Source organism: Ravibacter arvi (assembly GCF_039540405.1).
Taxonomy (GTDB): Bacteria; Bacteroidota; Bacteroidia; order Cytophagales; family Spirosomataceae; genus Ravibacter; species Ravibacter arvi.
On record NZ_BAABEY010000005.1, the window covers coordinates 57,672 to 115,342 of the forward strand.

The window sequence follows — 57,671 nt, forward strand, 5'->3', positions numbered from 1 at the left end:
CATAAGCGGCTGACCGGTCGACTTTTGACGGATCTTTTCCCGAAAACGCCCCGCCACCGTGCGCACCTTTTCCGCCGTATGTATCGACAATGATTTTACGGCCTGTAAGACCGGTGTCTCCGTGCGGGCCGCCGATAACAAATTTGCCGGTCGGGTTAATGTGGTAAGTGATTGCGCTGTTAAACAGTTGCTGCGTTTCCGGTTTTAGCTTTGCCATGACGCGGGGAATAACAATATTGATAATATCCGCTTTAATCTTTGCAAGCATCGCTTCTTCCGTATCGAAGTCGTCGTGTTGCGTGGACACCACAATCGTGTCAATTCTCAGGGGAGTATTGTCATCGCTGTACTCGATCGTCACCTGGGATTTCGCATCCGGGCGAAGATAGGGGATGAGGTTCGGCTCGTTGTTGCGGATGTCGGAAAGCTCTTGCAGCAATTTATGCGCCAGGTCTAACGCCAGCGGCATATAGTTTTCGGTTTCCCGCGTGGCATATCCGAACATGATACCCTGGTCCCCGGCTCCCTGTGCATTGGCCCGCGCTTCGAAATCTTCGGCCTGGGGGCGGCGATCTACTCCCTGGTTAATGTCTGCGCTCTGGTCATGAATGGCAGAAAGGACGCCACAGGAACTTGCGTCAAACATGTACTCGCCCTTGTTGTACCCGATGCGGGAAATAACATCACGGGCAATTTTCTGCACGTCCAGGTAAACGTTTGTTTTTACCTCTCCCGCCAGAACTACCTGGCCCGTGGTAACCAGCGTTTCGCAGGCTACTTTGCTATCGGGGTCAAACGCAAGAAAATGATCAATAAGCGCATCCGAAATTTGATCGGCTACTTTATCGGGGTGTCCCTCAGAAACAGATTCAGAAGTGAATAAATAAGGCATGTATGAAAGTAAGAAGACGTACAAATATTTAACCGGGCGGACAGAGCGACACTTGAGCGCGTACTCAGGCCGACCGGCTAATTTGAAATATTAAAATGAATTATTCAAAGACAAGCTTTCTAAAATACGAAAAAGGCTTTAATACATTTTATACAACCCCGTTTTTTTGTCTTAAAGGGGTGATAGGGACGTTAACGTGTCTTTCAGCATGATAACTGGACCGCACAAGCGGACCGGCTTCGACGTAGGCGATCCCGCGGCGCAAGCCTTCCTCTTTGTACTTTTCAAATTGGTCGGGTGTAATCCACTCCAGTACTTCATGGTGCATTTTAGTGGGCTGCAGGTATTGTCCCAGCGTCAGTATATCCAGTCCGTGCTCTACCAGGTCGTCCATGGCTTTGTGAACCTCGTCGGTTGTTTCCCCGAGTCCCAGCATGATACCTGTTTTTGTTCTTTTTCCAAGCTCCTTGGTCCGGAGGGTTTGCTCGAGACTCCTGCTGTACCGGGCCTGCGGACGAACGCCGCGGTAGAGCCGTTCTACCGTTTCCATATTATGCGAAACCACCTCCTGGCCGGCCTCCACCATACGGAAGAGGGCATCCCAGTTCCCTTTTACGTCCGGGATCAAGGTCTCTATCGTCGTTTCAGGGCTGGTCTCTTTTACCATTCTTACCGTCTGGTACCAGATTTCGGCGCCTCTGTCCTTCAATTCATCGCGGTTGACGGAAGTAATGACGGCGTGCTGTACCTTCATCAGCCGGATGGCTTCCGCTACGCGCCGCGGCTCGTCGGTATCATATTCATTGGGCCGGCCGGTTGCGACTGCACAAAAGGTACAGCTTCTGGTGCACACATTGCCGAGAATCATAAAAGTTGCGGTGCCCGCTCCCCAGCATTCCCCCATATTCGGACAGTTGCCACTCTCGCATATGGTATGAAGCTTGTGAGTATCAACTAATTGGCGTACCCTCAGGTAGTCCGGGCCGGTTGGCAGCTTGACACGTAACCAGTCTGGTTTGCGTTTGCGCTCCGGCGTAATCACGGGAAGATCAATCATAATGGTTATTCAATCAATGGATTCGGCCTGCCTTGTCAGGACATTCCGAATCGTTACTGTTTCTTTGATCCGAAATATAGGTTCAAATAACCGGAAGTGAAGAAACTTCGGTTAGTATTGGTCGAAGTCGGGGAGGTGGAAAAAGCCATGATGTCGATCCGTCGCGTAAAAGCCTCCATCAGGAAACCGACTTCAAGACCGGTTACATTGTTTCTGAAAGTGCTGAGTTCCAGGTTGACTGCCGCTTTGGCATGCAGCCCCGGTACAATTTTGCTTTTCCCGAACCCGCTGAAAAAGCCTGCTGAAGGCGCCCCGGCCAAATCGGGCGTGTAAGGCACCGTCACAGTCCGGCCGCCCTCCTGCCATTGAACCATAAACGGTTTTTCAAGGCCAATGGTCGGACCCACCGCAATAATTCCGCTCAGACCTAATCCTTCGTTATTCTGCCGGTTGTAAAAAAACAGCTCGCGACCGTATTGCGGCCGGATAGAAAACAGGTAGTTGGCTTTATTGCTGATGGTATTGAAACCGATCTGCGATCCCGAAGCGTATTCTTTCGGGCTTTTAACATTGACAATTTCCAGCGCCAGGTATTGGTATTGCGTTTTGCCAAGCAACGGGGCCTGAAGCAGTTTGGTATAACGGACATTCAACCCGCCCAATATGCCCGAATTGGTATTTGCATTAATACCAAAAGCCAGAAGTGACTTGTAAGTGTCCGGATTGTTAGCCAAAGCCCTCTTTCTCACGGCCTGCCCGAACGTATCGGTGGTAATTACGACCAGCGCAAACCAAATAGCGCCTATAGTGCTGATTCTCATGAGGCAATTGTCGAATATCTTCAAGGAGTTTTTCGCTTGGAACAAAACGAACTCAATTTAGTGAATTTTGGCAACAGTATATGTCCCGAACAGTTTTTTGTAAATTTACGTTCTTTAATCCAAGTGCAAAATCATTTAACAATGCCCACAATTCAATCACAATACCTGGGAGAGCTTAGAACAGAGGCGGTTCACGTCAAATCCGGTACGCTTATTCAGACGGATGCACCGGTAGACAACCAGGGAAAAGGAGAACTGTTCTCTCCCTCGGACCTTGTTGCCGGAGCGTTTACCAGCTGCATGATGACCATTATGGGGATTCTTGCCGAACGCGTTGCTATTTCTATCACAGGTACTACCGCCGACACCGTAAAGGTAATGTCACCGGATCTGCCGCGCCGGATTGTCCGCCTCGAGGTGACTTTCCGGATGAAAACCGAACGGGAACTTACGGATGCGGAGAAGAGTAAATTTGAAAAAGCTGCCCATACCTGCCCGGTCGCACTGAGTTTACATCCCGACATTGAGCAGGCAGTTGTTTTTAACTGGTAGTCCGGTTGTTTTCCCTACCCGGGAGAACCGTCATTTTATAGAAGCAGGCGAATGCTGAAGTTTTTGTATGGGTTGTCCATCAGGGGATATGTAGGCCTGCTGCACGTGGCGGCGTTTTTTTCGCCGAAGGCCCGGCTATGGGTACGGGGCCGGAAGGACTGGCGTATGCGGCTTTCCGGGCGGATGGGGCCGGTCAGAAAGGCAGGCCGGAAAACCGCCTGGTTTCATGCGGCCTCGCTCGGGGAATTTGAGCAGGGCCGGCCCGTAATAGAAGCGTTTAGAAGGGCCTATCCCGACTATTTTATTGTATTGACATTCTTTTCCCCATCCGGGTACGAAATCAGGAAGAACTACGCAGGAGCGGATTATATCTGCTACCTGCCGGCGGATACCGCTGCCAATGCCCGCGAATTCGTAAACCTGGTGAAACCCGAAATCGCCCTGTTTGTCAAGTACGAGTTTTGGTACAACTACCTGAAAAGTCTTGCCGATCAGCATATCCCTATTCTGCTATTTTCTGCTATTTTTCGCCCGGAGCAGGTGTTTTTCAAAAGTTGGGGCGGGTTTTACCGCTCATGGCTAATGTTGTTCAGCTCGATCCTGGTGCAGGATCAGGCATCGGCAGACCTTCTACGACAAGTGGAGGGTATCCGGGAGGTAATCGTAGGAGGGGACACACGTTTTGACCGCGCAAAGCAGCTACTGGATAACCGGCGTGAGCTTCCCGAAATTTCTGCATTTGCAGGAGAGGGCGTCTGCCTGGTTGTAGGGTCTGCGTGGGGCCAGGATATGCAGTTGCTGATACCCGTTCTCAACCGGTTGGGGACCCGGCTAAAGGCCATCGTGGCGCCGCACGAAATCAATGCGGATGAGCTTTCGGAGTGGGAGCGGCAGCTGGATTTGCCTTCCCTGCGCTACTCGGAGTACAGGGACAGCGGGTTTGTCCTACCGGAAAAAGCGCCGAATTATCTTTTCATCGACAATATCGGTATGCTGTCTTCCCTATATGGTTACGGCAAAATCGCCTACATAGGGGGGGCATTCGGAAAAGGGCTTCATAACACTTTGGAAGCGGCTACCTATGGCATGCCGGTTTTCTTCGGTAACAAAAACTACCTGAAGTTCTCCGAGGCCGTAGCGCTACGGGATGCCGGTATAGCCGTCCCCGTCGATAACGGTGAAGCTTTCGAGCAAGCTGTTCTGGGGCTTCTGGCGGATCCCGGAGCGATCCGGCGTGTCGCTGCCGACAGCCGAGAGTTTGTCGCCGCACGCACCGGCGCAACCGGAACCGTAATGGATGTAGTGAAGCGATTTATCGCTTAATCGCAGAATTCTTTCTCGGCCAGGTAGTTGACCAGGTTAGCCTGGCAGCCGAGCAGCCTTGCCTTCGGACCAAGCTCCGAGATCTTGATGGTGAGTGCATTCCTGAAATCGGAAAGGCAGTAGCGGTTGATGGCCTGCTCCATCGGGTTGGTGATGAAATTGTCGGCCCTGGCCAGAACGCCGGTCACTATGATGGCCTCGGGGTTGAAAAGATGCACGGCTGTAGCAAGTCCTTTGCCCAGCTCTGCCCCCAGGTTGCTCAGCAGGTCGATAGAGAAGCTGTCGCCCATTTTGACTGCTTGTATAATGTGATCGGCGCTGAGGGAGTGGTTATCGGCCCCGGCAAGTTTGGTCAGCAGGGTGGCCCTCCCTGCTGCAATTCCCTCCTCAGCTTGCCTGATAAGCGCCACAGCTGACGTAATGGTATCAAGGCATCCCACCTTTCCGCACTCGCACAGGATACCGTCAGGATTTACCTGGATATGCCCCAGCTCCCCGGCGAATCCTTTTGAGCCGCCAAAAACCTCGCCTTCCAGTAAAACGCCCAAACCGACGCCCCAATCGATATTGATGGTCAGCACGTGTTTGAATTTTTTTGCGAGCCCGAACCGGTACTCCCCGTAGGCGGTTGCGTGGGTGTCATTCATCATGAGCACCGGCAACTGGTATTTTTTTCTTAGCGCTTCGGTGAGGGAAACACCTTCCGGCGTCAATTGCGGGTACGACTGGTTCAGGCCCTGGCTTGGTGAAATCAAACCCGGCATGGTAACCCCGATACCCCAGAAGTCCTCCCGGGACAAGGGAATACCCGCTAAAAAAGCGTCGAGTTCTCCTGTGAGTTGCGCCAGGTAAGACGGCGCATTTTCAAGGTGCAGGCTGCGGTGATGCTCGTGAAGAATCTCGTTGTTCAGGTTCATCACCACAAAATTTGCCTCGTTACGGTTGACGTCGATCAGCAGGTTTACCTTCTTGTCAGAATTAAGGCCATATAAAACGGGTGGCCGGCCGGCTTTGGCGACGCCGATCCCCTTTTCAATTACCCAGCCTTCACGTTGCATTTCATTCACAATCCCCGTCGCAGAAGGGATACTGCTGTGAAAGAGCCGCGATAGTTTGTTGATCGATGTGGTATGCGTCCTGTAGAGCTCTTTAATAAGGTGTCTGCGAAGGCGATTCTTCTTAAGGTCGATAACGGAAGAAGAATTTTCTATTATTTCTGCCATACTGATAGGTCTGAAACATTGAACCGTAGTCGGGAATGTGTCTTTTTACTGGGTTAAGGCCAATGGTTTGCCAAAAATATCATTAAAATGGTAATATGCAGCGATAATAATTAAATTTCTCAATATATGAACGAGTTATTCTGAAATTTTTTTAAAAATACCCGGCAATTAATCTCAATGCAGGAAATGCGTGAATAGTCCGATATCTTATAGATCTTTGTGGAATTGAAAGATACTATGTCAAAGTAAGCAGTGATAATGACGGGTTTGGTTTTGCGTTCAACGGGTTCGTGGTATGAGGTGCAGGATTTGGAGGTCCTGACCATTTGGAAATGTCGTCTAAAAGGCAAATTTAAGCATCTGGATTTGAAAGTCACCAATCCGGTTGCTGTGGGAGATGTGGTAGACGTCGAGATAGAGAACGAGCAGCAGCGCACCGCCATTATATCCGCGATCCATACCCGCGAAAATTATATCGCCAGGCGCTCCGTACACAAGACCGGTCATTCGCACATTCTGGCGGCCAACCTGGACCAGGCGGCACTCGTTGTTACGCTTACGTTTCCGAAAACTTCGCTGGGGTTTATAGACCGTTTCCTGGTGACTACGGAGTCATTCCGGATCCCGACACTGCTTGTTTTCAATAAACAGGATATTCTGGCGCCGGAATGGCTCGATCTTCAGGAGGATATTGTGAGCCTTTACCGGGGCATCGGCTATGATTGCCTGCTGACCGACGCCTTGTCGGGAGCCGGCCTGGACGCCTTGAAAGCGAAGCTGCTGGGCAAAAAGACATTGCTTTCCGGCCACTCCGGCGTAGGGAAATCTACCCTGATGAACCAGCTCTACCCGGGCCTCAACCTGAAAACGCAGCAGGTGTCTACCTATGCCAACAAAGGGGTTCATACGACTACCTTCGCCGAGATGCATGCCTGCGGGGAGGGTACCTATATTATTGATTCTCCAGGTATTAAGGAGCTGGGGCTCAGCGGGATAGCTCCCGAAGAAATCAGCCATTTCTTCCCTGAAATGCGTTCTCTCCTCAATACCTGCCGGTTTCACAATTGCCTGCATGTAGAAGAGCCGGGCTGTTCGGTCAAGCAGGCCGTTGCGGAGGACCGGATTGGCATCAGTCGCTACGAAAGTTACCTGAGTATGCTCAGCAACCAGGACAATCGCCGGTAATCCTCTAGTGGACGGCCCTCGACAGTATGCTCAGCGCTTTTATGATTTCCTCTTCGTCAAGGCTGCCAAAACCGAGACGCATCGCGCGCAGATGCTCGTTCTGAAAGAGAAGGGTTTGGGGAATATGTAAGCCCATTTCGGCGGACAACTGGCTGGAACGAAGTAGGTTAATTGGTTCTTTCCATTCTGTCCATACCGCAAGACCCCCCGGCGGCGCTGTAAAGGTTAGGTTCCGACCGAATTGTCTTTCGAGCTCGTTGCAAAACAAATCGCGTCTGGCCCGGTAAATACGGAGCGCTTTTTTGAGGTGGCGCTGAATTTCACCCTCCGCCAGCATCTCACCAAGGGCCTGTTCCATCACGTGATCGCCCTGCCGGTCAATAATCCGCCTGATTTTAGACAGTTCGCCAACCAGGTTTTCGGGCGCGACCAGGTACCCCTGGCGGAGTCCCGGCGCCAGTGCTTTGCAAAATGATCCTATGTAAACCACCATGCCCGCGGTGTCGGCGCTTGCCAGGGGTAAAAGCGGGCTGCTGTCATAGTGAAAATCATAGTCGTGGTCGTCTTCAAGGATTATAAAACCGAAGGTCTGAGCGAGCTGGAGAAGCTCGATGCGCCGTTCGGCGCTGAGCGTTACCGTGGTAGGGTAGTGGTGGTGCGGGGTCAGGTAAAGCATCCTGACCTTTCTCTTTTCGCAGAGCGTTCTGAGCGCGGGAATCGAGATCCCGTTTTCATCAACCGGAACGGTAGCAATTTTTGCGCGCATCTGCTGAAAGATCATATTCCCGACATAGTGGCTTGTACTCCCCACAACTACCAGGTTGCCCGGCTGAAGGAGCAGCGTCGAAGCCAGAAATATTCCCATTTGGGTGCCGCGTGTGGTCAGGATATTATCCGGCCGTATCGGAAGTCCCCGCGTGTTGTTGAGATAGGCGGCCAGTTGCTGCCGGTAATACCAATTGCCCTCAACGCGCGAATAGGCCAGGTGCTGCTGCCCGGATTTTCTGTTGAGAACCCGCCGGTAGGCTTTGCCCAGTTTATCCAGCGGGGCAATGCGGATATCCGGCTGTCCGTCTGTGAACTCCAGTGTTTTGGCAACGCGGGTAACGGGGCGTTCCAGCAGGCTGCTGACCGGGAACGGGAACCCAGTCTCTTTGGGATACCGGAATGTCTGGTATTCTCCCGGGAGGGTGTTGGTTTTCATGACCGGCGGTTTGTCCGTTACAAAGGCGCCGACGTTGGGTTTTACAATGATCCATCCCTGGGCGTCGAGCTCATTAACGGCGGTTATTACAGTTTTCCTGTGCACTTTCAAAAGTTCCGCGAGCCGGCGTGTCCCCGGCAATTTCGCGCCGGGTAAAAGCGCCCCCCGTTGAATTGCATTGATAAACTGCCTGCTGATCTGGAGATAGACCGGCGGACCGGTACGCTCTATGCGGATCATACTCCTGAAAGGTATTTCAACCGGACTACTCATTAATTCAAAACTGGACGATTTGTATGATCCGGTAAGGTACTAGTTTTGCCGCATTCTCTCTTAAAAATGTTGATAACCATGATGAAAAATGTACTGGGCGTACTGCTTCTTTTCACGGCAGGCATCCTCCCCATCCGGGCGCAGCAGATTAATCTCGACCCGGTGACCGTGAGCACGTCGATACTCGAAAAAAGAGCCTCAGAAACGGGCCGTAACCTGACCGTAATCCGCGGAGAGGATTTGCGCAACCTGCCCGTCAGCAGCATCGATGAAATTCTGCGCTATTTACCAGGGCTGGAGATTCAGGCACGGGGACCTATGGGCGCGCAAAGTGATATTGTACTGAGGGGCGGGACCTTCCAGCAGGTATTGGTGGTATTGGACGGGCTCAGGCTGAATGACCCTACTACCGGACATTTCAATAGCTATATCCCGATTTCACCCTCTGAAATATCCCGTATCGAAATATTGAAGGGAGCCTCGTCGTCGATTTACGGATCGGAAGCGGTTGGGGGCGTGGTGTCTGTTATTACCAAAACATTTGAAAGCTCGTCCAAGGCCGACGAAAGCTTCCTCGAAGGCGGGCTTGCCGCGGGCCAGTACGGTCTATGGAACGGGCAGCTGGGCGGCTACCTGCATAAAGATAAGCTTCGGGTATCGGGCGGGATACTGAGCAACAATGCATCGGGTCAGGAATTGCGCGGAACGAAAGGGTATTTTCATAACCATACGGCAAGTGTATCGGCACGTTATCAACTGGCAGCAAACACACATGTAGCCTACCGGGCGTCATTCGATCGACGCGATTTCGCGGCTCAGAACTTCTATACGGCGTTCGTATCGGATACCGCCACTGAAAAGGTGACGGGCTGGTGGCAGCAACTGGAGATAGGCCATACCGGGAAAAGCTCAGCTCTTACCCTGAAAGCCGGCCTGAAAAGTGCTGTAGACGAATATTTGTATAACCCGGTTTCGGTGGCCAACAAAAATACTTCGGGACTCGGCCAGCTGCTGCTGACCTGGTCCCGGCAGTGGTCGGACCATACCGATTTTGTTGCCGGGGTCAATTACCAGCAAAGAAAAATCAGGTCCAACGACCGCGGAAACCATGAAATTCAGCAGGTGGCGCCTTTTGTAGCCGCCAGTCACAGGATCGGAAACCTGAATATTCATCCGTCGCTTCGCCTTGATTGGCGCGAAAGTAGCAGCGCGGAATTAGTGCCTCAGCTCAACCTCTCGTACAAACTGGCAAGCTGGCAGCTGCGGGCGAGCGTAGGGAAAACCATCCGGGATCCGGATTTTACCGAACGGTTCAACAACTACAACAAAAAACTGGTAACGGGTGGAAGCGTCGGGAACCCGGATCTTGTGCCTGAAAAATCGCTCAGCTATGAAGTTGGGTTTGATTATTTTCACAATACCAACTGGAAGATTTCGGCCACCGGTTTTCAACGGCATCAGCGTGATCTGATTGACTATGTGCCGACGTCCTTTGCCGACATGCCCCGGAAGGAGAACTTGTCGCCTACGGGAAGTTTCGCGCTGGCAGAAAACATAGCCCGCGTCGTTACCAGGGGAGTGGAAGCAGATTTGCAATATCAATACGCATGGAATAAAAAGAACCGCCTGAACGGGATGTTAGGTATCACACTGTTAGACAGCGAACAGTCGGTGGCAAAGCCCTCTTTTTACCTGTCGTCCCATGCGAAGCTTCTTGTAAATACGTCAGTATCGTATAAAACGGGCAGGTTTTTCGGTTCCTTGAACGGCTTGTACAAAAAGCGGGAGCCGAGGCAGGAGAATGCATTATTGACCAGGGTGGAAAAAACCTATTTCGTGCTCAACGCACAGGCCGGGCTGGATGTGATTGTCGATAAGCTGAGCCTCTTTATCCAGGTAGACAACCTGACCGACAAACGCTACAGTGACCTTTTAGGGGCCACTATGCCAGGCCGCTGGTGGAGGGCCGGAATAAAATTCAGGTACTAGTCGGGCGAAGCCATCGGTTGAAGTTCCCGGCGATGCAAACAGGGTTTTCAGGTCTTGGGTGATCAGCCTGAACAGCGTCGCCGGGAGCTGGCAGGGTATCGGGGGCCCAGCTAAATGCGCTCCAGGTCTATAAACTCGAAGGACGAAGCGTGTTTTTCATCTTTCGGATGGAACGATCGGTCTGTCACTTTCCAGTCTTCTTCGTCGAAGCGGAAAAACGCGTCGCCATCCTGAAAATCGTTCACGCGGGTCAGGTAAATCCGGTCGGCTATAGCGGTCGCCATGGCGTAGATTTCGCCGCCGCCGATTACAAACGCTTCCTCCGTCCCGAAGCCGCCCGCTTTCTCGACCGCATCTTCGAGAGAGGTGCAGGTTATAACTCCGGCGACGGCAAAAGAAGGGTTCCGGGTTATGACGAGCGAAGTGCGGCCGGGTAATGGTTTTCCGATCGATTCAAAAGTTTTCCGCCCCATGATAATAGGACTGCCCAGTGTGAGCCGTTTGAATCTTTTTAAATCTTCCGGCAAATGCCAGAGCAGTTTATTATCCGCTCCGATAACATCTTTCTGATTAGCAGCAACAACCAGTGAAAGTTTCATGTGTAAAAAGGGGTGAGCTATGAGGTGTGAGCCGTGAGCTGTGAGGGGTACGGTTCAAGATACGTTTCGGGACACTTGCCCTCATACCTCATACCTCACACCTTATACCTCATACCTCACCCCTCACACCCCTGCAATTTACACACATTCCCCGGAGAAAAACCGGTGGGCCTATTGAGGCGGCAATATTTTGACGGCCTGGCGTGCAAGAAGCTTCCATTCCGAGCCTTGTTTTTGCCAAACCTGCAATACTTTCAGGTTAGCAGTGCCAGGGTCCTTGCCGGCATCCGTCGTGTTCCCGGTAAGGTGGTGGCGGACAATGGCGGTTTCCCCGGAAATGTCGATGGTTTGTTCCGTTAATTCAAGCGTTTGAAAATCAAACTTGCCGCTTACAAGCGATTCGATAAATTGTTGGCGGTTCTCGATCAGGCCGCTCGAATGGCCGTAGGTCAGCAGATCAACTGTCAGGCCTTCCAATGCGGCTTTTTCCGGATCAAGGAGTACCTTACGAAGCGCTTCGACGGCGTCCTCAACCTCTTTCCGGTAATTGCTTGTATCCGCTTTCTTTTCAGCGGGCTGGGTACATCCTGAAATGTAAAACGCAATCAGGACAAGTGAAAATAGTTTTTTCATTAGGTTTCCGGTCGGATTGTTCTTTATCAAAAAGCGTATCGACCCGGAAACCTAACCGGCCGGCACCCGGAAATTAACGGGCACAGGCCGGGTAGCCCCTTCTGTTTACCGGCGGAATGAGTATCTGTCATCCTGATGGCGCATTTGTATTTCTGGCCGTAGCCGGGGCGGTGAGCAGAATTTTACCCTTAGTTGTCTGAATTATCCATTGTGTACTGTATTTTTCGGAGTTAGTTTTGTTTGTTACCGGGTTGTATTTGGTTTTTTGTAGATATTGTCCGGCCAGGGTTTTCCGGGTTTTGTGCCCCGGAACCGAAATGTTAAAAATCAGCAAGTATGCATTCTCTATTTAAAAGCAGGTTTATTTCGATCGTTTCCCTCTTTTCTCTATTATCAACTGCCGCCATATTGATGTATTGTGCAGGCGGGAAGGAGCTGATCAAGGAAAATAATTTTGAGACCCTCCAATTGGGATCTTTCGTGGAAAAAGATTTTCCGTATATCTCTACTTCCATGGATGCAAGTAAACTGGGGGCCTCCTTTCCGAAAGACAATATTTCGGCGCGGACCCTGGCACTCAAGCTGGGCGACAGCAGCTATGTCTGTTTTGATACCGACCTGTTGCGGTGGACGGTGGCCTGGACCGGTGAATTCCTGCCCATGTACCTTATGCCCCAGGTATCTTATAAAGATTACTACAACAAGGGCAATAAAACGGCGCAAATAGCCGGCACCCCCAAATTGGCGACCGGGCTTTACCCCGGATGGACCGCAGGTGCTCCCGTTTTCAAGGACATCAGACCGGGTGTCGGCAAGCAGGATATTCCGGTCTGGGGACCGCTGGCAGCTAAGGACGGGCATTGGAACGGTGTGTATGTGTACCGCAACCAGGCGGTGCTGAGCTACCAGGTTAGTAATTCTCAGCTGTACGAAATGGTAACGGCGGCACCGTTTGCCGGGGAAAAAGGTTTTCAAAGAAATTTCAGAATCCAGCCCAACCAGGAAAATTTGTACCTGACCGCCGCGGAAGTAGCCGACGGCTCCGACGTGAAGATCTCCGATCGGATTTCCTATGTATTTCACGGAAATAAAAAGGATTCCGTTACCGCTGTTGCCGTTATCGGACCGGGTGCGAAAACCAATATTGTAGACAAAAGATATCTCTCGGTTGAGGTTCCGTCAGCCGGAAGCAGCCGGGAAGTGGCTGTTTTGGTATGGAAAGGGCCGTTCTCAAAGCTGAAAGATTTCGAGGCAAAGGCAGCATCCGGAAAACCGGCTCCGTTTCCGGGCTTTCAGAAGGGAGGACCTGCTATCTGGAAAGGGTCGGTATTTACGCAAGGCAAGCTGGGAGCTGATTCCGAAGACTATGTAATTGACCAGGTAACGCTGCCCGTCCCCAACCCCTGGAAGAGAAACGTCCGCCTGGCGGACGTGGCATTCTGGCCGGACGGAAAGGCGGCAGGGGTCACTTTTTCCGGTGATGTATGGATCATTGAAGGAATCTCCGCCGATTTGAAAAAAGTAAAGTGGACCCGGTTTGCATCCGGCCTGCACGAATCGATGAGCATCGAGATCCGGCACAATGACGTGTACGTCTATGACCGGGACGGGATCACCAGGTTGGTCGATTTGAACAAAGACGGAATGGCCGACTACTACGAGAATTTCTCGAATGTAATGGAGCAATCTCCCGAATCGAGGGAATGGGCCGGAAGTATGGCCCTGGGACCTGACGATTGCTTTTATATCTCGAAAGGCGGCGCACTTAACGCCGGCGACGGGCCTACGCCTTTCGCGGCAAAGGGCTTTCGGACCGGTTCAATACAGTCAGGAAGCGTGCTGAAAGTGAGCAAAGACGGTAAGAGCGTGGAAGTACTCGCAACCGGGATGCGAGGTCCGTTTATCGGTATGAACCCCCAAACCGGTGTGCTCACTGCTTCCGATCAACAGGGGAACTTTGTCCCTTCAACGCCGTTGTTCCTGATCAAAAAAGGTCATTTTTATGGCGTTCCCGCCACCCGGCACGGAACGGGCTCCCGGGAGCCTGACAAGCCGCTTACCTGGATCCCGCACAACGTCGATCGCTCTGCGATTGCCCAGACCTGGATCACCAGCGACAAAATGGGACCATTGAACGGAGATCTTATCCACTTTTCTTTCGGGCGCCCGGGGCTGCTGCGGGTACTCTTCGATACTACCGGTGACGGAACCGTACAAGGTGGTGTAAGCTTTATTAAAGCCGCTTATACCGCGCCGACTTCAAAGGGTACCATCAACCCGAAAGACGGAATGTTATATATTTCGGGCTTTAACCTCTGGGGGTCAAGTGCCAATGGAATCAGCGCGCTCCAGCGCCTGCGGTATACAGGACTTCCCAGCTATCGCCCCAATAAATTTGAGGTGGGTACCCAGGGAGTGGTAATCCGTTTCGATTCGCCGCTTGACGAGAAGGCCGCAACTGAGGCCAGGAACTACCGCGTGAAGCGGTGGAACTACCTTCGAACCGAGGAATACGGCTCCGGGCATTACAAGCTGGACGGTACCCCCGGACAGGAAAGTCTCCCGGTTTTGAAGAGTTACCTTTCTGCAGATAAAAAAGCGGTGTTCCTGTTGATCCCGGATGTCAGAGTGACAGAACAGATGGAGGTTTTGTACGATATAAGCGCCGCTGATGGCAGGGCCATGCAGGATGGTTTCTGGTTTACGCCCAAATCGGTGGAGCCGCTTTCTTTGAACGCTTATGGTTTTGGAACTGTTGATTTCGCCCTCCTGACGGATAAAGCTGCCATTGCAAAAGCTGCCGAGCACCTGGTAGATGTAGTATCGGCAGAACACGGGAAAGCGATGTTTGAAAAGCTGGCTTGTGCCGGCTGCCATTCGACGGGAACACAGGTCGATGGTATGTACGGACCGCCTTTAAAAGGGATATTGGGCAAACGTCGCGAGTTTTCGGATGGTACCGCAAGTGTCGCGAATGAAAAATATCTCAAGGAGTCGATTCTCGACCCTCCCGTGAAGCGCGTGAAAAATTATAGCGGTGAAATGCCATCTTATGTGGGTGTTGTTTCGGATAGTGATATTGAATCTATAATTTTGTACATCAAATCACTATAACTAAACCCTGTAATGGTTGGAAAGCGCTCGCTTTCAATTGGGGCAAAGCGGCTGGTGGCCGCTTTTGTCTTAGCTGGAGTTTTCAGTACCCTCGCCTTGGCGCAAAAGCCCAATGCAAAATACCGGTACCATATTTTCAAAGCAACGTCTCCTATTCAGATAGACGGTGTCGGCAATGACCCGGCCTGGTCCACGACCGAGATCGCATCAGATTTCTTTATGATGCAGCCGATGGATACAAGCTTTGCGAATGCCAAGACGGATGTGCGCCTCGCATACGACGAACATAACCTGTATATCCTGGTAGAAAACCACAAACCCGTCAAAGGGAGCCTTGTGGTAGAGTCATTGAAACGTGACTTCAGCTTCAACAAAAACGACAACTTCCTGTTATTCATGGATCCCTATGACGACCGGACTAACGGTTTTTCATTCGGGTCGAATGCGGCCGGAGCTCCGTGGGACGGGCAACAGGTGGATGGCGGTACGGTTGACCTTAACTGGGAAAACCGATGGTACAGCGCAGTGAAGAACGACGACGAAAAATGGGTGTGGGAAGCCGCGATACCGTTTAAAAGCATACGTTACAAAGACGGGCTGATGGAGTGGGGGATCAATTTCAGCAGATTGGACCTGACCATATCCGAAAAGTCGTCCTGGGCGCCGGTCCCGAGGCAGTTCGCTTCGGCCAACCTGGCATATACCGGGGTACTGGTCTGGGACCGGCCGCCTCCCAAACAGGGTCTGAATATTTCGGTCATTCCTTATGCCGCGGGCCGGATCCAGAAAAATTACCAGAAGGAAACGCCCTGGAAGCGAACCGGCGATATTGGTGGTGACGTGAAAATCGGCATTACACCCTCGCTGAATCTTGACCTGACTGTTAACCCGGATTTTTCGCAGGTAGATGTCGACGTGCAGCAAACCAATCTTGACAGGTTCGAGCTGTTTTTCCCGGAACGGAGGCAGTTTTTCCTTGAGAATGCGGACATATTTGCCAATTTCGGGTACGCCAACCTGCGTCCTTTTTTCTCGCGGCGCATCGGCTTGGGGATGCCCATACAATTCGGTGCCAGGCTAAGCGGCAAGATTGATAAAAACTGGCGGATTGGCGTGCTGGATACGCAAACCTCCGCCCAGGATTCGACCCCTGTCACCAACTACGGCGTGGTGGCGGTTCAGCGCCGGGTTTTCGCCCGCTCGAATGTCCGTTTGATGATGGTCAACAAACAGGCCATAAACTACCAGGATACCCTACACCGTTACACCGGCAGGTATAACCGGAATTTCGGCGCCGAATTTAACCTTGCTTCAGCCAATAACCTGTGGACCGGGAAGTTGATGGCCTTCAAATCGGTGAGTGCCAATACGCCGGAAGTCCCGGGCCAGTCGGGCGGTAAACTGCCGAAAGGCTGGGTGCATGCCGCCGATCTTTCCTACAACAAGGCAAACTTTTTCTGGCAGTGGCAGCATGAACTCATGGGCGAGGGCTACAATGCGGAAGTAGGCTACACTCCAAACGCCCTGCGTGGGCAATATGCCAAAATCAACCCGAGCATCGGCTACCTGTTTTTCGTCAAGTCCCGGTTGCTGATCAGTCATGGGCCCAAGCTGATACAGCAGGCATATTGGGACAAAGATTTCAAAAATTCGGATAACGATCTCACGCTGCAATATCATTTCAATTTAAGGAACCGTGCCACGGCCATGTTTTGGGGCGGAAGTACGTTTATCCGCCTGCTGTCTCCTTTTGATCCGTCCAATTCGGGAAGGACTCCGCTTCCTGCAGGAAGCAGGCACAGTTGGAAAGCGGCCGGGTTTGAGTATGTTTCCGAACCGCAGCGCCCGCTTACGTATTCACTGCTGGGAAGATTTGGCGGATACTATGAAAACGGGAATTATACGCGGCTGAAGGCAGATCTGGGCGGCCGTGTACAACCTTACCTGGCTACCTTGCTCAGCGCCACCTATACGCAAATCAGGTTGCCCCATATCGGCGAAGAAGTGAAATACTGGCTCGTTGGGCCGCGTATTGATGTAACGTTCACCAATACCCTGTTTCTTACTACCTTTTTGCAATATAACAGCCAGATGGACAACGTAAACCTTAATACAAGGTTTCAGTGGCGATTCAAGCCCGCTTCAGATTTCTTCCTGGTTTACACAGACAATTACCTGCCGGAAAACTTCCGGGTCAAAAACCGCGCGCTGGTACTGAAATGTACGTATTGGCTGAATATGTAGGAAGGTGTGAGGTGTGAGGGGTGTGCTCTCCTCCGTTCTTTAACCGCTCCCGAAAAAGCAAAGAGCGATGAGAAAGCTATCTCATCGCTCTTTGCCGTCGCCCGGCTCCACCTCACACCTCACACCTCAAACCTTGCACCTCATACCTCACCCCTCATACCCCACCCCTCACATCGTAATCTTATCCAGCGACATATGCCTTTTCATGTTGGTTAGTGCCCCGAATACGAGATTGTATACTGACTGAATATTGATTTTCATCAGCTCGGCGATTTCATGGTTGCTCATGTTCATGTAGAACTTGAGATAAATAGCCTCGCGCTGGCGTTTCGGGAGCCTTTCAAGCGCGGTGCTGAGGTACTGACTGGTGGTATCGTATTCTTCGTCGGAAATTACTTCCGATTCATGCGAAGGCGTATTGATTTGCCAGTACTCTACCGGAATATCTTCATTGCTGGTGTTTTTCTGAAAGGCGTTGATGTGCCTGACAAGCTTTCTTTTGATAGAAGCCATCAGATAGAACCGCACCGACGTGGTGTCGCCGATGGTAGATTTATTACGCCACAACTCTACAAAGAGGTCGTGAATGCAATCTTTAATGAGGGGTTTGTCCAGCGTAAATTGAGAACAGTACTGATATAAGATGTGAACATAAGACTGGTAGAGGTTCGAAAACGCATTTTCATCGCCCTTTCTGAATTGATTCCAAAATTCCAGCTCTTCTTCTTGCTTGTAGCGTACATGTGCCATTATAACGGTAAGGATTTAGGATTTAGGAGTAAGCACATAATAGTCATACTTACACTTGTAAAGATATCTAATTATTTATTTAATTTAAAAATTAATTATTCATTTTCTTGGGAAAGTACTATTGGTAAATTACCCTCTTTTCCCTCGGTTTAATAGAGTAATCATTGTATCATCCCTCTGAACGGCCGAATTGCCGCCAAATATTTGTCTTTGGGCTTCATTTGTGCTTCACCGCAAAAATTGGGATCTACTCTTCTTTTTTCGATTTTCTTATTTTGTTTACAAAATTTCCGGGAGAAAAGGATTGCTAAATACCTGGAAACGGTTGACAGACATAGGCGTTCACCGGCGCTGATTGCCCGAATGGTGCATATGTATTATATTTAAACCCTTTTTGCGTTCCACCGGTCCCAAACTTCATGAATGTTTCGCCCGAAAAGCCTTTTCAACTAATTTTTTCACTTTACCAGTTTGAAAACCTGGGGTATCTGTTCCAGTCATATGTGGTACAACTGGATGCCGCCGGGCAACCCTCGCTTTTGTCCCAGCATGTGTCCTCAAAAAACATACGGGAATTCGCAAGGATATTGGATGAAGATGATTATGAGCTGGTCAGGCTGATTGACTCTTATCAGCGCGACGTTCTGCTGAAGAAGTTCAACACGAAAAAACTGCCGGCCGTAGACTTTTTTACCAAGTTGCTGGATCCCGACAAGGGAGATGCCCAAACCCGTGAATTGCTTACCGATTACCTGGAGCGTATCAATGATAAAATTTTGGAGAAATCGGCGCGGAAGCACCTTTACATTTCAGGAAAAGATGGCGACGTAGCTTGGAAAAAGATGGAGCGGATGCCGGAGACCGCCACTGTACGGTTCCATCTTTTTAGAAATGAAACCAATACCCACTATTTCCCCACGCTGCGGTACCGGGGCGAAAAACTTGAGTTCCAGTACCAGGATGCGCTGCTGATATGCCAGACACCTGCGTGGTTGCTCGTGAATGAAAAACTATACCATTTTGAGGGTAACCTTGACGGTAAAAAGTTAAAACCGTTTCTGAATAAAAAGTTTATCCCCATCCCGCGTGAGATGGAAGAGAAATACCTGCAGCGCTTCATTCTGCCGCTGCTGGCGTCGCACGACGTGGTTGCGAAAGGGTATGAAATAAGTACTGAAGCCTACCCGGCACGGCCGGTGCTCATGCTGGTGGAAGGAAGCGGCGGGGCTCAGCAAGACCTTTTCGGAAATGTCTCAGCCGTGGATACCACCGTTGAAGCAGATATGAATGTGGTGTTGTCGTTCCGCTACGGTGCGTACACCTTCCGGCCTGATAATTTTGCCTCACCCTGGCATGTGAGCCTCGACAAAAGCGAGTCGAGCTATGTATTGCACAAGGTACGAAGGGACCTGGAGCTGGAAAAGGAGGTACTCCGAAAACTGGCGGATTGGGGATTGAATATCGGCTGGGGAAAGGCCGGGTTTTCGAAGGGCTACCTGTTCGGGTGGCTGCGTGAGAAGCGCGAGGCCCTGGACCGGGCTGGAATAGAGGTAGTGCAGAGCAAGGAAAACCGGCACACGTATTACCTGGGCCAGTCGTCGATGAAGGTGACTATCACCGATAGTGAAGACCAGGATTGGTTCGATGTCAGGATAACGGTCACATTCGGCGAATACGAAATCCCGTTTGTAAAGTTGAAAAAGAATATCCTCCAGCAGAAGAAGGAGTTCGTTCTTCCAAATGGTGAAATTGCCATTATCCCGGAAAGCTGGTTTGCCGACTATTCAGAATTGATCCAGCTCGTTGAACCGGACGGGCAATCAGGGATTCGTCTCCGCAAACACCATATTTCGCTTATAGATTCCCTGGGCAGGAACAGCCTGGCTTCGGTGGTGATGAGCAGGCGCCTGCAAAAGCTGAAAGACTTTGAAGAAATATCGTCTTACGAGCTGCCAAAGAGCTTTAACGGCGAACTACGCCCTTACCAGAAGTCGGGGTATGACTGGCTCAGGTTTTTGAATGAATACCAGCTGGGTGGATGCCTGGCCGACGATATGGGGCTAGGGAAGACGATTCAGACGCTCGCTCTCCTGTTGTCCCAGAAGGAGAATAAAGCTGAAAATCCTTCGCTGCTGATTATGCCGGTTTCGCTTTTATATAACTGGGCCAGCGAAGCGGAGAAGTTTACACCGGCGCTGCGTATCCTGCTCTATACGGGCACGGGCCGGGACAAAGATACCACGCGGTTTGAGAACTACGACCTTGTGCTGACTTCCTACGGCATTGTACGCCTGGATATTGAAACTCTGAAAATGTTCAGGTTTAACTATGTAATTCTGGATGAGTCGCAGGCGATCAAGAATCCTTCCTCCATTACTACGCAGGCGGTCATGGAGCTCCAATCACGGCACCGGCTGATTTTATCGGGGACACCGCTGGAAAACAGCGCGATGGATCTCTGGTCGCAAATGACGTTTATCAACCCCGGACTACTCGGGAGCAAGTCCTTTTTCCAGAAGACGTATCTGGTTCCGATTGAGAAAAATAATGACGAGCAAGCTACGCAACGGCTCTATGCGGCTATAAAGCCTTTCTTTTTGCGTCGTCATAAATCACAGGTAGCAAAATTTCTTCCCGAAAAAACAGAAAGCATTCACTATACGACGATGACGGAAGACCAGGCTGAGATTTATGAAAAAACAAAGAGTGGGTTCAGGAATATGATCCTTCAGCAACTTGATAGTGAAGGTATTTCCAAGTCTCAGATTATGATTTTACAGGGACTTAGCCAATTGCGTCAACTGGCCAATCACCCGCGGATGGTGGATCCGGAATATGCCGGGGAGTCGGGCAAGTTCAGAGATGTATTCCATAAAGTGGAAACTGCTTTGGCTGAAAATCACAAAATACTGATATTCAGCTCTTTTGTTAAACACTTGGATATTTTTAAGAAAAAATTTGAGCACATGGGCCTCCCGTTTGCCTACCTGGACGGTAGTACGGTGAAGAGGACAGAAGAAGTGGCTCGTTTCCAGGAAGACCCCGATGTTCGCGTATTTCTGATCTCGATAAAAGCCGGGGGAGTCGGCCTGAACCTGACCGCAGCCGAGTACGTTTTTATACTCGATCCCTGGTGGAACCCGGCCATTGAAGCGCAGGCGATTGACCGCGCTCACCGGATAGGCCAGGACAAATCAGTGTTTATTTACAAGTTCATTACCAAAAATACGGTTGAAGAAAAGATCCTTGTTCTTCAAAACAAAAAGAAGGCGCTCGCTAGCGAACTAATTACCACTGAAGAGGGGTTTGTTAAGTCACTGACCAGGGAAGATGTCATGGCGTTAATCGATTAGGAACCGGAGCAGAAAGCCCGACAGTAAAAACAGAATTAGCATTAGGCCTTGAGCGATGAGGTACAAGCCCGCCCCTCAAGGCTCAAACCTTTGAAATATGAAAAAATCTGAAATCCGGTTTAATGTAGCATTAGACGAGAAAAATTTCCCTGAAACTATTCACTGGGACGCTACCGATAATCCTAACGAGGGGATTAACGACACGCGGGCCATTGCGATAGCGGTTTGGGATCACTACCATAAAGGGACGCTCAAGATTGATTTGTGGACCAAACAGATGGAGGTATTCGATATGAAGCAGTTCTATATCGAGATCATGCGGGGTATTTCCGAAACGCTTGTCAATGCGACGGGTGACCGGAATGCTGCTCAAAAAATTGAAAGCCTTTGTAAAGAGCTTTCGCAGGATCTGCGTGAGGAAATAAAAGCGGCGTCAGAACAGGGTAACCCGGCAGGTAAGGCTTAGTAGCTGCCGCTCGGATCACGGCTTAACCCGAAAGAGTTCTGGAACGGAGGGGTCATCAACAGGTGGTTGGCCTCTTCGTCGCCCAGTTCTACCGCCCGGTTCAGAAACCTGGCCGCCTGGAAATACCGCCCTTTCTCTATAAGTGCAATGCCACGGTACCGGAGCACGTCGGCCCGTTTCCCGTGTGCATAGAAAACAGATCGTTCAAATTCATAGAGCGCCCGGTCTACGTCTCCCGATGCGAGGTATATTTTACCCCTTTCCAGGTAGATTTCCGGGAGACTGTTGTCATAGCTTAACGCGGTCGTAAAGTCGAAAAGTGCTGAGTTTGGATTGCCCTGACGGGTTTGACAGAGCCCGCGGTAATAAAAAGTCAGGCAATTATGGCGGCCATTCCGGATCAGCGAATCGAAATAGGCAAAGGCTTCCTGGTACCGGCAGGTATTAAACAAGTGAACCCCTTCCGATAATTTTTTCTGCTCCCTGAACAACGGCGAATTGCGCGCGAGCACGAGAGAGGCGGCCGGAATCAGCAACAGCATCAGGGCAGGAATAAAAAGAAGGAGTATCATGGCAACAATTCCCTGGATTTTTTAGGGAGCGAGTTCCGGACCAAGTCATAAGAGTGGAGAATCCACTCTTTTAAGATCGAGTCGGACGTCCCTTCTTTGGGTTCTACCGTGTTCCAGTGTTTTTTATTCATGTGAAACCCGGGTCTTACTACACCGGGATGTCTTTCCCGAAGTTCTTCGGCTCTCTCCGGGTCACATTTGACGTTGAAGCTTAAGGCTTCCGTGTCGAGCGAGAGCAACAGGAAGATCTTCCCGCCGATTCTGAATACTACAGTCTCCGGACCGAACGGCAGGTCTTCAGTGACATGGGGCTGCTCCAGGCAAAAGTCACGGACAGATTCGGCATTCATCGCATAAGCGCTCTTACAATCATCACAATGAGACAGATCAGGAACATAACAATGGAGATCCTGTTGATCCAGTGCATCGTTCTCAGGTTGAATGAATCGGGATGCGTGCCGTCGTTTTTGCGGAAGACCCGGCCAAAATACCGGAAGGCTTCCCCAAGTTCGAAATATCTTTTCATGTTGCTCATAACCAACTTCTTCGCTATAAAGTTTTAAACAATTCCTCTTCTTCGCGATCGGGTTCTGTCCAGCGCCCGTCCTCCCGGATCAGCTGGATCAGTTCCGCTACGGCATTGGCAGAGGAAACGGATCTTTTTACGACATTTTGTCCCCGGTACAACGCGATTTTATCCTTCCCCATTCCGACATATCCGTAGTCGGCGTCGGCCATCTCGCCTGGACCGTTCACGATACATCCCATGATGCCGATTTTTACACCTTTCAGATGTTCGGTGTGCTTCCGGATCATGGCTGTAGTTTCCTGGAGGTCAAAGAGTGTTCTCCCGCACGACGGGCAGGAAATGTACTCTGTTTTGGACATTCTGGTCCGCGCGGCCTGAAGGATGCCGAAAGCAATATTGTTGAAGTTCTCCGCATTTTTCAGGCGGGAAGCATGATCATTCCGTTCGAAAACCGGCCGCAGCACAACCCCGTCACCGAAACCGTCTACTAATAAACCGCCGACATCGGTGGCGGCATAGAGCGGGAAGGCATCTCCCTGGTCGGCCGCGTACGCACGTTCGACAACGACCGGGAGGGTGATTCCGAGGTCAGCCAGTCTGAAAAACAGGCGCCGAAGCTCGGGCATGGCGTGCCGGTTGTCCGTTTTAACCCACAGAACAAGAGGTTGTGTGTTCCGGAGGGTGGTACAATAATCCTCTGTAAAATCGTGAATAGAGCCCCGCAGGAAATTCAGAACCGGGCTCAACGGCAGTTCAGGCGTCCATTCGGCTGCCTGAATCAGCGGGAATGTATTGATTTTGTCGTCGGAATTTTGCCAGGTTCCGTAGTCCAGGATCTCTTTTAGCCCGTTGGGAAGCATAAAGGGCGCAGGTGTGGCACCCGTGTAGATAAAATCTGCTCCCAGGTCGTTCATCCGCCATTTGTCCGGCAGCGGCAGGTAGAAATGGCCGATAGGCCGCAGGTCCGAATGTGCCGAAACAGGCAGGTTCGAAAAGTCTGCGATGACACGGGGAACATTGGTTCCACCCAGGTTAAACGTTTCGGTGGTGATTCGCCGGCTATATTTGAACGGATCAATTGGAAGTTGCTCAACAGGTTCTATGAAGGCATGCGGTGCACGGATCAGGTATCGTTCTACCAGTTTCTGTGCTACCGGGATTTCATTCTCCGGAGGTTCTGTGAGCGACACCCGTACGGTGTCTCCGAGACCGTCTTCCAGCAGGGTGCCGATGCCTACTGCTGATTTGATGCGGCCGTCTTCTGCTTCGCCTGCCTCGGTAACACCGAGATGGAGCGGATAAGGTTGAAGGCCGTCTTGTTGAAGCCTCTGCGCCAGGAGCCGGTAGGCTTCTACCATCACCTGGGTGTTGCTGGATTTCATGGACAATACGATCTGGTAATATCCGAGGTCTTCGCAGATTCGCAGGAATTCGAGGGCAGACTCCACCATACCCAGCGGCGTATCTCCGTACCGGCTCAGGATACGATCAGAAAGGGAGCCGTGATTGGTGCCGATCCGCATGGCAGTACCATATTCTTTGCAGATTTTGACAAGCGGCGTGAATTTTTCTCGTATCCGGTCCAGTTCCGCCTGGTAGGAGGCATCGGTATACTCAATGTTTTCGAACCGTTTTTTGTCGGCGTAATTACCCGGGTTGATCCTGATTTTTTCGACGATCCGGGCGGCAAGTTCGGCAGCATTCGGCGTGAAGTGAATGTCCGCAACAAGCGGTACTTTAACCCCGAGGATATGGAGCTTCTTCCTGATATTGTCAAGGTTTTGCGCTTCTTTGACGCTGGGGGCAGTGATGCGCACATATTCACACCCGGCATCGACCATCCGCAGAACTTCCTGTACGGAACCGTCGGTATCCATGGTATCTACGGTTGTCATCGACTGGATTCGGATCGGGTACCGGCTCCCCATCGGTACGTCTCCTATATTTACGGTGACGGTTTCACGCCTTTGGTACGAAGTGAGCGAGGGGCAATACTGTGCTTTGAGTTTTTCGCTGATGGCAAGTGAGCTGGTCATGGATATGATTGGTTCCGAAAGCCGCAATTCTATACAAAGATAAGCTCTTTCGGGATGCACGGTTTATAAAAAACGAACCGGCTGCGAAAAAGTTATCTCGCAAGGTGTATAGCGAGGCACGCTGCAATGGCCGCCGTTTCGGTACGGAGCCGGGTAGGGCCCAGGGAGACCGGTTGGAACCCTGCCGACGTCGCGGCTGTCACTTCTTCCGGGGTGAAGTCACCTTCGGGTCCTATGAGGACGAGAGCGTCGGTGCTTTCTGTGGCTGCCTGGTGAAGGACGGGGGCTGTATTTTGCTCGGGTACATACGCAATGAAAAGGTCGCCTTTTCCCGGTAGGGCAATAAGTTCGGAAATATTGGTCCCGATTTTTATTTCGGGTAAGGCAAATTGCCCTGATTGCTTCATCGCCGATACGGCAATCTTTTCCATCCTGTCGCGGTTTACTACCCGGGAGAAACTTTCCAGGTGGGTATGGGTGGTTTTGATGAATGAAATTTCGTCAACTCCCAGCTCGACCAGCTTTTCGAGCATCCATTCGTTGCGTTCAGGCTTGCGGGTGGGGGCTACCGCGATTCGCACCCGGTAGGGGCGTTTATAGACGCTCAGGGTCTCCAGCGGCTCAAAAGTGGCTTTTTTTGGGGTAACACCTGTTAATAAAGCTTTTATGCAGTTCCCTTTTCCGTCGGTTACAAAGAGCTCCATGCCCGGGCGTCCCCGCAATGCCCTGGCAATATGATAGGCTTCGGCTTCGGAAAGCTCGCCGGATGACGGTGAGGGGCTGAAGAAAAGTGGACTATACATGCCTTTAACTTTTCGCAAACATATTAAGAATCAAGATCCGGTTAAGGGGATGCTTTCAAAAGTGCAATTTGTCCCGATGATGTCAAGTTGTACTGATTATTGGCTATATCTACATATTTCTGTCGGTTTGGTTATAATTTTAAGCCTGTTTTCTGTTGTAATTCACAAATACTTAAATATGTAGTAGTTTTATTAACTTGTAATATTTCTTCAAAATATTTGATATAATCCTAAATATCGACCATATTTTAGTTTTTTTTCTTGTTTTTCTAAATTTTTAAAGAATTAAATTTTGTACATGTTGATTTATAGGATACATTTGTCTGTTGTTAAAGTATTTCACTATCTTCTCATAACGTTCTAATTGTAAGAACATGGCAAAGTATAAATTAGAGTACATTTGGCTGGACGGTACTCCCTCTATGCAGAACCTCCGCAGCAAGACAAAAATTGAAGAAAATTTTAGCGGGAAACTGGAAGACCTTCCTTTGTGGTCGTTTGACGGTTCTTCAACCGGTCAGGCCAGTGGCGGCGCGTCGGATTGTATTCTTCAGCCGGTTGCAGTTTATCCCGACCCGCAACGGAAAAACGGGTACCTCGTAATGTGCGAAGTTTTGAACGCCGATATGACACCTCATTTGTCCAACGCGCGGAGCACAATAAAAGATGATGACAACGATTTTTGGTTTGGTTTCGAGCAGGAGTACTTCTTATGGAACCCGGATACCAACAAGCCGGTCGGATTTCCATTGAACGGATATCCCGCGCCTCAGGGACCCTATTACTGTTCAGTCGGTACGTCGAAAGCTTTCGGACGGGAAATAATTGAAGAGCACCTGGATGTTTGCCTCGATGCAGGTTTGAATGTTGAAGGGATCAATGCCGAGGTTGCGGCAGGGCAGTGGGAGTTCCAGATTTTTGCCAAAGGCGCCAAGGAAGCCGGCGACCAGATTTGGGTAGCCCGGTACCTGCTGGAAAGGATTGGTGAGAAATACGGCGTTGGCATTAACTGGACCTGCAAACCGCTTGGCGATACCGATTGGAACGGGTCGGGGATGCATGCCAATTTTTCAAACACCGTTCTCCGCACGGCAGGAAGCAAAGATGTGTATGACAAAATCTGTTCCGAATTCGGGAACTATATCCAGGAGCACATTGCGGTATACGGCCCGGACAATCACCTGCGCCTGACCGGCAAGCACGAAACCGCTGCAATTGACCAGTTCAGCTATGGTGTTTCCGACCGGGGCGCCTCGATCCGGATCCCGGTAGCTACTGTTCAGCGGGGCTGGAAAGGCTGGCTGGAAGACCGTCGGCCCAATTCTGCGGCAGATCCCTACAAAGTAGCCGCCAGAATTATCGAAACCGTTAAAGGTGTAAAGATTTGACTACAGACTAACGATTTGGAATACTGACGACAGCAAAGCCTTCCGATTTAATTGGAAGGCTTTCTTATTGGCCATTAATCATGAGCCGGTATTACCGGCCCATGATTAACCTGGTTTGTGCTCCGCCTTCTTTCACCCTGATGCCCAGCGGGCCCTGTTTCCGTACATTGCGGTCAATGGCCACCGTGATTTGGTGAATTCCCTGCGGCAGCGTCACAATTGCTTCGCGATCGCTGAGGCTTACCGGCCTGGCATCGGCCCAGACTGTGAGCCCGTTGGCATCATTGAAGTCAAAAACCGCCTGACCAGCAGTCAGTACCTCAATCTGGAACTTTACAAAGCTCTGTCTTTTGTTATTGTCAATTTCCAGAACCGGCAGCTCGCTGATCGGCAGCGCCCCCGACACGGTGCTGTATCCCGGCTGGTAGCCCAGCTTGTTGTCCTTAGCAACAATTTGGGCGCCGTCTCTCTTTATCTTTTTCAGGGTTTCGTCCGATGAGGCAAGCGATTCCCATTTACGTACATACCGGTCAGTAGGAACACGATAGCTCCCTGATTCGCCGAGCTTCGAGAGGAAACTGACCAGGTCGAGAAATTCCTTTTTGTCGAGTGACGCCGTTAAGCCGGGCGGCATTAACGAACCGGACACCTTTTCACGAACGCGGATCACATCTTTTGCAATCGGTACTTCCAGGCCCGAAACGTCGCGCATGATTATTTCCGAAGGCCGGTCACTGACCAGGTATCCCATCAGCTCGGTGCCGTCTTTCCGAACTACCCGCTGCAGTTCATATCCTTCTTTGATGGATTCGGTAGGGAAAAGCAACGATTTGATAATGGTTTCTGAAGGAGAACTTGTCCCGAGGCTACTGAGGTCCGGGCCTATGAGCCCACCGGCGCCGCCTATGGCATGGCAGGTCTGGCAGGCGAGTTCCTGTTTTCTGAAGATAGACTCACCCCTGGCGGGGTCGCCGGTTTTCCGGGCTTCGGTAGCGAGGGCGGCAATTTGTGCCGCATTCAGGTCCTGGGGCATACGTTCTGCCGGAAGTACGCCGCCTGAGGCTTCAAGGCCCTGGATAAGAAGTTTTACATCGTCTCCGTTTCTGCGGTGCCAGGGAACCGTTCGCTGAAGTGACTGACGCGCAGCTACAGCCAGGGGCTCCGGAATACGGCTTGCAATAAGCTCTTCGGCAAGTGCAGCCGTCCTCGAGCGGTCGGCCACGAAGGCGGTGAAGATTTCCTGTGCCTGGCCGGGATCTGTTGTTTTGTTCAGCAGTTTTACACCTATTTTCGCCGCTTCCGGTGCATTGACGGTTGCGAGCTTTGCCACGGCGATCAGTCGCATGTCAACCGGGTTCTTTTCGGAAGTCAGGTCTTTTAAAAGAATCTCGGCTCCTTTCGGATTGACTTTGGTCAAGGCGTCCAGGGCTGCCCGGGTATAATTCTTGTTGGTATTCGGCACAAGTGCCCGGAGCTGGTTTTCAAGGCTTCCCAATTTCAGAACGCCTCCCAGTCTGATTGCTGCAATTGCTGAGGCTTCGTCGGCGCCGGAAATGACTGCCGACAGTCTTTCCGGCTGGTTGGTAATCTTGAGACCGCGCTTACCGGCAGCCTCTTCGAGCGCAGACAATTCCGGGGAAATGTCTTTTTTCTGTGCGAAATTCTGTAAGGCGACTTCAAAAATATTGTTCAGGTCTTCGGGCTGCCCCCTTTTGGCTATCGCGGACAAAGCATCTTTTTGGTATTTCTGAGGTACCTGGCCGTCCTTGTAAATTTGAGTAAGCAGGCTGATCGCCTCCTGGCTTACGGCAGATTTCAGTGCATACGACGCTTTGGAGGGATCTTCAAAAAAGTTCGCATTGCTTTTGATACCTGAAATCCATTTGGGTTCAAGCTGACGAATGGTTTGCCACAACGCGAAGTCCAGAAATTCATCCATTGGCTGTTCGAGAACCGCGAGTGCGGTTTTAGCAGATTGTGCAGACGGAATTTCCCTCAAGGCAATTACTGCTTCCAATCGTACCTGGGGATGGGGATCTTTCACGGCCTGGGCCAGGAAGGATTCCGCCCCGGCGAATTTTTTATGCCACAGCTGCAGAGCCCGCAGGCCAGCGGCGCGCACCTGGTGGCTTTTGGCCTGAAGCAGGTCTTCAAGCAGAGGACCATTGTAGGCATCAATTGCCTGGTACACCCAGAGTGCTTCCAGTTTCAGTCGTTCAAAATCCCGGTTTTGCGGATCAAGTTTTGCCACCCAGGCGTCAAGGGCGGGTTGGACTTCTTTTGCGCCGCGTTCTTTCAGGACCTGTTTGGCTTGTGCGCGCGTCCATTCCTCGCTTGATTTCAACGCTTCCAGTAATTCGCTTACAGGTGCACCTACCAGCTTAGGCCGCTTTACCAATGGCCGGTTTTTCGCAGTGATCCGCCAGATTCTTCCTCTTTCCTGGTCGCGGCGCGGATCGTGAAAGTCCACCTCCCCGTGTTGGATAATCGGGTTGTACCAGTCAGCTACATAGATGGCGCCATCTGGCCCTACCGAAATGTCAACCGGTCTGAACGCGACATGGTCGGTCCAGAGAATGTCGGGCATTTGCTTGGAAGCATAACCGCTGCCTTGTTCTTCCAGCTGGAAGCGATTGATGCGATTTGCCCGGAAGTCGTTGGTAATGAGACTGCCTTTCCAGGATTCGGGCAAGTGGCGGCCGGATACGATATCTAGCCCGCTGTGTTTGGGTTGGCCCGGGTTCAGTCCGCGCAGAATTCGTTCCGCGCCCGGGGAAGTCAGGAAAGTGGCGCCCGGGAAGGCGTAGTTGATTCCTTCGCCGCCTGCGCCGTCCGTAAGAAACGACTGACCATAGTCGTCAAACCGGAGTCCCCAGGGATTTACCAGGCCTTTGGCGTACACGTCAAGCTCGAGCGTGTGGGGCTGCAGTTTCCAGACGCCGCCGCCTTCCAGCCGTTTGGTTCCCCAAGGGGTCTCCACGTGGCTGTGGATGTAGATGGACTGGTTGAAGTAAAGCCTTCCTTCAGGTCCCCAGCGAAAAGTATGAATAAGATGGTGGGTATCGGCAGTTCCGAAGCCGCTCAGTACTTTACGTCTTTTATCGGCTTTTCCGTCGCCGTCTGTATCCGAAAGGTGAAGAATTTCAGTTGAATTGGCTACATAAACGCCGCCGTCCCCCGGTAGAATGCCTGTGGGCGTTAAGAGTCCTTCTGCGAAAATGGTTGATTTGTCCGCTTTCCCATCACCGTCGGTGTCTTCGAGGATGAAGACTTTGTCGTTTGCTTCCTCGCCGGTTTTAAGGTGAGGATAGGCGGTACTGCTGATCACCCATAGACGGCCTTCCGCATCCCAGTTCATCTGGATGGGTTTGGCCACGAGCGGTTCTGACGCGAAGAGCGATACTTCGAAACCGTCTGCGATTTTAAAGGACTCGAGTTCTTTTTGCGGGTCTTCTACCGGATATTCCTCCCGGTTGTTGAAATTGACCGAACCGGTGGTCAGGAACAGTACAGGAAGTATTAAAAGCCCTTTCAGAGCAGATATATCTGATTTCAGTTTCATAGCGGTTATTTCACGGGACTAATTTCGTACACTTTGGCAACTGGTTTGCGGTGAAGGCTGATTTGCCCTTCCAGCCAGGTAATTATGAAATCCAGGTCTTGGAGCCCCTGCTTGTGGCGTCCCTGTTCGTAGGCGCGGAAGCCAAGAATGTAAGTCCGGTTCAGCGGTCGGTATTGTTGGAAAAACAGGTCGTTTTTCTTGACTATGAAATCACGTATTTTTTCGGATTGCGCCATTGAAATTCCGTGGTCGGGAGTGATACCTTTTGCCCACTCGGCGGCCGACGCGGTGATCAGTTGCTTTCCGTTTTCTGTTAAAGTGTAGAATCCCTTCTTCAAGCCGTTAATCTGGAAGGTGACCGCCGCTTCCGGTGATATTCTATCAGACGAGGGAACAGGCAAAGGCAGGAGCTTTTCCTCTACGCCAAAGCGGACCTGGTCGCCTTTGTTTGTTAGAATGGTGGCATTTTGTGCGTTTGCTGATTTCCCACTGCTAGTTATGACGATCTTTTCGCCCCTTGTGGGCCACCCCAGCGATTTTTCGAGAAGCTGCGCCAGAAAGTAGTACCCATCCTGGTTCAGGTGGATACCGTTGTCCAGGAAAAGGTGGTCACGCTTTTCCATTACCGGGCGATAAAAATCTACATAGCGTTTGTTCCGTTTGCCGGCGATCCTGGCAATGCCCCCGGCGTACAGCTCCAGGTTTTGGTTCTGTAGTTGCGTATTTTCAGGTGAGCCTGCCATTTTTACCGGTATGGTAGATAAGAGGATGGTTTGTGCGCCCAGGGCATCGACCGAGTCGATAATAATTTCAAGGCCTTTCATAAAATGCTCCAGGCCTTCATTGCCTTTTTCCGATTCTACACCGCCGTAGGCGATAAACACATAATTCGGCTTGGCCGCTCTTATCTGTTGGAAAAGCTGCTGGTAGGCTGTAGGCGGGTTGGAAAAAGTACTTCTGGCTTCAGCATAGACATTGTCACCGGTCCATCCAAGGTTCCGGAAAGTAAGGTTCCGGTCCGGCCAACGCGAGGAAAGGGCGAATTCCAGGTAGCCGTTTGCCAGTTCATTTTCGAAAAGAGAGCCACCGAGGAAAACGATTCTTTGCTGATGGCCAAATTCCAATGCGCCGAATTTACCGGTGTTTTGTGCAGTAAGCGGCGTAATTGCGCCTGTCAGCCAGCAAAATAATCCAAAGCAGAGGAGTAGCTGTCGTTTTTTTAACATATAGGTTTTACTAAACAAGTTTGAGCAATGATTTTGTTTAGGAACAGGAGCGTTTATTTCACGCCCTCGTTGAAAAATATCCAGAGGCCGTCTTTCCCGGCTACGATGATGTCTTTGCGACCAGTACCGCGCAGGTCTGCCAGTTGCATAAAAATGCCTGTTCCTTTGCCGGTCCCCGGAGGGCCAAAGGCAATGACGTGTTTCGCGAATTTCTTCCCGTCCCAGGTGAAATAGTAAAGGCCTACGTCGTCATGGGCGCCGGGATCGCCGTCGTTGTGAGCGCGGTAGCGTTTTCCCGTGATCAGCTCGGGTTTGCCGTCGCCTGTGATGTCTTCCCATACGAGCTCGTGATACTGTGAGGCTTTGTCGTCGATTAAGTGCTTTTTAAAGCTTCGCTTCCCGGCGGAGTCCATTTGTTGCTCGTACCAGAAAATCCCGTAATCGTGAGCGGTCCCGGCAATCAGGTCATTTTTCCCGTCTCCATTCAGATCAGTGACAATGATGGGAATGCTGGCATGCCTGCCCAGATCGAAATCCTGGTGAAATTCCCAGTTATTCGCGCCTTTGTTTTCTATCCACCCGTCCTTAACGATGAGGTCGCCTTTTCCGTCGCCGTTAATATCGCCAAAGCCAAGGCCATGGCTTTTGTAAGGTCCTACTTCATGACGGGAAAATTTGCCGGCTGCTTCTTTCCTGAAATATTGCAGCGGGGAATTCGGGGTGTTGGGTACTATTTCGGGTATGCCGTCGCCGTCCAGATCCCATGCGCGAACGGTTTCAACGTTGCCGGTTTTAGCAATTTCGTGTGCCGGCCAGGGGGCAGGCTTCCCCGGGTTTTCATGCCACCTCAGGGTTTCACCAAACCATCCGCCAGTAATAAAATCCATGCGGCCGTCCTGGTTGACGTCCATTGGTATGGTTGCAAAATCATCAAAATATTCTGCGTAAGCGGGTTGATCGCCTATGCGGTGCCGTTTGCGGAAATTTGTTTTCGGGTCACCGTCATTGAGGTAGTAGAAATCTCCCGAAAGCAGGTCGGGTTTGCCGTCGTTGTTGACATCAAATACCCCGACTGATTCAAAGCTTTCTGCTGCGACGAAATAAGGGGTGAACTTTATTTTCTTGGGCTGTTGGCCGACGGCCGGGCCACCGAATAGCGGCAGGAGAGCGACGTATAGAAGGCGCATAGCTTTAACAGAAAGGTTATAAGGTTGTTCTCCGGCGGTTCCACGGTTTTTCCGTCTTCCCCTGGAAGTATCAAAATGCGGAATGATCCAGATTTGAAAGGAAATTTAGAAGGAATCTGAAGGGAACCTAACCTGTTCTTTCCTGTATAAGCGGGAATGTTTCTCGAAATAACCGGAGCATAACCGCCCGGGTCAGTGTTTTTGCCTGGGATTTTCTTTCTGGATTTTATGACCGAGGCGTGCATCCTGTATGCTTACGTTTACTTCGTAGCAAAATATCAGGATGAGCGCAAGCAGATAGAGCCAGAGCATCAGCGCGATAATGGTCCCGATAGAACCATAGAGCTTGTTATATGAGCTGAAATTGAGCAGGTAGAATGAAAAAAGGTAAGTGGAAAGCAAAATTAGCGCGCTTGCCAGCAGCGCGCCGAAATTGAAGAATTTTAATTTCAGACGTACGTCAGGCGCAAAGCGGTAAATGATGGCAACGCCGAAGACGAGTGAGGCAAATGAAATAAAATACCGGAGCAGGTTCACGGTCATAACCGTGAGTGCGCTGCTGAGTATGTTCAGCCGGGTCACAAAACTCATGACGGCATCGCCGACAATAACCAGTACAATGGAGAGAAATAGCACGGCGGCCATAAATCCCATCAGCATGACAGCTGCGCTTCTGGTACGAAAAAAGCCTCTTTCGGTATCTTCCCCGCTGAATACGTTAAAAGACCGCATGAGTGAAACCATGCCGTTGGTGGCGCTATACACCGCGAGCAGAAAACCGAAGGAAAGTACGCCTGCCTGAGGCCGGCTGATGATGTCGCGGATGGTCTGCTCGGTGAATTCGTAGATGCCGAACGGCAGGAATTCACTCAGCAAATCCATGATTTCGGTTTCCAGGTTGGGGATCGGTATGTAGGGAATGAGGGTAAAAAGGAATAAAATAAGGGGGAACAGTGCCAGGGTGAAGCCGTATGCCACCGAAGAGGCTCTTTGGTCGATGTCCTGTTTGACCAACCTGTCCGCGAGCCGGTCCAACACCTCAAACCAGGAAGCCTCCGTGTCCAGGAATTTGTTGTTTTGCAGGGAAGTTTTTATCCCCGACAGGTATTTGTTGTCCAGAAAACCTTTCTCCTCCTGCTCCATAGTCAATTGATTTTCCGGGTCGCTTCATGCCAGCCATTCGTTATTGGAAACGAAAAAAGGCCTGAGTTTGGCCTGCAGATCGGCCGGGCATTGGCAAAGCTTCCCTGTTTGTATGTTTTGAAATACCAGTGTGGTGGATCCTGTATTCAATAGTAATTTGTCCTGGTTCCTGATCTCGTATTCAAAGAAAATCCGCACCGACGGTGGGCGGACGATCTTCACGCTGATGGAAAGGAGGTCGTCGTAACGGGCGGGAAGGTGAAATTTGCAGTTCAGGTCGTACACCGGCATCATAACGCCGGACTGCTCCATTTCCTTGTAATGCAGGTTCAGGGAGCGAAGCGCCTCTACCCGCCCGATTTCATAGTATCTGGCGTAATTTCCATAATACACATAACCCATCTGGTCTGTGTCAGCGTACCTCACGCGTATGCCTTGTACCTCGAACGTGAACAATTTCTTATGGGGTTAGCGGTTTTACCATTCGGGACAGGAGAACGTAATGCACGCTCTTCTGTCCCGGCTTATATTGGGAGTTTGCTTTTTATCAATCCGGCAGAATCCTGATGATTTTACCGCCTTCGGGCGCCTTCCCTTCTACTACTACGTAAATAAATTCATCCGGTCCCTGGCGGATATCCCTCACTCTTCCGATGTTTTCGAGCACGGTCTCTCTTCCCGATACCTTTCGGCCGTCTATTCTGACGTGCTGGATATAGTTGAATTTTAAAGAGCCTACCAACAGGTTGCCCTTCCATTCGGGGTATTTGCTGCTGGTAACTGCAGCCACACCACAGGGGGCTATCGATGGTTTCCAGTAAGTTTTAGGTGATTCCAGTCCCGCCCTGGCGGTATCCTTTGAGATTACCGTATTGTCATAATTGATGCCGTAGGTGATCAGGGGCCAGCCGTAATTCTTTGCTTTCTCAATGACATTGAGCTCATCGCCACCCTGGGGGCCGTGTTCGTGTTCCCAGAGTACACCCGATTCAGGGTGGAGCACCAATCCCTGCGGGTTGCGGTGACCGTAAGACCAGATTTCAGGCAAAGCATTTTTTTTTCCTGCAAACGGATTGTCCTTGGGTACCTTACCGTCTTCCGTCAGGCGTATGATCCGGCCCTGGTGGGTTTTTAGATCCTGCGCCTTGTCCATTTCCCCCCGGTCGCCTATGGAGAGAAAAACGTGCCCTTTTTTATCAAGGACAATCCGGCCGCCGAAATGCGGGTTGCTGGTCCGGTTGGGCGTTGCTTTGAATAAAACCTGGACATCAGTAAGTTGATGGTCTTTAAGCCTGGCTCTCAAAAGTGCGGTGTTGGCTCCGTCACCTGCTTCGCCTTCCTCTTTGGGCGACGCATAGCTTATATAAATCCAGCCGTTCTTTTCATAGTCGGGGTGGGCCGCCACATCGAGCAGGCCGCCCTGTCCCTTTGTGGAAATTTCCGGGAGTCCTCCGATCGGGTCGGGGTGTAGTTTCCCATTTTGTATAAGGCGGAGTTCGCCGGAGAGCCGCTCTGTTACGAGCCATTCATTATTGGCGAGAAAAGTCATGGCCCACGGGCTTTTAAGGCCATCAACCACCACCTCCTGCCGGTATGTTTTCTTTTCTTTTTCTTCACCCGCAGAAGCCTGGATATGCGCGGTTAAAAGCAGGGCACCCAGGCAAATTTTACCCGTGCTGGAAATTGACTTTCGGATGTTGTTTAAGGACATACTTAAATTAAATTATTGTTGGAAAGGTTTGCGCCTTCTGTGGTTAGGCATTAGCCGTGCCATATGGCCGAATTGTCTTTATTACGCGTTTTTATTCGCTCCCCACACCTCAATCCTCACACCTCAATCCTTCTCACAGCAGTGCTGCGCCAAATACCCCCGCGCTGTCGCCCAAAACCGGTTTAACAATGGGTGTGGACACGATTCCCCGGTTGAATATGTATTTTTTGATCCTTTCGAACCCTTCGGTATATAAAAGGTCAATATTTCCTACGCCGCCACCTATTATGATCAGGTCGGGATCTATTACGTTGATAAGGGAAGAAATGCCTTTGCCGTAAAACTCCAGCAGGCGGTCGATGGTCTTCCCGGCGTGCGGGTCGGTTTCGCGGTTCGCAAGAATTTCTTTGAGCGAGCGTTGGGATCCGCTGGTCCGCGCATAGAAGCGCTCCAGAGCAGGACCGGAAATGACTTGTTCGGTACAGCCTTTTTTTTCGCAATAGCAATCATCGCCATTGAATTCGAGTTCGTTATGGCCCCATTCGCCGCCAATTCCATGATGTCCGCCAATAATTCGGTCGCCAACGATCAGGCCGCCGCCTACACCGGTACCCATAATAACCCCGAAAACTACTTCGGCATTGGGATAAAGCCTGCCGGCGCCCATCATTTTTTCGGCCAGCGCGAAGCAATTGGCATCGTTGGCCAGCCTGACGCGCATGCCCAAAGCCTCTGTAAGATCTTTTTCTAAAGGCTGCCCGTTGAGCGACGTGGTATTGGAGTTTTTCATTTGCAACGTCCCCGGATCCAGTACGCCGGGTGTTGCAAATCCTATCTTTTCAGGCTTCTCGCCCAGCTCCGATGATACGGCATCGATAAGTTTTTTAATCTGGCTGATAATATGATGGTAGCCGTTTGCGGCTTCCGTCGGGATACGTTTTCGGATCAGGACTTTTTCAGGGTCATTTTGATCGAGTACGGCGCATTCGATTTTGGTTCCACCCAGGTCAACTCCCCAGTTTTTCATACTACTAATTTTCGGATTGGGTTTATTTTAAATAATTCACCGGGAAATTAGCAATAATTTTCGGTTCCCGGCAACGGAATGCGCTGCGAGGGACCGAAACGGGGCCGGGATGCCTATTGGGGAGCCTTTGCCAGGTCTACATCCAGCTTCAGTTGAATGTTTTGGTTGCCATAGGCGTTTCTGCCCCCGGTGCCGATCCCTACACCCATGCCACCCATGCCGCCATAGCTGCCTGCGCCCATGCCAATGCTGATGCCGGGAGCGAAGCCGCCGGAACGTGAACCGCCTTCCACCTCTATGGAAAGCGCGAGGGTAGGCTGTTGGCCGGGGTTTATATCGGCCAGCGGTAAGGCATAGTCGATTGAAAGTTCACCATCGGGTGTCATATTGATTTTACAATACAGGTCATCGGGATTGTTGATCAGGTTGACGAACCGGTCGCCCGATCCCCGGTTAACCAGTGCCTCCTTGTTGAATGTTTCCAGAAGGAGCTGCATGCTGGGCCCGAGCATTTCCACCTGGTCCATTTTTCGGATCGCACGCCGGTCCTCTTTAAGAACGACCGGGAAAAGGATTTTTACGGGTTTGGCCCGTTCACCTTTGGGTTGAACCGAAAGACGGACTCCGTTGCTGATAATGCGGCTGACGAGCTCCGGCTCACGCGTGGAAATGCTTGCAAACAGCTTTTCTCCGTTATTCTGAACCCCAAACTTAAGTCGGGTGTTCATATCCGACTGATCGGTCGGGGCCTGTTCATAAAAAAGTGTATGCGGCTTCCATTTTGACTGATAGCTGACCGTTTTGTTCGATGCGCAGGCAGTGAGCAGGATCTGGAGTGAAATGAGGGAAATAATCAGTGGTTTCATTTGCTTGAAAGTAATTTACCGGCGACGGGAACGAGGACGACGTCATACCGATCTGGTTATTTGAACGAACACCTCAGCCAAAAAATTATCAGGCGCCCGTAAGGAGTATTACCCGGAAGCGCAGGAGATCATTGCAAACATCGCGGGAAAGTTGATAATTTTAAGGCGGGATACAGGGTTGTGCCGGGCAAAGTGGTATATCGTACCATTTTCGGAGCGCCGGTGACTTCGGGCGTTAAATAATGTTAATTGCCTTATACAAAAAACGGAACCGTTACAACTTTTGTTTTGTAGTTGAAGTCCTGGTTTTAGACCGGTGCGTTTTTAAATACCGGGCGGGTGTGCAACAGAAGCAGACCGGCAATCGTAATCAGTAAGGAAAAAGGAAAAAGTGAAAGCTATGAAAAATGCATTTAAGAGGTGGTGGCTGCCCGTGTGGCTGGTACCTGTATTATTGGGATGTAGCAAGTCTTTGCAAGTAGGTTACGATTATGACTCGTCGGTCAACCTCAAGCAATTCAAGACTTTTAGAGTAGAGACCGAGAAGGGCCTGGCACAGGATCCTTTGCTGGGCAGTGAGCTGAACAGGCGACGACTGGATGACGCCGTTACGAAGGTGATGGAGCAGAAAGGCTACAAGCTCGATCAGAATGATCCGGATATTGTGGTAAAGTACATGACCGATGTAAAGGATCGTCAGCAAATCAGGTCGAATAACAATTATTCGCCGTATTGGTGGTGGTACTCGCCGATGCCGAATAACTATTCTACCTACAATTACCAGGAGAGCAGGTTTATCCTGAATATCTACCAGGATCGCAGCTCAAAAATGATCTGGCAGGGCTGGGCAACAGGTTCTATGAAGGCGCCCTCTAAAAAAGAAGACCGGGCCGATATTATGCAGAATATCATCAGCGACATTCTAAGGAGCTTCCCCCAGGCTACACTGGATACTTACAGCAGGAAATAGTAAACGCTCCCGAGCTTAGCCGAAAAAGTAAAACCGGATTCCCGCAGTCGTCCTGTGACTATTGCGGGAATCCGGTTTTTGGGATAAGGGGTGCTTTTTATTTCGGTCTGAATCCGGACGGATAGGTGCCGTACAGCGTGTTGGAAGGAAGAATTCTGATTTCTACTCTTCTGTTGGATTGCATGCCGGCGCTGGTTTTATTGTCCGATGCCGGACGCAGCTCACCGTAATATTCGGTTGTGATGCGACTGGGGTCCGGGAAGCCCAGTTTTATAAGTTCCCGTCGGGTGGCGTCCACCCGTCTTTTGGAAAGCGATTGATTGTACCGGTCAGAAGCCCGGGCGTCGGCATGTCCTACGAGTACTACACGGCAGTTGGGTTTTGACTGCAAATGTGCCACGAGCTGATTGAGCGATTCACGAGAGGCGGGGCGGATAGTTGACCGGTCGGTGTCAAACTCGATGCTGCCAAAAATGGTATCACAATCGTCTTTTAGTTTGTCCTTCGGAATGGCCGCGCCTATTTTTTGTTCAAGGTCCATAGCGACACCACCCCCGGAAACCCAGCTTCCGGCAGGAGTATTGGGTTCTTTATCGAATAAGTCGGCAACGCCGTCGCCGTCGGTATCGGTGTATAACCGGGCATCCACGGGCTCTGGCATGTTGGCTTTCGCAATGGAATCAGCATCGGAAAGTGTAGGGTTGTATACCGGCGGAATCAATTGGGCGGGTGATGCGTACCGAAGGTGATAACGGCCTTTGGATGCGTCGGTCTGGCCGGTTCTAGGCGCACGGACGGCTTTTTTGCCCAATTTGTAGGTAAGCGCTACTGCCCCGAATGCATACTTGTCTTTATTGGATTCTCCCATATAGAATCCCCATAGGCCTGACTGCCGGTCGTAGTCGGTCAGTGAGCCCACCGTGAGGTCGAGTTTTTCGGTATTTACGTGGTTATAGGTAAAGCTGAGGCCTATATCGAAGCGTGGCGAAAGTTCATAATGGAAGGACATCCCGACGGGGAAAACCCATTCACGGGTATAGGTGGAGCCGTTTCTTCGCCAGGTACCTGCGGTTTTTGAGCTGCCGTCCGTGTTGGTCCGGAGCAACAGGCGGTCGTCAAACATATCATATAGCTCGGAATAGAAGTACATGATACCGAAACCGCCGTGTGCGTCGATTTTCCATCTGCGCATTTTGTTATGCCCGAAAAAGAGCCGGTTGAGGTTCACCGTAGCATCCAGTGTCGCCTGTATGTAGGAAGGACTTTTGAAGTAGACATCGTAGCGGACCGGCTTGCCGTCCGGGCCTGTGATGGGCTCCCTGGAGCCGAGATCAATGCCCTGTACTCCTTTTTTAGAACCCGACAGGCTACCATTGCTGAATGAAAGCTGAGCGCCGAAAAGAGGGGTCAGCTGTTTGTTCAGAGATACCCCCCAGGCTCCCGTAACAGATTCCTTTTCGCCATATGCGAAATTATGCTGCCTGAGGTCGCCGAAGAACCTGGTGATGCCGCCGTAACCGGTAACAGACCAGGTATTCATTTTATGGGTACCCTCATAGGTCCTGCCGTTTTGACCGATAGCGTCCGGCAATACATGCAAAAGAAGACCGAATGCGATGCTAGTAATCTTAAGGTTCATGAAAAAAACGCTTTTTTCAATCTTTAGAAAATAGTTGCCTTTAAAAAAGGAAGAACAAGTCTGTAAGCCGGGTTCTGTAACCACGCTTGCGCGCAGCTCCTATCATTTATCTTGGACGACGGTCACCCGGCGTCTCTAACGGTCTACCCGTGCCGGCATTATTCCTTGCGGAAAAATTCGGAGCGAGCAGCCCCTTCCGACACCTATTTGACCTTTCAACCCATAAGGTTTACCCTGCCCCGGCCGTCACCGGACGGGCGGTAGTCTCTTACACTACCATTTCACCCTTACCGGTGCCGGCAAGCCGGCATCGGCGGTATATTTTCTGTGGCACTGTCTGTCAGACATCTGTCGCCGGATGCCTGCCTTCCCGTTAGGAAGTATGGTGCTCTGCGTTGCCCGGACTTTCCTCCATGCCGGTGAGACACGGCGATAGGACAACTTGTTCTTCCCGGCTAGCCTAGCAAATATCTTGCCAGAGGATCAGTAGTTTATTTTCTGTACGTGGAGATCGAGCTTTCCCGTCGCGCGGATGACGGTGTAAATGTGCCCGGGGGTAAGGTTGATTTTGTCGGGGACTGCCTCGTTTAAGCTGCCTTTCAGCACAATTCCCTCCGAGATAACGTGTTCTGCCATAGTGGTACGTACGGATTCGGTAAGCGAATCCATTTCCTTACCGACCGGAAAAACCATTGCTTCCCGCATCATTCTGAGAAATTTGCCGTGCAGGAGCCAGTTGGCCGCCTTGATAAGCACGCTCCTGGTGTCAAGATCGTATTCCAGCTGGTCCAGGTAAACCGATTTGGTAACCGGGTCGAATTGCGGCACGCCTCTCAGGTAGACGTTTCCGGTGATACTTCCCAAAAGGCCGGCCTTAATGATCAGGTGGTCCTCCTGTCCGTATAATTCAATTTCTTTTATCCTGACGGAGTACTTCTTTCCTGAGAAATAGTAAGTTTTATCCCGGAAATATTCTTCCGCCATTTTGGACGCCTCTTCATAGCTGATTGAAGAGATCAGCCCGATATTGAACAATTGAGGCAAATTGTCCACAATTTTAAGGGGCGGAAGTTTTACAACTGTGCTTCTTACAGGCGGGATACTGGAAATGATTGTTTGGGTGAAGCCTTTGATCCCCACGTTGAGGTTCAGATAGCCGTCGTGTGCGTTGGGAAGCTGTGCCTCCACTGATTCCGGAGAGTTGATGAGCCAGGTATGATAAGCCTCGGAAACCTTGACGGGCTCCTGGGCAAGCCCCCAGGCCGCCTCAATTTTGTCTTTGAAGTGTATATTTTCCCGCACTGCTTTGTCGATAGCCCTGGTGATTTTGGCTGCATTTTTGTTAAGCAGCCGGCTGATCATCCCTTTGATTGGGATGGAAAATCCGGCGACGCTAACAGAGGGTTCGGTGATCCAGTCGTAGCTGTCAACACGCGTTTGCGAGACCAGCTGCCAGTCTTTGGAAAAAGAGATCTCACTGATAAGCTTCACGCGGAGTTTGAATTCGGTATCCTTGTACCCCTCCAGCGTGTAGCCGAGCGGGCTGAATTTATAGCCTGCGCTTGCCCAGATTTTGAGCGGCATGTCAAACAAAAAATGATTCCCGACGGCTTCTATTTTGATGTTGCCCAGCTTCCAGACTTTGGCCTTCAGGTTATCGCCGTCGTCGTCTTCATAGCTTTTGTCTTCATAAATCAGGCCGGTCAATGCCTTGTTGAGTTGTGTTTCAAGCTCGGCGATGGGCATTTGTGCGCTAACGGTCAAAGACGATCTGAACTGGTCCGACTGAATCTCCATTTCCGAATAAAGGTATTTTGGTGTGGGTGGTTGAATTGGGGGAAGCTTCTGGCCGGAAACCCGGAGTTGCAGACACAGAAGCAGCACCGCAAGCCCGGGTATTTTCAAATGGTATAAGGTCAGAAAGCCGGAGCGTTCGGTTCGTCTGCCGAACGCCCAAATGGTGTGGTTCATTTCAGACGGGCAATCGTAGCGCCATACCCAAACTTTTCCTTTTGAGCGTCTTTGTAGTTGGCCACGTTGGGATGCTTGCTCAAAAGCCTGTGAATTTCCTGCCGCAGGGTACCCTGGCCGACGCCATGTATAATGGTGATTTCTGCCAGGCCGCCGGCAATGGCCTGTTCGAGATAATTCTTAAATGCGGTCAGCTGAAGCTCTAGAATTGCCGCGTTTGACAAACCGGCAGCCTCTTCATTCAGCGCTGCCAGATGGAGGTCAATTTGTGCGGGAAGCCGCCCCTGGAGAGGTGGTTGGGCGACTTTGTCATTATCGGCACCCAACATTTTCGCCCGTATTTCAGACGCCTCGATTTTCTCGTTCCGAGGTTTCGGAGAGGAGGCGTCAATCTGGTAGACATGTGCGTTTACGCCGAGTAGCGGAGCCTTTTGCAGCTGATTATGAAAACTCTGGATCCGGCACCGCAGCGAATGTTCCAGGATGAAACTCTCGGGCGACCGGTCGGGGTGGTAGTAAAGAACCTGCGTTTCGAAGACCGGCCAAGATTCAAAATCCTTCAAAAGCAATTTGGTGACCTGGTGCGACTGGTTTTCAGTCAATACACCCGATGCAAGTCCCTTCGTATTCGCCCCGGTTCTTCCGTAGATTGTAAAAAGCAATTGCCAGCTTGTCAGGTTGACCAGGTGCAGCACTACCTCGCGATCGTTGATAGGAACAAACGAAAAATAGATCCCCTTTGTCGCAAATGCAGTTGAAGCAACTACTCCCCCCGGGGCAGTCTGCCTCGGCCGGAACGGCGCCGCATTTTCAGCAACCGGGGCTATTTTTTTCTCTTCTGGAGAAATAAGCACCACCTCATTGGCCAGTACCGGAATGCTAAACCCATCTCCCAAATCAATCTCCAGGTATTTGCCGGATTTGATTTTCGTGATTATTCCTTCCTCCTTTCCGTGAAGGAGCCTTACTTTACTACCTATGTTCATGATCTGATTTGTATCCGAAGTGTATTTACCGGTTTGCAAAGATAACCATCTCTCTATATTTCTGAGTTCATGCATTAACCGCCATTTTTTTAATAGATGCGCTGCTGCAGCTGGTCGGGCGATCGGCGCGGGCAGGTAAAATATTTCCGTACCAGGAAGACTCACAGCGGTCTGAGGGGTGCGGGGATAACGGTGCTTCCCTTGTTATAAAGACAATATTTACGAAGGGAGTCGCGAAATTTTGCGAACTTTGCACGCACCATCATGTCTCGGAACAAACTTATGTCAAGGAATCTAAAGATTGGGATTTTTCTAACACTCGCAATCGTAACAGTAACCTTCACTTTTTATTTTTGGCAAATGTTCAAAACGCCCAATCTGCAGGTTGGGAAATCGAAGAGTTTTGTACTTTATATACCGAAAGGGGCTACCTATAAGTCTGTTCTGGACACGCTGAAAAAGTATGATGTGGTGCAGGACCATGTCTCGTTTGCGTTTATGACGAAGGCGAAGAAATACCAGGAGGCGGTGAAGCCCGGTCGCTACGTGATTGAGGCGGATGCGACCAATGCTGAAGTGGTGGAGAAACTCCGGGACGGGAAGCAGGATCCTGTGCGGCTTACCTTTAACAACATCCGGTTGAAAAGTGACCTGATCGACCGCATCGGCCCCAAATTCGAATTCGGAAAGGAAGGTTTGCGAAAGGCACTCGCCAGCAGGCGCATTACGGATAAGTATGGACTGGATACCACGAAGATCGTGAGCATCTTTATCCCCAATACCTACGATATTTATTGGGATGTGCCGGTTGAAACTTTCCTGGACAGGATGCATAGCGAATACAAGCGGTTCTGGAATGACGATCGCCGGGCCAAGGCCAAGGCGCTCGGTTTATCGCCGGATGAGGTGTCAGTTCTGGCTTCAATTGTAGAGGAAGAGCAGGGGCGGAAAGCCGATGAGCGCCCCCGGATAGCCGGGCTTTATCTGAACAGGCTCTCAAAAGGGATGCCGTTACAGGCGGACCCCACCGTGAAATTCGCGTTGGGCGACTTCGGGATCAAACGGGTACTGCTTCACCAGCTGCAGGTGGATTCTCCTTACAATACCTATCGTTACACCGGACTGCCGCCGGGCCCGATCCGGCTTCCTGATATTAATTCGCTTGATGCGGTACTGAACCCGGAACAGCACCAATACCTGTACATGTGTGCAAAGGCCGATTTCTCCGGGTACCATGCTTTTGCCGAAACCCTGGGTGAGCACGCCCTGAATGCACAGCAATACCAAAATGCCCTGAATAAATTGCAAATACGCAAATAACGGGTCGTTGTTGGCCGCTTGAAAGATCTGTAAAAAAAAGTCGCTCTACTTACAACTTTGTTGCAGTATGGCGGGTCTTAATTGATATAGAGAGAAAAAAGCGCATCAACATCTATGAAATTTGTCACTGTTTTGATTTTTTCGGTTTCAGCAGCTCTTCTGGGGTGTAAAGCCCTGGATTCCGAGCCGCTGCCATTGAATAGTTTAGATTCAAAAAGTGTTGTGAAAATTCCGGGCAACGCGTCCCGGGAGCTCGCCGTATCGCTCGTTTCGCTGACCGATACGCGCTGTCCCCAAAACGTAATCTGCGTTCAGGACGGCAGAGTGGATATGACTTTGTTTGTAAAAGATCAGACTGACTCGGTGATGGTAGAGACGGTTTTCCGGGGAAGTGTTGAAAAGAACAGCGGAAAGATCTTTGACCTGGGCGGCTACCGCTATGCACTCTATGTAGAAAGGGTTCTTCCCTACCCGAAGGAAGGGAAGAAACCAAAACTGGAAGATTACCTGATCGACTTCAGGATAAACAACCAGTAAGCGTTATCGTTGGCGGACGTTAGCCGCAATAGCCAGGCTATCGCGCACCAAACCGGTAATTTGCTCAAAATTGCCGGTTTCGATCAGGTCTTTCGGGAAAAGATTGGAACCCAGGCCAACTGCATAAGCGCCGGCATCAAACCATTCTTTTAGACTTTCATGTGTCGGCTTGACACCGCCTGTTACCACAATCCTGGCATCAGACATAGGGCCTTTGATAGCCTTGATAAACTTGGATCCGAGTACATCGCCGGGAAAAAGCTTGACAATATCAGCGCCCGAAAGCCTTGCGTTGTAAATTTCAGTCAGGGTGGAAACCCCCGGAAACCAGGGAATGCCGGCTTCCTGGCAAACAGTTCCTACTGCCGCGTTGAAGATGGGCTGAACTACAAAATCAGCCCCGTTGTCGATGAAAACCTTTGCAGTTAGCGCGTCGTAAACGGTGCCGATGCCAAGCCATAATCCCGGCAGCTCCGCCTTGGCGTATGCCACCAGGGGCTTAAAAACTTCCAGCGCGCCTTCTCCCCGGTTGGTAAATTCAAAAATACGGCTTCCGCCGTCGTACGCGGCTTTTAGAACTGCTTTTGCGACCTCGAAATCAGGATGATAGAAAAGCGGCAGAATCCCGTCGTGTTGCAGGGTTTGCAGGATGGCTTCTTTTTTATTTTGCGTCATATGGAAATGAATTACTGTAGTGCTTTATTAACAAGACGAACTATCGCAGCGGTTTCCCGCATGGTGCACTAGCCGACAATTACCTCTACCAGGGTATCGGCGTCGAAAAGCTGCCGGGCTGTTGACTGTACGTCTTCCACGGTGACGGCCCGCAAGCGGTCCAGGTAGTTGGCATAAAAGTCTTCCGGTAAACCGCAAATAATAGTAGTTTGATTGAGATCACCAATTTCAAAGGCGGTTCCCAGCGACCGGGCGAATTCCCCGGCCATTACGTTTTTAACCTTTTCGAGCTCCTGTATGGAAACCGGTTGGGTTTGGAGCGCGGCCAGTTCTTTCCGGACCTCATCCGATAACTCGGTCAATGCTTCCTTATTGACGTCAGTGGCGATCATAAAATAGGCCGAGTCTTTCAGCGCAGGCAGATAGGAGGATATGCCATAGGTAAGCCCTTTTTCTTCCCTGATATTTTTCATGAGCCGTGACCCGAAATAGCCGCCCAGCAATTCGTTGGTCACCAGCATATTGAAATAGTCGGGATGCAGGCGCCCGGGAACCCTTTTTCCCATCCGGACGGTAAACTGGCTGCTGCCCGGTTTTTCTATTCTGAGCGGTCCGCCTGTGGGTACCGTTGCGGGTAATACCGGCACGGTCGCCGGCGTCTTTGGTGAGAGCGGGCGGTTTCCAAGATATTTCTCAAGCAACCCGACTGATTCGTCAGATACTTTGCCGGAGGCAAAAAGCAGGTAGGGGGCTGTTTTTATATGGCCTTCGTAGAAATTCCGGGCATCCTGCAGCTGTATCCCGTTGAGGTCCGTTTCATTTTGTGAATAGCCGTACCGGGAGTGATCTCCGAACAACAGGGACTTGAATTTTGACGCTGCCAGCCAGGAATTCTGTTCCAGGTTGACTTTCAGCTGTTGGCGGACGATATTAATGAGGTTGTCCCATTCTTTCTCAGGAAAAGATGCTTCATCCAGGATTTCAGCCACTACCGGGAGGATATTGCCCAGAAAGCGGGGCATGGTATAAATGGATATCCCGAAGTAATCCGGCGTATGAACGGTCTCCGTAAAGGCACCGTAAAGATCCAACGCCTGGCTGATCTGTACGGAACTCCTGGACCGGGTTCCTTCCATCAGCATTTTTATGGCGAAGAAGGATTCTCTTGGGTGCGGCGATGTCCAGTTTTCCGCCGGGAAAATGCATTCGATACGGATGGCTTCCTGGTCGCCGATGCTGATCCAGTACAAGGGCACACCATTGTCGAGTATCCTCTTTTGAGAGCTCGGGATGACGGGTGCAGGGACCGGCTTGAATGGTGGCGGGAGGGTTCTGTTGTGCATCGAAAAAAGAAAATAAAAAAGGCGAATGACTTCTGTTAACGGTAGTCATTCGCCGGGAATACAAAAAAAGACGTTTACTCTGCGACGTCAGTCGCTTTGTTGAGCGCGAAGCCTAAAGTGAGTCTCCAGGTCTGGGCCAGAGGCGAAGCCTGGCGGAGCGGTATCATATAGGCGAAATCCACGTTGAATGTCTTTTTGAATTTCGCACCGAGACCGAAAGAAACGTTGCTGTGGCCGAGCTTTTTCTCGCTTTGGCCGAAGTATCCGACCCGTGCGGCAAAAACATCGTGGTAGATATATTCCAGCCCCGTTGCAACCGCGATTTCGCTGAGCTCTTCGCTGAAGCCGTCCGGGGCGTCGGAGAAGGAGCCGAACACGCCCTTCATCAGGCCAAGGTCTGCCATGCTGCGGCCGGCTACCACCCTTGTTTGCGTATTACCGTTGCCGTCAACATAGTTTTCGAGATACGGCGGGGTGGGTACCATGTGCTTGTTGGCATCCAGCAAGAGGTTGAATTTGTGAATACCGTCGCCGGAATAGGTAATCCGGCCACCAAGCCGAAGCATGGTCGGAATAAAGTAGCTGCCGGAACCGTAGCTGATTTTACCGCCGAAGTTGGAAAAGGTAAGCCCCAGCCCGTAAGTGAATTCTTTTCCGGAAGTCTGGTCCTTGAAGCCGTCGTTGTAGTAAAGGCTGATGTCACCGGCAGCGGTATTTGCGGGTTTAACGGAGGCGCCGGTGCCCACGTTGTTACCGGCCAGGTTGGAGTAAATCCACTTTAGGGTGAGCCCCAATGCGAGTTTACTGCTCAATTGGCGGCTATAAGTACCGGAAAGAGCAAGCTCCTTTGAGTTGTAGTTTCCCAGGGACCCGCCCATTCCGTCACGCAGGTCTATTTCGCCATTGTTCATGTAATGGAGCGAGCCGGCAATGGTTTGTCCTTTTTCAAGTTTTTTAAAGCCGGTGAGGTAACCGATAAACATGTCGTCGGTCAGGTCGCCGAGCCATGGCGTATATGAAAGGGAAAGGCCGTGGTCCTGTTCGATAAATGCAAGTTTTGATGCATTCCAGTAAGTGGCATTTGCATCGGGGGTAGCGGCTACGCCTGCATCGCCGAGGGCGGCGCTTCGTGCATCGGGTGCGATGTTGAGAAATGCCAGCGTAGAGCCGGCCGGGATACGGCCAATGGTCTTGTCGGAGTTGTTAACGGGTTGAGCGAGGGCGCCCAGATGGAGGAAGGTAATGGACAGTACTGCTAAAATACGTTTCATAAAATGTGCTTTTGCAATTGGCGATATGGGCCAGCCATGGATATGAGCGGATGAATCCGCTGCGAAAATAGTTTTTATATTAGTTTTTTACAATTCTTTTGACCTATTCAGTCTCTGTGAATTAACTTGCCGCTCACCCGGTCCACTGTCATTTCCCCTAAAGAACGTACCGTTAGGTCATAAAGGTATAATTGTGTCTCAGGTTTTATTTTAGTGAACGGGATGACCGTTCTGCTTACTACCGAAGGAGCATTGTAAAAAGTGGATTCGTTTTCGAAAAGAAGCCTTCCGTCCCTGGAGAAAATACGGAAGCGGACTTCCAGGTCCTGGCCTGCGCGGTTATGCGTTAGCCGGTAGGTCAATTGATCCCGGAAGGGGTTCGGGAATAGGACGGCAGATTTCAGTTTCAAGCCGGTGTCCTTCCGGATCCGGAAGGTAAGTTCTGTCTGGGCCTGGTTCCCGGCTATATCGCAAAATGATAGGGTGAGCCTGTGGTTTCCTTCCGACTCAATAGTGAGCGGCATTTCGACCTTTGCCGTTTGGAAAGCATCGGTGTCGGCCCGGTAATATTCGGTGACCGGGATTTCCAGCGTATCGTCCAGGATGGCTGAAACCCTGCATCCGTTTCCCTCGCCGGACATTGTCAGGCCGGAATCATCCGAAATTTTTACCAGCAAGATCGGGTTAGCGGCTATTTCCTGGTTGTTCCTGAAGGTAGAATCGTTTAAAAAAGCCTGGACAACCGGGGCGGCCGTATCGTTCGGAGGAGGTAATTTTGACGGTCCGATAGAGGTCTTTATCAAGGCGCCGGCATCGGCTTTACCGTCATTGGTGTGCGCATAAACCGCAGCGATGCCCGTTTGTACTTCATTTTGATCGCCGTCGGGCATCCTGAACCGGAGTGTAAACTTCCCGCCTGAAACTGTAACGGTGCCGCTGAACAGGCGGTCCCGGTATTCATTGTAGGCGGCCGGCGGGCTTACGGCTCCCAGCGTTTCAAACCGGGTAGGCGCGCGAAAGAGCGTGATTTCGGCTATGCCTTCAAAAGCCACGTCGGGGCGACCGGTCTCCGGATCAAATATTTCTCCCTCCAGTACCGTCATTTCGAGGGGTCTGAGGGTATCGGCCCTTAACCTGATCCCTTTTTCGGGTAAAGCAAGCTTCATGGCGGGGTCTCCAAGGAGGGTGAAATTTCTGTTCAGGGCGCCTGCAAAACTTCCGTTTTTAGTGGTTTTGAAAAGGTCTCCCAGCCTGCTCGTCCCCGATAATAAAGTCTGGTAAAACGCCTTATTAATAGCAAAGTTGGTACTTGAAAATACCGGTCGTGTGGTGGTCATGGCGCCTATGCCCGCCCCCCGGGGGCTCAGCAGCATCAGCTCGGCCCCGGATACGACTGCCGGGTTGTCATAGCGGCCGAATTCGCAAGTGGCTGTGACCAATACCGGCATATTGTTGTAACCGCCTGCAGACTGCATGTCAGCGAGTGTAAGGATCTGCTCATCCGTCCATCCCGATTCATTGCCATGCCCGGTAAAATTCAGGATGAGGGAACCTTCATTGATTTTTCGCCTGATTTCCTTATTGATAGCAGGAGCGCGGTTGCCGAGCGCGGTAGCCACCAAGGGGAGCTCATCGGTAAATACCCTTGAGGCAAGAAAGTTTTCACTCACCACCGTAGCGAGCGCGTCGGCATGTTGCTGGTGAATATTGCTGTCGCCATTGTCCGCCACGAAAGTGATTTTGTTTCGCCAGGGACCGCGGTCGGAGATAGTCGCGTAGTCAATCAGCTTTTGAATAACCAAAGCTGCTTCCTGTTTGTTTTTTACCGGAAGGCGCCCCACGCCGATTTGTAAAAGATGGTCGCCGGCCTCTTCCTCCGGCCATGTCCCCGCATCGTCGTCGAGCAGGGCGAAGTAATCATCCGACGCGTAGGTATACACCGGATGGAGTGATTCCCGGCTTTGGTAGGAAGGTACCCACGCAGCCCTTTGCTGTGGTGAGTAAACAAGTTCCTTATTCCGGAAATCGTACGTGGCGTCACCGAAAAGAAGCAGGTATTTCAGGCGTCCGGGTTCACGCTGATAGAAGTAACGGCATAAATCCCGTATGGCGGTTACATCGGGTTTGCCTGACGCGAATTCGTTGAATACCTGCCGGATGGTGAAGGTGGCTACTTTGAGACCGTCGTTAGACTGTCTGAAATCGGCCAGGCGTTCGGCTTCTGCAAGCCATTCTTCAGCGGTGACGATGATCATATCGGGAACAGGCGAAGAATGAATGTCCTGGTTGGGTATTTTTGAAGCCGGAAAAGGAATAAGTACCTGTTTCTTGGTAAATCCTATCAGGCTGCCACTCTCCCCGGGGGAAACCGGTACCGCCCAACTTTCGTTAGCTTCTTTTTTGTGAAGGGTGATCTGTGCCGGAAGAAGCGGATTGCTAACGTCCCAAAGCAGGAAATCTTCAGGCAAGTCCGAGAAAACCAACACCCTGTTCTTGGCATCCGCTGCCGGGAACCGATAAATGGTAGGCGTGGCAAAGGCCCGTAACGAGCGACTGGTTTGCAGGCTGACATGGTTGAGGTAGGCTGTGGCGCCTGGCTGCCCGCTTTTGTCATAGGTCAGGGAAAGCTTTATTTTTTCTCCGGCATCCGGTGCAAATGTGTACCGCGCGGCAACTTTTTGGGCTTTCAGATCATACCGGTAAGTGGAAACGGTACCGGCGGTTGCTTCGCCGATCGGTTTTCCGTTGGTTTGCCATCTGAATTTAGTAGGAACCTGTGCGGCAGCTATTGCGCTGAAATCCAGTATAGCCTCCCGTCCCTGTACGAGCCCGGGAAGATCAATTTCGAGATTGAGAAAATTGGTAGTCCCGAGGTAATCTCCCCACCATTCGCGGCCGGAGCGCAGGAGATTGACGGCTTCTTTTTCATAAAACCAGTAGTCTTCGAAAGTATGCACAGGGATCGGGTTTGCCGGTACCGGCGTGTTTTTCGCCTGGATCCTGACATTCCGCGGGTGCTGGAAAGTGAAAAAGTAGAAGGTGGTGTCGGTGTAGGGATTAATCTCGTGCCGGTACCGGTTTTCCGTCTCGTCGGGAAATATTCGGGTAGGTCCCTCGCCGTAAAAATACACTGCCTCCGTCATACCGGCATTGTTGGTTTCCACCTGAATGGCGACCGGCAGAAGGTCCTGGGGGCGCGGTTTCGCGTTGGCCTGGGGAAGTATGCCGCTGCCGTTTCCGAAAATTTGCACCTGCCCGGCCGGGATCCCGCTAATGTCAATTCCTGCTTTTTTGAAATAGGCAGCGTCGAGTTTGTAAACACCGGTGGCGGTGACACCGATTTTGAACCAATCGCCGGTAGCAAGCACCGAACCTTGCTGGGAAAAGGCGCTGATCGGTACAAACCACAATAGCAGGTACCAAAAAGCTTTGGCGTTATAATTCTTCTTCCACCAGCGCATGGGCCGCTATGGTATATTTTTTCTTAGATGCCTTTTCCGTACACAGAACCCGGGTCCTGCGGAGCGGGCCCTTGGAAAATACCCGCCCATTGAAAACGAATAAACTGCCTTCATCCAGATGGCGCAAGGTCCTTTTATTGCCGTTTTCTACCTGGCTATCGTACTTTTTCAGGGACTCGGCAAGCCGGCTGTCTCCTGACGTGGTGGCTTTGGGGTTTCGGGCGTATGCTGCCAGGGCTGCCAGTACGTCAGGGGGGAAATAATCCGGTCGGATAACGGGAAGCAGAATCTCTTTGAAGGTTGTCTTCCATTCCGACCCATGGGGGGCTACTTTACGCCGGTACCGCCGGAACACGGCGCAGTGTGCAACTTCATGAAGGTAAGTGATCAGGAAGCTGTACGGATTTAAGTTCGCGTTGACCGTAATGACCGGCCGGCACCCCGGGCGGTAGGTGAAATCGCCCAGCCGGGTTCGCCGTGGCCTGGAGACCCTGAACTCAAAATCGTACTTTTCTTTTAGCTCCACGCAATAGGGAACAGCAACAGGGGGGACTAACGCGGAAATTTGTGTTAAAAACAAAGCAAAAAACGTGGTTGACGTTGCGGCGGCAGATGTATGCCCACTACTTTTTTTGCATAATGTTAACAAAATAGAGCGGAATAATCAAGTCGTGCAGCACCGGGCCGGTAGAATCCGGACGGCTTGTAAAAAGAGAAGGCCGGAAACCAGGGTTTCCAGCCTTCTTGACTAGTCTTGTGTACTTTGCAGTGCTTCAGACCCGGCTAAAATTATTTAGCGGGAGCAGGAGCAGCAGTAGTATCAGCAGGAGCAGCAGTGTCAGTAGCAGTAGTGTCTGCTTCAGGAGCAACCGGCTCAACTACAGTTTCAGTAGTTTCTTCAACTACTTCAGTCTCTGATGGTTTGCTAGTACAAGCTGCGAAAGAAACCATAGTGGCGGCGATCGCGAATGCTAAGATCTTTTTCATTTTCTTCTGGTGAATTTTGTTTGAATTTGTGCAACAAAGTTAAGGGATCTTTATCTCCGCTTCCAAATTTTTGACGTTGTATTTTTTCTAGAACTTAAAATTTCCTTAGAAAGTTATATTGCAGCATTGTTTTATTTTGAATCCCCTTTTCCGGAGAACAGCTGCGGTATTGTAAAGATTAGATCTTGGCTAATTCCGATACCAGCGCTTCTATCTGCGCGACATCGGTTGCCGGAAAGTTGGCTATCCTTACCTGAGTGGCTTTTTTGTCGCCGTAGCCGCTGCCGATGACGAGGTTGCGCTCTTTCAGGCGGGCAATTATTTCAGCGGCGGGTAATTGCGTATCCAGCACCGCCACCGTCCGCGACCGGTGATGTTCAGAAAGTACAAATGGAGAAAATGCATCATTTGCCCGGGCAAAACCGTAGAGGAGACCGGCCTTTTTCTCGGTCTCTTTCCGGATCGTGTCTACCCCTTTATCGTTCATATCCGCTGCGATTTTCCCCAACAGGTAGATTAGCATCACATTCGGGGTGGCAGGGGTTTCGTTATTCAGAGCGTTCTTCCAGAGCGTCGGCAAGTCGTGGTGTGCACCGATGGAAAGGCCTTTTCTCTCCTTGAGAAGGATTGCTTTTTCCAGGCATTGTTTGCCCACAATCCAGACTCCAAGCCCGGCGGGAAGGCCGAAGGCTTTTTGCACCGAGAAGAAAGCGGTATCCACCAGGCTATAGTCCAGGGCAGGGTAGGGAGCCGAAGAGACCATGTCAACCGCGATCATTTTGTCGGGGTGCGCCTCTTTGAGGCGGTGAATCTCTGTTTCCGTCATTTGCACGCCGCAGCTTGTCTCGTTGTGGGTGGTACAAATGAGCTCGGCTTCTTCCGGGACGGTTATCTCGTCAAAGTCGAAGCCGTTGCCCGGCGCCTTTTCCATTTTGGTCGCTTTTTTGCCGGCGGCCAATGCGTACTGATAAAATTTCTGTGAAAATGACCCGTTTACCAGGTGGAAACTTTCTTTTTCTACCATACTTAAAAGAATCCGTTCCCAGACTTCCGAGGCGGAACCGAGAAAAAGAATGGCGTGCGTATCGGGCACGCTGAGAAGGGACCTCAGTTGACTGACCGTGAATGCATGCAACTCGCGGTACACCTGGCTCCGGTGAGAGACTGAGCCAAGCTGGCGGTCAACAAAGGTTTTCAGGTGTTTCTCAAATGTCGGGTAGAGCTGGGCCGGGCCCGGCGTAAAGTAAGTCTGCATCAATATAACATTCTAAAACGGATGGTTCCATCAATCGCCCGTACTTCGCGAAGGAATTCGCGGTCGTAGCCCTTGGCGATATCCACAATCACGTAGCCCACCGATTCATTAGTCTTAAGGTACTGACCGGTGATGTTGATATTGTTTTTGCCGAAGATGCTGTTGAGTTTTGCGAGCACACCCGGAACGTTGGCATGGATATGCAGAATCCGGTGCGAATCGGTGAGTTTGGGCAACTGAACTTCCGGGAAGTTGACGCTTCCGTAGGTACTTCCGTTGTTCATATATTCGAGCAGTTTTGCGGGCACGAACTTCCCGATATTTTCCTGGGCCTCGAGAGTGCTGCCTCCTACGTGCGGAGTCAGGATCACATTGGAAAGGCCCTGCAGCTCGCTCACAAAAGGTTCATTGTTCGTTTTGGGCTCATGGGGAAATACGTCGATCCCTGCTCCGGCAATTTTTCCGCTCTTAATGGCTTCCGCAAGCGCAGGAATATCTACCACGTGGCCTCTCGAAAGGTTAAGGAAAATAACACCGTCTTTCATGAGGTCAAATTCCCGTTTGCCTATCATGGCCGCGTTACTTTTGCGTCCGTCCACGTGGAGGCTGATAACGTCGGAAATTTTGAGAAGCTCATCCAGGGAGCTTACTTTTTTTGCGTTTCCAAGCGCAAGCTTCTCGACTGCATCATAGAAATAAACTTCCATACCCATCGCTTCGGCTACTACTGAAAGTTGAGTGCCGATGCTTCCGTACCCGACCAGCCCCAGCTTTTTGCCACGGATTTCGTAGCTGCCAATGGCTGACTTGTCCCACTCCCCACGGTGCATTTTATTGCTTTTGGTAACGGAGTTGCGGACCAGGAGTATAATTTCTCCGATCGCCAATTCTACCACCGAGCGGGTGTTTGAATAAGGAGCATTGAATACAGGGATCCCTTTTTCGGTCGCCGCATCCAGGTCGATCTGGTTGGTGCCGATACAGAAAGCACCTATTGCCATAAGACGGTTGGCGTTTTCAAGGACTTTCCGTGTAATGTTTGTTTTGGACCGGATGCCGATGATGGCGACATCCTTTATTTTCTCGCACAATTCGTCTTCGTCGAGCGCGCCTTTCAGGAATTCTACCTGGAACCCGTCCTTGCGGAAGGCCTCGACGGCCGCAGGATGGACGTTCTCAAGAAGAAGCACTTTAAGAAGGCTTGTAGGATAGGATTGGCTTCGGTCCAGTTTATTGTGAAACAGGAACTCGTCGAGTGAAGCCACCACATAATCCGCCACTGCCACGACCTTTTCCCGCCTTACGTTTTCGGTAAAAGCATAGAAACGGCTGGCAAGCCCTGACTGGCGCAGTTCGTAGTCCGTATAGCCGTCGCCGATGGCGTAAACTTCGCCTTCCGGCTGCAGGCTTTGCAAAGCCTTTATTTTTCCGCCGTCGGAGGCAAGCGGATTACTTTCGTCGATGCCGATGATATTGCCCTCCTGGTCGAAACGAAATTCGTTGGCAAGTACATGGTCGGGAAGAATGCCTAATTCCGCCGCCACCGGCACAATGAATTCTTTAAACCCGCTGGAAACGATATAGATATTTTCAGCATGCTCGCTGAGAAACTGCCTGTTCCTGAGGAATGAGTTGGAGACCTGGGTACGCAGATATTCGACCAGTGTCTGTATATGGCTTTTGTTGGCGGAAAGCAACTCGATACGCTTTCTGAGTCCTTCCGAAAACGAAATTTCCCCATTCATGCCCATATCCGTCAGATCCCGAATTTGTGCAACTATTGAAGATTGATTCGATTGTCCCGACAGCGCTATGGAAGCGAGTTCGTCCAAGCCCTCGACTTTCGTAAAGGTGCTGTCAAAGTCAATTACATACAGGATAGGAGCATTGATGGTTGCAGTTGCCATATCATACATTAGGGTGATTTTATACAAAATTACGAATCAATCAGAGAACCTGTATTCCCAAATAGATTACATATGCATTATGTGGGTTATGTGGTAATGTGTCTTTGAAAAGTTATGTTTTTGAGGTGTGGGGTTTGAGGTGTGGGGGGTGAGGGTTGGCAACGCTCATACCTCATACCTCACACCTCATATAAACAAATACAAACTCCCGGCCATGAGCAGCATGCCGGCGATCATTCCCCAGATGGCGAGGTGGTGCTCACCGAATTTTTCAGCGGTGGGGAGCAATTCGTCGAGCGAAATGAAGATCATAATACCGGCGACTGCGGCAAGAACAATACCGTTGATGGTCGCTGACCAGAACGGAAGAAGGAAAAGATAGGCAATCAGAGCGCCTATGGGTTCGGCAAGTCCCGAGGCAAAGGAGTACCAGAAGGCTTTTGACCTGCTGCCGGTTGAATGGTAGATCGGTACAGCCACTGCTATTCCTTCCGGGATGTTGTGTATGGCAATTGCCACCGCAATCGGGATTGCAATTTCCAGGCTGACAAGGGCCGAGGTAAAAGTAGCGATGCCTTCAGGAAAATTGTGAATGGCAATAGAAAGTGCCACGACGGTTCCGACCCGTTTGAGCTTTGTCTTTTTGTGCATGTCTTCTACGCCGTGTACTTCGTGCGGGTTAGCGGCCGGTGGTACCAGTAAGTCGATCAGCGCTATGAGTGCTATGCCCCCGAAAAAAGAAAGGAGCATATAGAGCGTTCCGGCTTTTTCGCCCCACTCGGCAGCAAGGCCTTTGAGTGATTGCGGAAGCAATTCCATGAAGGAAACGTACAACATGACACCTGCCGAGAAACCGAGTGAAACGCATAGAAAGCGCGTATTCGTTTTTCGTGCCATCAAGGCAATGCCGCTTCCGATGCCCGTGGAGATACCGGCCAGGAGGGTCAGCAGAAAGGCTGTGGTAATAGGCTGTTCCAAAATTTCAGTTCAATAGGATAATTTGTGCTGCACAAAAATAACCAAATTGACTTATGAACTGAAAAAATATTTAGACTCGTCTAAATATTTTTTCAGAACTGCTTAACACGTTGATTTGACAAGGTTTTGGCCGACAGTTCCTGCCGGATTTTACTTTCCATAGAGCGACTTGGCAGCCTCTTCGTATTTGTCGCCGGCCGACCATTGAGGTGGTGTAGTGCGATTGGCAATCAGCCTGGCGGCGCGTACGTAGGCTTTGCTATATCGAAGCAGGTAGTCAAAGTCGATACTCTCGGGGTTGTCGATCGCCTGGTGGTAGTATTTCATGATATCGGCGTCGAATTCTTTAAAGCCGGGTGTGAAGGTCGGTGCAGGAATCCCCTTGATCGCGAAATTGACGTTATCCGATCGGTCAAAGAGGTTTTGCTCGGGGGCGGGGTCGCCTATTACCTCCAATCCGAAGGTTTTCGCTGCTTTTTCTATTTCTGCTTTTGCTCCTGTCCGGTCGAGACCGATTACGGAAATGATGCCGGTATCGTCGTAGCCCGCTCCATCGCAATTGAGGTTAAATACGCATTTGTTAAGGGGTAATACGGGGTTTTGGGCATAGTAGCGGCTCCCCAGCAACCCCAATTCCTCACCT

46 protein-coding genes and 1 other RNA gene (2 of these 47 cut by a window edge) are annotated in these 57,671 nt (G+C 50.9%); 12 read left to right on the forward strand and 35 right to left on the reverse strand.

Annotation, left to right across the window (positions count from 1 at the left end; translation table 11 throughout):
- From metK to ABD852_RS03480, 3 genes are all read right to left on the reverse strand, one after another.
- On the reverse strand, positions 1 to 892 hold the 5' portion of the coding sequence (metK, locus tag ABD852_RS03470) for a methionine adenosyltransferase (RefSeq protein WP_345026624.1). It extends 389 nt beyond the left edge of the window; only the first 892 of its 1,281 coding nucleotides appear in the window; its start codon is at positions 890 to 892; its stop codon lies off the left edge, out of view.
- Between the two features lie 148 nt (positions 893 to 1,040).
- Positions 1,041 to 1,949: a lipoyl synthase gene (gene lipA, locus ABD852_RS03475; protein ID WP_345026625.1), complete on the reverse strand. Its 909-nt coding sequence runs from the start codon at positions 1,947 to 1,949 to the stop codon at positions 1,041 to 1,043.
- A 53-nt stretch (positions 1,950 to 2,002) separates the two neighbouring features.
- The gene (locus ABD852_RS03480; RefSeq protein WP_345026626.1) at positions 2,003 to 2,770 is read right to left on the reverse strand and encodes a hypothetical protein; all 768 of its coding nucleotides are present in this window, start codon (positions 2,768 to 2,770) and stop codon (positions 2,003 to 2,005) included.
- A gap of 141 nt (positions 2,771 to 2,911) precedes the next feature.
- On the opposite strand from ABD852_RS03480, the gene ABD852_RS03485 reads away from it, so the two are divergent.
- Positions 2,912 to 3,322, forward strand: coding sequence for an OsmC family protein (locus tag ABD852_RS03485; RefSeq protein ID WP_345026627.1), 411 nt, complete (start codon positions 2,912 to 2,914; stop codon positions 3,320 to 3,322).
- Between the two features lie 51 nt (positions 3,323 to 3,373).
- Entirely contained in the window at positions 3,374 to 4,645 is a 1,272-nt protein-coding gene (locus tag ABD852_RS03490; protein ID WP_345026628.1) for a 3-deoxy-D-manno-octulosonic acid transferase, read from the forward strand.
- Here the strand turns inward: ABD852_RS03490 and ABD852_RS03495 are convergent.
- Complete coding sequence (locus ABD852_RS03495) at positions 4,642 to 5,868, reverse strand: ROK family protein (protein ID WP_345026629.1); 1,227 nt, start codon at positions 5,866 to 5,868, stop codon at positions 4,642 to 4,644. The two genes, ABD852_RS03490 and ABD852_RS03495, sit on opposite strands and share 4 nt — an antisense overlap.
- A gap of 258 nt (positions 5,869 to 6,126) precedes the next feature.
- Between ABD852_RS03495 and rsgA the strand changes: the two genes are divergently transcribed.
- Positions 6,127 to 7,053 (forward strand): ribosome small subunit-dependent GTPase A, encoded by a 927-nt coding sequence (gene rsgA, locus ABD852_RS03500; RefSeq protein ID WP_345026630.1) that lies wholly within the window; start codon positions 6,127 to 6,129, stop codon positions 7,051 to 7,053.
- 4 nt (positions 7,054 to 7,057) lie between these two features.
- Here rsgA and ABD852_RS03505 read toward each other — a convergent pair whose 3' ends face one another.
- Positions 7,058 to 8,497: an aminotransferase-like domain-containing protein gene (locus ABD852_RS03505; protein ID WP_345026631.1), complete on the reverse strand. Its 1,440-nt coding sequence runs from the start codon at positions 8,495 to 8,497 to the stop codon at positions 7,058 to 7,060.
- A gap of 111 nt (positions 8,498 to 8,608) precedes the next feature.
- Between ABD852_RS03505 and ABD852_RS03510 the strand changes: the two genes are divergently transcribed.
- A complete protein-coding gene (locus ABD852_RS03510) occupies positions 8,609 to 10,519 on the forward strand; it encodes a TonB-dependent receptor plug domain-containing protein (RefSeq protein ID WP_345026632.1) in 1,911 nt (636 codons plus the stop codon).
- A gap of 110 nt (positions 10,520 to 10,629) precedes the next feature.
- On the opposite strand, the gene ABD852_RS03515 is transcribed toward ABD852_RS03510, so the two are convergent.
- The gene (locus ABD852_RS03515; protein ID WP_345026633.1) at positions 10,630 to 11,118 is read right to left on the reverse strand and encodes a dihydrofolate reductase; all 489 of its coding nucleotides are present in this window, start codon (positions 11,116 to 11,118) and stop codon (positions 10,630 to 10,632) included.
- 171 nt (positions 11,119 to 11,289) lie between these two features.
- Positions 11,290 to 11,751, reverse strand: a complete 462-nt coding sequence (locus ABD852_RS03520; RefSeq protein ID WP_345026634.1) for a nuclear transport factor 2 family protein — start codon at positions 11,749 to 11,751, stop codon at positions 11,290 to 11,292.
- A 336-nt stretch (positions 11,752 to 12,087) separates the two neighbouring features.
- Between ABD852_RS03520 and ABD852_RS03525 the strand changes: the two genes are divergently transcribed.
- Both ABD852_RS03525 and ABD852_RS03530 read left to right on the forward strand, forming a co-directional pair.
- Positions 12,088 to 14,865 carry a DUF6797 domain-containing protein gene (locus tag ABD852_RS03525; RefSeq protein ID WP_345026635.1) on the forward strand — a complete coding sequence of 926 codons (2,778 nt, stop codon included), beginning with the start codon at positions 12,088 to 12,090 and terminating at the stop codon, positions 14,863 to 14,865.
- Between the two features lie 12 nt (positions 14,866 to 14,877).
- Positions 14,878 to 17,109: a DUF5916 domain-containing protein gene (locus ABD852_RS03530; protein WP_345026636.1), complete on the forward strand. Its 2,232-nt coding sequence runs from the start codon at positions 14,878 to 14,880 to the stop codon at positions 17,107 to 17,109.
- Positions 17,110 to 17,277: 168 nt separating this feature from the next.
- On the opposite strand, the gene ABD852_RS03535 is transcribed toward ABD852_RS03530, so the two are convergent.
- Positions 17,278 to 17,859 (reverse strand): RNA polymerase sigma factor, encoded by a 582-nt coding sequence (locus ABD852_RS03535; RefSeq protein WP_345026637.1) that lies wholly within the window; start codon positions 17,857 to 17,859, stop codon positions 17,278 to 17,280.
- A gap of 419 nt (positions 17,860 to 18,278) precedes the next feature.
- Between ABD852_RS03535 and ABD852_RS03540 the strand changes: the two genes are divergently transcribed.
- Together ABD852_RS03540 and gldC are read left to right on the forward strand one after the other, a co-directional pair.
- Complete coding sequence (locus ABD852_RS03540) at positions 18,279 to 21,212, forward strand: DEAD/DEAH box helicase (protein WP_345026638.1); 2,934 nt, start codon at positions 18,279 to 18,281, stop codon at positions 21,210 to 21,212.
- A 97-nt stretch (positions 21,213 to 21,309) separates the two neighbouring features.
- Positions 21,310 to 21,678 (forward strand): gliding motility protein GldC, encoded by a 369-nt coding sequence (gene gldC, locus ABD852_RS03545; protein WP_345026639.1) that lies wholly within the window; start codon positions 21,310 to 21,312, stop codon positions 21,676 to 21,678.
- Here the strand turns inward: gldC and ABD852_RS03550 are convergent.
- The 5 genes from ABD852_RS03550 to ABD852_RS03570 all read right to left on the reverse strand — a co-directional run bounded on the left by ABD852_RS03550 (position 21,675) and on the right by ABD852_RS03570 (position 25,618).
- On the reverse strand, positions 21,675 to 22,250 hold the full coding sequence (locus tag ABD852_RS03550) for a tetratricopeptide repeat protein (protein ID WP_345026640.1): 576 nt from the start codon (positions 22,248 to 22,250) through the stop codon (positions 21,675 to 21,677). The genes gldC and ABD852_RS03550 overlap by 4 nt on opposite strands.
- Positions 22,247 to 22,600: an MmcQ/YjbR family DNA-binding protein gene (locus ABD852_RS03555; RefSeq protein ID WP_345026641.1), complete on the reverse strand. Its 354-nt coding sequence runs from the start codon at positions 22,598 to 22,600 to the stop codon at positions 22,247 to 22,249. The genes ABD852_RS03550 and ABD852_RS03555 overlap by 4 nt, the downstream gene beginning before the upstream one ends.
- A complete protein-coding gene (locus ABD852_RS03560) occupies positions 22,597 to 22,776 on the reverse strand; it encodes a DUF6728 family protein (RefSeq protein WP_345026642.1) in 180 nt (59 codons plus the stop codon). The genes ABD852_RS03555 and ABD852_RS03560 overlap by 4 nt, the downstream gene beginning before the upstream one ends.
- A gap of 23 nt (positions 22,777 to 22,799) precedes the next feature.
- Positions 22,800 to 24,815: a (E)-4-hydroxy-3-methylbut-2-enyl-diphosphate synthase gene (gene ispG / locus ABD852_RS03565; protein WP_345026643.1), complete on the reverse strand. Its 2,016-nt coding sequence runs from the start codon at positions 24,813 to 24,815 to the stop codon at positions 22,800 to 22,802.
- 92 nt (positions 24,816 to 24,907) lie between these two features.
- The gene (locus tag ABD852_RS03570; protein ID WP_345026644.1) at positions 24,908 to 25,618 is read right to left on the reverse strand and encodes an RsmE family RNA methyltransferase; all 711 of its coding nucleotides are present in this window, start codon (positions 25,616 to 25,618) and stop codon (positions 24,908 to 24,910) included.
- A gap of 374 nt (positions 25,619 to 25,992) precedes the next feature.
- Between ABD852_RS03570 and ABD852_RS03575 the strand changes: the two genes are divergently transcribed.
- Positions 25,993 to 27,006, forward strand: a complete 1,014-nt coding sequence (locus ABD852_RS03575) for a glutamine synthetase beta-grasp domain-containing protein (RefSeq protein ID WP_345026645.1) — start codon at positions 25,993 to 25,995, stop codon at positions 27,004 to 27,006.
- Between the two features lie 91 nt (positions 27,007 to 27,097).
- Here ABD852_RS03575 and ABD852_RS03580 read toward each other — a convergent pair whose 3' ends face one another.
- The 8 genes from ABD852_RS03580 to ABD852_RS03615 all read right to left on the reverse strand — a co-directional run bounded on the left by ABD852_RS03580 (position 27,098) and on the right by ABD852_RS03615 (position 37,728).
- Positions 27,098 to 30,568 carry a PVC-type heme-binding CxxCH protein gene (locus ABD852_RS03580; protein WP_345026646.1) on the reverse strand — a complete coding sequence of 1,157 codons (3,471 nt, stop codon included), beginning with the start codon at positions 30,566 to 30,568 and terminating at the stop codon, positions 27,098 to 27,100.
- A gap of 5 nt (positions 30,569 to 30,573) precedes the next feature.
- A complete protein-coding gene (locus tag ABD852_RS03585) occupies positions 30,574 to 31,794 on the reverse strand; it encodes a GDSL-type esterase/lipase family protein (protein WP_345026647.1) in 1,221 nt (406 codons plus the stop codon).
- A 53-nt stretch (positions 31,795 to 31,847) separates the two neighbouring features.
- Positions 31,848 to 32,981: an FG-GAP repeat domain-containing protein gene (locus tag ABD852_RS03590; RefSeq protein ID WP_345026648.1), complete on the reverse strand. Its 1,134-nt coding sequence runs from the start codon at positions 32,979 to 32,981 to the stop codon at positions 31,848 to 31,850.
- 192 nt (positions 32,982 to 33,173) lie between these two features.
- Entirely contained in the window at positions 33,174 to 34,124 is a 951-nt protein-coding gene (locus ABD852_RS03595) for a YihY/virulence factor BrkB family protein (protein WP_345026649.1), read from the reverse strand.
- Positions 34,125 to 34,148: 24 nt separating this feature from the next.
- Complete coding sequence (locus ABD852_RS03600) at positions 34,149 to 34,580, reverse strand: acyl-CoA thioesterase (protein WP_345026650.1); 432 nt, start codon at positions 34,578 to 34,580, stop codon at positions 34,149 to 34,151.
- A 91-nt stretch (positions 34,581 to 34,671) separates the two neighbouring features.
- The gene (locus ABD852_RS03605) at positions 34,672 to 35,835 is read right to left on the reverse strand and encodes a PQQ-dependent sugar dehydrogenase (protein ID WP_345026651.1); all 1,164 of its coding nucleotides are present in this window, start codon (positions 35,833 to 35,835) and stop codon (positions 34,672 to 34,674) included.
- Between the two features lie 133 nt (positions 35,836 to 35,968).
- Complete coding sequence (locus ABD852_RS03610; protein ID WP_345026652.1) at positions 35,969 to 36,862, reverse strand: ROK family protein; 894 nt, start codon at positions 36,860 to 36,862, stop codon at positions 35,969 to 35,971.
- 113 nt (positions 36,863 to 36,975) lie between these two features.
- Positions 36,976 to 37,728, reverse strand: a complete 753-nt coding sequence (locus ABD852_RS03615; protein WP_345026653.1) for a hypothetical protein — start codon at positions 37,726 to 37,728, stop codon at positions 36,976 to 36,978.
- A gap of 400 nt (positions 37,729 to 38,128) precedes the next feature.
- Here ABD852_RS03615 and ABD852_RS03620 point away from each other — a divergent pair, with 400 nt between their 5' ends.
- Positions 38,129 to 38,698: a DUF4136 domain-containing protein gene (locus ABD852_RS03620; protein ID WP_345026654.1), complete on the forward strand. Its 570-nt coding sequence runs from the start codon at positions 38,129 to 38,131 to the stop codon at positions 38,696 to 38,698.
- A gap of 97 nt (positions 38,699 to 38,795) precedes the next feature.
- On the opposite strand, the gene ABD852_RS03625 is transcribed toward ABD852_RS03620, so the two are convergent.
- From ABD852_RS03625 to ABD852_RS03640, 4 genes are all read right to left on the reverse strand, one after another.
- A complete protein-coding gene (locus tag ABD852_RS03625; protein WP_345026655.1) occupies positions 38,796 to 40,337 on the reverse strand; it encodes an OmpA family protein in 1,542 nt (513 codons plus the stop codon).
- Positions 40,338 to 40,384: 47 nt separating this feature from the next.
- An RNA gene (gene rnpB, locus ABD852_RS03630) (RNase P RNA component class A) lies at positions 40,385 to 40,786 on the reverse strand.
- 34 nt (positions 40,787 to 40,820) lie between these two features.
- Entirely contained in the window at positions 40,821 to 42,308 is a 1,488-nt protein-coding gene (locus ABD852_RS03635; protein WP_345026656.1) for a DUF4403 family protein, read from the reverse strand.
- Positions 42,305 to 43,294 (reverse strand): Smr/MutS family protein, encoded by a 990-nt coding sequence (locus ABD852_RS03640; RefSeq protein WP_345026657.1) that lies wholly within the window; start codon positions 43,292 to 43,294, stop codon positions 42,305 to 42,307. Before ABD852_RS03640 ends, ABD852_RS03635 begins: the two co-directional genes overlap by 4 nt.
- A gap of 282 nt (positions 43,295 to 43,576) precedes the next feature.
- On the opposite strand from ABD852_RS03640, the gene mltG reads away from it, so the two are divergent.
- The gene (gene mltG / locus ABD852_RS03645; protein ID WP_345026658.1) at positions 43,577 to 44,614 is read left to right on the forward strand and encodes an endolytic transglycosylase MltG; all 1,038 of its coding nucleotides are present in this window, start codon (positions 43,577 to 43,579) and stop codon (positions 44,612 to 44,614) included.
- A gap of 114 nt (positions 44,615 to 44,728) precedes the next feature.
- The gene (locus tag ABD852_RS03650; protein ID WP_345026659.1) at positions 44,729 to 45,151 is read left to right on the forward strand and encodes a hypothetical protein; all 423 of its coding nucleotides are present in this window, start codon (positions 44,729 to 44,731) and stop codon (positions 45,149 to 45,151) included.
- A gap of 3 nt (positions 45,152 to 45,154) precedes the next feature.
- Here ABD852_RS03650 and ABD852_RS03655 read toward each other — a convergent pair whose 3' ends face one another.
- From ABD852_RS03655 to ABD852_RS03700, 10 genes are all read right to left on the reverse strand, one after another.
- Positions 45,155 to 45,826, reverse strand: coding sequence for a bifunctional 4-hydroxy-2-oxoglutarate aldolase/2-dehydro-3-deoxy-phosphogluconate aldolase (locus ABD852_RS03655; protein ID WP_345026660.1), 672 nt, complete (start codon positions 45,824 to 45,826; stop codon positions 45,155 to 45,157).
- Between the two features lie 68 nt (positions 45,827 to 45,894).
- A complete protein-coding gene (locus ABD852_RS03660; protein ID WP_345026661.1) occupies positions 45,895 to 47,169 on the reverse strand; it encodes a M16 family metallopeptidase in 1,275 nt (424 codons plus the stop codon).
- 74 nt (positions 47,170 to 47,243) lie between these two features.
- Positions 47,244 to 48,440 carry a type IX secretion system outer membrane channel protein PorV gene (gene porV / locus ABD852_RS03665; protein ID WP_345026662.1) on the reverse strand — a complete coding sequence of 399 codons (1,197 nt, stop codon included), beginning with the start codon at positions 48,438 to 48,440 and terminating at the stop codon, positions 47,244 to 47,246.
- 107 nt (positions 48,441 to 48,547) lie between these two features.
- The gene (gene porU / locus ABD852_RS03670) at positions 48,548 to 51,901 is read right to left on the reverse strand and encodes a type IX secretion system sortase PorU (RefSeq protein WP_345026663.1); all 3,354 of its coding nucleotides are present in this window, start codon (positions 51,899 to 51,901) and stop codon (positions 48,548 to 48,550) included.
- A complete protein-coding gene (locus ABD852_RS03675) occupies positions 51,876 to 52,481 on the reverse strand; it encodes a SprT-like domain-containing protein (protein ID WP_345026664.1) in 606 nt (201 codons plus the stop codon). Before ABD852_RS03675 ends, porU begins: the two co-directional genes overlap by 26 nt.
- Before the next feature lie 209 nt (positions 52,482 to 52,690).
- Positions 52,691 to 52,888: a hypothetical protein gene (locus tag ABD852_RS03680; RefSeq protein ID WP_345026665.1), complete on the reverse strand. Its 198-nt coding sequence runs from the start codon at positions 52,886 to 52,888 to the stop codon at positions 52,691 to 52,693.
- A gap of 178 nt (positions 52,889 to 53,066) precedes the next feature.
- Positions 53,067 to 54,146 (reverse strand): aminotransferase class V-fold PLP-dependent enzyme, encoded by a 1,080-nt coding sequence (locus ABD852_RS03685; protein WP_345026666.1) that lies wholly within the window; start codon positions 54,144 to 54,146, stop codon positions 53,067 to 53,069.
- Positions 54,143 to 56,050 carry a phosphoglycerate dehydrogenase gene (serA, locus tag ABD852_RS03690; RefSeq protein ID WP_345026667.1) on the reverse strand — a complete coding sequence of 636 codons (1,908 nt, stop codon included), beginning with the start codon at positions 56,048 to 56,050 and terminating at the stop codon, positions 54,143 to 54,145. Before serA ends, ABD852_RS03685 begins: the two co-directional genes overlap by 4 nt.
- A 186-nt stretch (positions 56,051 to 56,236) precedes the next feature.
- Positions 56,237 to 57,028, reverse strand: a complete 792-nt coding sequence (gene zupT, locus ABD852_RS03695; RefSeq protein ID WP_345026668.1) for a zinc transporter ZupT — start codon at positions 57,026 to 57,028, stop codon at positions 56,237 to 56,239.
- 150 nt (positions 57,029 to 57,178) lie between these two features.
- Positions 57,179 to 57,671, reverse strand: the end of a protein-coding gene (locus ABD852_RS03700) for a M28 family peptidase (RefSeq protein ID WP_345026669.1). Its footprint extends 1,010 nt past the window's final position; only the last 493 of its 1,503 coding nucleotides appear in the window; its start codon lies beyond the right edge, outside the window; the stop codon is at positions 57,179 to 57,181.

What these genes read in the sequence shown, in the direction of transcription:
- lipA (WP_345026625.1), bottom strand. Translation starts at nt 1,949, where the DNA reads ATGATTGATCTTCCCGTGATTACGCCGGAGCGCAAACGCAAACCAGAC.
- ABD852_RS03480 (WP_345026626.1), bottom strand. Translation starts at nt 2,770, where the DNA reads ATGAGAATCAGCACTATAGGCGCTATTTGGTTTGCGCTGGTCGTAATT.
- ABD852_RS03485 (WP_345026627.1), top strand. Translation starts at nt 2,912, where the DNA reads ATGCCCACAATTCAATCACAATACCTGGGAGAGCTTAGAACAGAGGCG.
- ABD852_RS03490 (WP_345026628.1), top strand. Translation starts at nt 3,374, where the DNA reads ATGCTGAAGTTTTTGTATGGGTTGTCCATCAGGGGATATGTAGGCCTG.
- ABD852_RS03495 (WP_345026629.1), bottom strand. Translation starts at nt 5,868, where the DNA reads ATGGCAGAAATAATAGAAAATTCTTCTTCCGTTATCGACCTTAAGAAG.
- rsgA (WP_345026630.1), top strand. Translation starts at nt 6,127, where the DNA reads ATGACGGGTTTGGTTTTGCGTTCAACGGGTTCGTGGTATGAGGTGCAG.
- ABD852_RS03505 (WP_345026631.1), bottom strand. Translation starts at nt 8,497, where the DNA reads ATGATCCGCATAGAGCGTACCGGTCCGCCGGTCTATCTCCAGATCAGC.
- ABD852_RS03510 (WP_345026632.1), top strand. Translation starts at nt 8,609, where the DNA reads ATGATGAAAAATGTACTGGGCGTACTGCTTCTTTTCACGGCAGGCATC.
- ABD852_RS03515 (WP_345026633.1), bottom strand. Translation starts at nt 11,118, where the DNA reads ATGAAACTTTCACTGGTTGTTGCTGCTAATCAGAAAGATGTTATCGGA.
- ABD852_RS03520 (WP_345026634.1), bottom strand. Translation starts at nt 11,751, where the DNA reads ATGAAAAAACTATTTTCACTTGTCCTGATTGCGTTTTACATTTCAGGA.
- ABD852_RS03525 (WP_345026635.1), top strand. Translation starts at nt 12,088, where the DNA reads ATGCATTCTCTATTTAAAAGCAGGTTTATTTCGATCGTTTCCCTCTTT.
- ABD852_RS03530 (WP_345026636.1), top strand. Translation starts at nt 14,878, where the DNA reads ATGGTTGGAAAGCGCTCGCTTTCAATTGGGGCAAAGCGGCTGGTGGCC.
- ABD852_RS03535 (WP_345026637.1), bottom strand. Translation starts at nt 17,859, where the DNA reads ATGGCACATGTACGCTACAAGCAAGAAGAAGAGCTGGAATTTTGGAAT.
- ABD852_RS03540 (WP_345026638.1), top strand. Translation starts at nt 18,279, where the DNA reads ATGAATGTTTCGCCCGAAAAGCCTTTTCAACTAATTTTTTCACTTTAC.
- gldC (WP_345026639.1), top strand. Translation starts at nt 21,310, where the DNA reads ATGAAAAAATCTGAAATCCGGTTTAATGTAGCATTAGACGAGAAAAAT.
- ABD852_RS03550 (WP_345026640.1), bottom strand. Translation starts at nt 22,250, where the DNA reads ATGATACTCCTTCTTTTTATTCCTGCCCTGATGCTGTTGCTGATTCCG.
- ABD852_RS03555 (WP_345026641.1), bottom strand. Translation starts at nt 22,600, where the DNA reads ATGAATGCCGAATCTGTCCGTGACTTTTGCCTGGAGCAGCCCCATGTC.
- ABD852_RS03560 (WP_345026642.1), bottom strand. Translation starts at nt 22,776, where the DNA reads ATGAAAAGATATTTCGAACTTGGGGAAGCCTTCCGGTATTTTGGCCGG.
- ispG (WP_345026643.1), bottom strand. Translation starts at nt 24,815, where the DNA reads ATGACCAGCTCACTTGCCATCAGCGAAAAACTCAAAGCACAGTATTGC.
- ABD852_RS03570 (WP_345026644.1), bottom strand. Translation starts at nt 25,618, where the DNA reads ATGTATAGTCCACTTTTCTTCAGCCCCTCACCGTCATCCGGCGAGCTT.
- ABD852_RS03575 (WP_345026645.1), top strand. Translation starts at nt 25,993, where the DNA reads ATGGCAAAGTATAAATTAGAGTACATTTGGCTGGACGGTACTCCCTCT.
- ABD852_RS03580 (WP_345026646.1), bottom strand. Translation starts at nt 30,568, where the DNA reads ATGAAACTGAAATCAGATATATCTGCTCTGAAAGGGCTTTTAATACTT.
- ABD852_RS03585 (WP_345026647.1), bottom strand. Translation starts at nt 31,794, where the DNA reads ATGTTAAAAAAACGACAGCTACTCCTCTGCTTTGGATTATTTTGCTGG.
- ABD852_RS03590 (WP_345026648.1), bottom strand. Translation starts at nt 32,981, where the DNA reads ATGCGCCTTCTATACGTCGCTCTCCTGCCGCTATTCGGTGGCCCGGCC.
- ABD852_RS03595 (WP_345026649.1), bottom strand. Translation starts at nt 34,124, where the DNA reads ATGGAGCAGGAGGAGAAAGGTTTTCTGGACAACAAATACCTGTCGGGG.
- ABD852_RS03605 (WP_345026651.1), bottom strand. Translation starts at nt 35,835, where the DNA reads ATGTCCTTAAACAACATCCGAAAGTCAATTTCCAGCACGGGTAAAATT.
- ABD852_RS03610 (WP_345026652.1), bottom strand. Translation starts at nt 36,862, where the DNA reads ATGAAAAACTGGGGAGTTGACCTGGGTGGAACCAAAATCGAATGCGCC.
- ABD852_RS03615 (WP_345026653.1), bottom strand. Translation starts at nt 37,728, where the DNA reads ATGAAACCACTGATTATTTCCCTCATTTCACTCCAGATCCTGCTCACT.
- ABD852_RS03620 (WP_345026654.1), top strand. Translation starts at nt 38,129, where the DNA reads ATGAAAAATGCATTTAAGAGGTGGTGGCTGCCCGTGTGGCTGGTACCT.
- ABD852_RS03625 (WP_345026655.1), bottom strand. Translation starts at nt 40,337, where the DNA reads ATGAACCTTAAGATTACTAGCATCGCATTCGGTCTTCTTTTGCATGTA.
- ABD852_RS03635 (WP_345026656.1), bottom strand. Translation starts at nt 42,308, where the DNA reads ATGAACCACACCATTTGGGCGTTCGGCAGACGAACCGAACGCTCCGGC.
- ABD852_RS03640 (WP_345026657.1), bottom strand. Translation starts at nt 43,294, where the DNA reads ATGAACATAGGTAGTAAAGTAAGGCTCCTTCACGGAAAGGAGGAAGGA.
- mltG (WP_345026658.1), top strand. Translation starts at nt 43,577, where the DNA reads ATGTCAAGGAATCTAAAGATTGGGATTTTTCTAACACTCGCAATCGTA.
- ABD852_RS03650 (WP_345026659.1), top strand. Translation starts at nt 44,729, where the DNA reads ATGAAATTTGTCACTGTTTTGATTTTTTCGGTTTCAGCAGCTCTTCTG.
- ABD852_RS03655 (WP_345026660.1), bottom strand. Translation starts at nt 45,826, where the DNA reads ATGACGCAAAATAAAAAAGAAGCCATCCTGCAAACCCTGCAACACGAC.
- ABD852_RS03660 (WP_345026661.1), bottom strand. Translation starts at nt 47,169, where the DNA reads ATGCACAACAGAACCCTCCCGCCACCATTCAAGCCGGTCCCTGCACCC.
- porV (WP_345026662.1), bottom strand. Translation starts at nt 48,440, where the DNA reads ATGAAACGTATTTTAGCAGTACTGTCCATTACCTTCCTCCATCTGGGC.
- porU (WP_345026663.1), bottom strand. Translation starts at nt 51,901, where the DNA reads ATGCGCTGGTGGAAGAAGAATTATAACGCCAAAGCTTTTTGGTACCTG.
- ABD852_RS03680 (WP_345026665.1), bottom strand. Translation starts at nt 52,888, where the DNA reads ATGAAAAAGATCTTAGCATTCGCGATCGCCGCCACTATGGTTTCTTTC.
- serA (WP_345026667.1), bottom strand. Translation starts at nt 56,050, where the DNA reads ATGGCAACTGCAACCATCAATGCTCCTATCCTGTATGTAATTGACTTT.